We start from the raw sequence: 57,671 nt of genomic DNA, 5'->3' as shown, positions 1-57,671 counted from the left end.
GCAGCACGATACGCAACATAAGAACCGAAAGAAAATCCGGCAAAAATACATTGGGCCTTGGGCATGGCTTGCAATGCAAGTTCTGCAATTTGACGCATATCTGCACTCTCACCTATGCCACCATCATACGTACCTGCCGACTCTCCCACGCCGCGGAAATTAAAGCGAATGCTTGGTATTGCGATATCTTTAAACGTACGAGCCAAGGTGGTTACGACCTTATTATTCATTGTGCCTCCCTGCAGGGAGTGGGGATGGCCTAATAATGCAATAAATTTTCCATGGGGTTGCTCAGGCACAGTAACCATGGTTTCTATCGAGCCGGCTTCGCCTTGCAGAAAGAGGGAATGTTCACCTGGATGGCTTAATAAATCAGAAAGTTGCATATAAAAACCTGCTGGTTATTACGTTAAGGCGTATAGTATTCTCAAAGCCTGCTTTTATTAAAGTGATAAGGCCAGGCATATGAAAAATATATTTTCGTTGTGGCCTAAATTATAACTCATCTTGCATTTTAATGCCTATTCATTATGATTAAGCAGCATCTTTTGCAACTTGGAAGATGATGATTGTCGCACCGACTTGTCTTAAGCGGTGACGTTATTATTTAATTAATGGAGGACTTGATCCAATGCGACAGGTACCTGATGTTTTTCAACTCGCCTGCATGCCTCCACTTCAGGGGGGGTTATGAAAATTCACGATTTCAAACGTAAAAAAGAGTTGAATGCTAAAATTAGCATGCTCACGTGTTACGATTATCCTTCTGCTTGCATGATCACTGAATCAAAAGTGGATTGCGTGTTGGTAGGCGACTCCCTTGCCATGACGGTTCACGGCCATGAAAGCACCATTATGGCCACGATGGGCATGATGGAAATGCATACGGCGGCCGTAGCGCGGGGCTTGCGTGGAAAATTTTTAGTCAGCGATTTACCTTTCCTTTCCTACCGGATCTCCCGGGCTGAAACGATGAAAAATGCCCAGCGATTAATGCAAGCGGGGGCTAACGCCATCAAACTGGAGGGAGCGGATCCCGATATTTGTGAAACGATTTCTTACCTGGTGACTTCGGGGATTCCAGTCATGGGCCATATTGGCCTAGTCCCACAATCTGTACATCAATTAGGCGGGTATGTTGTGCAAGGCAAAAAAAATGACGAGGCGAAGCTTTTGCTGGAACAGGCAAAACAGCTTGAAGCGGCTGGATGCTTTGCGCTAGTCATTGAGTGTGTCCCCAGTCAGGTAGCCAAATCCATCACCGCATCCCTTGCAATCCCAACCATCGGAATTGGCGCAGGCGCAGAAACAGATGGACAAATATTAGTTTGGCATGACATGTTAGGCTTGCAAACAGCTTTTAAGCCACGATTCGTCAAACATTTCTCGCAGGCGAAGGAATTGATGCTACAGGCTATTGATGCTTATGTGCAGCAGGTCCAAAAAACCGAATTTCCCGCTGCCGAACATACTTTTTAACAAGGATTGCCAATGCACATAATAAACGACCTGGCAGAATGGGTGCGCATACGCGCCACTCTGCCGCATACCAACACCATAGGTTTTGTGCCCACCATGGGAAACTTACATGCAGGACATGCTTCCTTGTATGACTGCTGCCGCCAGGAGAACGATATTACGATAGCCAGTATCTTTGTTAATCCTACGCAATTTAATCAACGCGGGGATTTCATACATTATCCTCGCAGTTTGGAGGCTGACTTGTCGTTGCTGACTTCGTTGGGAGTGGATTATTGTCTGCTGCCTGATGAACAAACCCTGTATGCCGATGGCTATCGTTATCAAATTCATGAAAACGAGCTGTGCGGGTTAATGGAAGGACGACAAAGACCAGGACACTTTACCGGGGTGCTCACAGTGGTGATGAAGCTATTTAATCTAGTCAAACCCAGCCGTGCTTATTTTGGCGAAAAAGATTTTCAGCAGTTGCAGTTAATTCAAGATATGGTTGCCGCTTTTTTTATGGACATTGAAATAAAAGCTTGCCCAACGATACGCGAAAAAAGCGGTCTTGCCTTCAGTTCCCGCAATAACCGCTTAAACTCGGAGCAGCGAGCGCGTGCAGAAAAATTTGCACAAATTTTTCTGCACGGTTCATCATGTGAGGCCATCCTTACCAAACTTAAGGAAAATGCCATCCAGGTTGACTATGTGGAGGAGCACGCAAACAGACGGTTTGCTGCGGTAAAAATCGATGAAATACGTTTAATCGACAATTATTTAATAACGGTGCAAACTTAACCTGAATCAAGGGCTTCCTACCTTTAAATTGGAGGATTTTTCTTGCTCTGCAGGCAATGAAGGTGTTGGCTGGAGCTGCTTAAGTTTTACTTTGAAAATTCGAGTTGCTTCCATGCCTTCTCCCGTCTCGGTTCCTGTTGAATTTTCTATGATTGGCACAGGCTTGATTTCTCGCCAGTTAGATAATTCCAACGTCGTTTCTTGCGCGCCAGAAAAAGAAATAGCGTTTTGCTCGATAGGCAAAGGAGAAGGATCAATATCATCGATTGAAAGCTCGTCAACTGCCTCAACTGCTTCCAAAGAAGGTATTTCCTCAGGTACTGAAATTTCTTCCTCACCCTTGCCTGAACGCTCATGAGAAACGGTTGGAGGCGTCGCCTCTTGTAATTCAACCTCATCGACACTTGAAGGTGAGCTTACAGAAAAAAAACTCATCACAGCAGTAAAAAATAATTTTATAGACTCCCAAGCACGGTTGAAGGCGTTTGCCTGCGGCGTAGCCTTTTCGATTTCAGCAGAGGGAGTATGCGCACCAAATTTATCTTGAAAATTTTCCATGAGTTTCGCATCAATAGAGGCAATTTTTTCATTAAGAATTTTTATCTTAGCAGCAAAAGCTGGCGTTTCAATGCTATTTTCCTTGCATTGTTCTTTAAGATGCTCAAACCGGTTTACCAAACTCTGGTAAAAATATTTTTCTTTAAACAGTGGATTACCCCCCTTCGCAACCGGTTGTTGCTGTTGAAACTCCCCGTACTCCGAAATAATTGCTGTAAGTTGTTCAGGTTGCAAATTATTCAGAAATTGCTGAAATGACTCAAGCTTTAAAGCTTCCGTAAATAATTTATCCTGTCTTGCCTGCACATTCTCCATAACAGCAGCTCGATGGCTTGCATTAAGAATATGCTCATCCGCCAAATCTTTCATCAACTTGTTTGGAGCCAAGCTGCATTTTAATAAGGCATGATGTAATGCATCCTTAAATTTAGGATCAGTTTGTAATCTGACCATTTCATTTTTGATAATGGTATGTTCAAGTCGTCCAATGCTTTTTGCCAAAAAATTGAAAGGTGCATCATCAAGAGGTGAATCGTAATTTTTCTCATTGATAATGGGTAATTCATTAATAATTTTGGCTGAAATATCTGCTATTTCGTGGTTAGGTTCCTGCAAGTCAAATAAACTTTGATCATGATCAATTTTTATCAAATGCTTGCCGGTTTCATCTTCTATGTAACCAAGATTTCCATAATGTAAATCTCTTTCTCTAAAGAGAAGGGACGCCACAACCAAGTTGGCAAGCTCTGCATATTGGTCTTCTTTTATGGAAAAAACTCCTTGTTTTTCCATGCTTTTCCAAGATTGAAATGATTCTTTGTATGAGGAAAGAATGCCTGACGATAAATTCCCGTCTCCTCTTTCATGGGAAAAAAGAGAACTTGTATCCATAATTTTTTTTACATCAGGTTGAAACGGCCCCAGCACTAAACTGTATAATTTCCCAGCAAAAACTTCCAAATCAGACTTATAGGTATGCTGCCATGTATTCATCTTTTGCACATAAAGCTCGTCATCTGCTGTAGTTAGCGAGGTGGCATTGATCCCTTTGTCAGCCAATGTCTTCGCTACATTTTGTATGGTGCTTTTAGCAACTTGGGTATCATGAACAGCTGCCAAAAATTGCTGGCGTTGCTCTAATAAATCAGAGAGCTCGGCATCGTCGTTGGCAAGTTCCGCTAAGCTTAGCAAAGCTCTGTATTGCAGGCTGTAATCCACATTTTTCGTTTGCTCTCTATTATTTTTTGATTCCGCAGGAGGTGCATATTTGGGTGAGCCGGCAACTACTAAGGCGGCAAGGCATAGTGGTTGCATTTCTTCGCGATAAAAAGCCCTCTTTTCTTCTAAGCTTTTTTCTTCTGCTATTAAATATTTTTGCAGATTTTCTAAATAATGTTTAAAAGCGGCTTCCATGCCTGGCTTGATGACTACCGTATCATCACCATATACCACAAATTGTCGGAGAGCATTTTTTCCTAAATCATTAGGAAATATTATCCCACTTTGATTATTAAGATTTAAAACAAATGTTTTTAAATTTTCCGAAGTGAAATCTTGCGATAAACTCGTCACCATTTTTAAAATTGAACGATAATCTGCCGGATCAGCCTCTCCAAAAACTTGATGGCTTTTATAAAGATCGACTAACCGCTTGGCATCTTTAATGAAACATTTTGGCTTTTTGCTGTTTTCACCCACGATGACGAATGCCTCTCTAGCAATTCGTTCAACGCTTTTATCGAAAGCGCCTGCATTTTTAAAAAAGGAATACAAATCTTGCGGCGAAGCTTGAGTAGAAAGAATTTGCTTTAGAGGTAAGTTCATCTTAAACATATAAATGCCCCATATAACAAGTATAGGACACCGCTATTGCTATAGCTTATAATTCAACAGATTGATTGGAAATGGCAATGGCTGCAGCAATAATGGCAGCTTTGTGCTGTGGTATGGACTTATTGGAATATTTCAGCCACTCAGGATGCGCTTCAATGATTCCGGTGTCAAACTGAGCTTGCTGCAATTCCGCAGAATTAAGCATCTCCAGATAATAAGGTATGGTGGTTTTTACACCAAATAAGCGCATCTCAGATAACGCTCGCTGGGCGCGATGTAAAACAGAGTCCCAATCCAAACTCCATACGACTAATTTTGCGCATAGCGAATCGTAATCCGGAGGGATTACATAACCGGTATAAATGGCGCTGTCCATTCTTACCCCGGGACCTCCCGGCGGGTAATAACGAGTGATACGCCCGAAACTTGGGAGAAAATCATTTTGCGGATCTTCCGCATTGATGCGAAATTCCATGGCAAACCCGCGCCTGGTTATCTGTTCTTGACTAAAACGCAATGGTTCACCTGCCGCAATGCGAATTTGCTCTTGCACGATATCAATGCCTGTGATTTGTTCGGTAATCGGATGCTCGACTTGCAAACGAGTATTCATTTCTAAAAAATAAATCTTATTTTCTTCATCCACCATGAATTCCACGGTGCCAGCATTGGTATACCCTACGGCTTTAACGGCTTGCACCGCATAATCGTACAACTTGCCACGCGTGACTTCATCAAGTCGGGGTGCTGGGGCAATTTCAACCAATTTTTGGTGGCGGCGTTGGATAGAACAATCACGCTCGAATAAATTTAATACCTTGCCATAATGATCAGCCAATATTTGCACTTCAATGTGTCTTGGTTTATGCAGCAATTTTTCCATATACACATGCGTATCACCAAATGCTTTGCCCGCCTCCGATTGCACTCTGGCAAATTGTTGCCGGACATCCTCGCGGTCATGACAAATACGCACACCGCGGCCGCCTCCGCCAAAAGTAGCCTTTAGCATGACCGGATAACCTAAGCTTTCAGCACAGCCTATCGCCTCGGTGACATCTTCCAGATTCCCAACGCTTCCTGGAATAATCGGTAATCCTGCTTTGCGCATGGCATCCCTGGCAGCTACTTTTGAACCCATGGTGGCAATCACGGGTGCTGCAGGGCCGATGAAAGCGATGCCAGCCTGTTCGCATTGGTTTGCAAATTCAGGATTCTCCGATAAAAACCCATAGCCAGGATGAATGGCTTCGCAACCCGTGGCTTTTGCGCATTCGATGATGCGTCTACAGTTTAAATAAGCATCCAGAGGATTTTTGCTTAGACAATGGGCATGAGAAGCACGCTTCACATGCATTGCATAACGATCAACTTCACTGTAGATGGCTACAGTTGCAATGCCCATTTCTTTACAGGCGCGAATGATGCGTAACGCAATTTCTCCACGGTTACTGACAAGAATTTTGTTGAACATCCCTGCTCCATTGATTAAGCCTGTATTATGCAAGCACTTGAGCAAACTTTTCTTTGGCCAACGTTAACTGGCGCTCCAACTGTCCTAATTCTGATCGTAAGCCAAGTACAGCTTGCGCATCATTTTTTTTCTGTAATTGTTTCAGGCTTGCAAGGAGAGCCTGTTGCTGTGCTGATAATGTCGCAATTTCTTGTTCAAGAGCTTGCAACCATTGCTGCCTCGTAACAAACGATTTAAATCCAAATGGCGGTTGCGCGTCTGTTTCTTTTTTCTCCCTATTATTTTTGCAAATCTGCACCAATACATTTATTTTTTGCTCGATGCGCTTTGCCAAATATTGGGCACTCTTTCCATCCTTTTGCATGGTTATCAAATGAGTCAAATCTTCTCTAATTTCCCGAACGCAAGCTTGTGGCGTCGTTTGTCTAAACAAACCTCTGGGAAGCTGCTCCGGTTTTATGGAAATAACACCATGCAACTTCCATTCAAGCTCTGGCAAACGCGCCTGCAAGGATTTAATAAAATCGTTCATTCAGTGAATAACAACATCTGCAAACTTGGAAACATAACTGTAAATGCATTTAAGCACAAGGTTAAAATGAAACCCTGCCTGCAACAACATTGGCATCCTATCTGCAAAAAGTGCAAACCACTTCTAATCTATATAGTGAATATTGCTTTAGCGTTGGATCTCTTGACGATGAAAAAACCGGAAGAAAAGGCACTGACCACCCTGCTTGAAGCAGCAGGGATAGCCATTAATGGCACAAGACCTTGGGATATTAGCGTACATAATCCAAAATTTTATGCTCGCTGCCTTAAAGACGGGAGCTTGGGAGCTGGTGAGGCGTATATGCAGCAATGGTGGGATTGCGAACGGCTGGACCTCTTATTCGAACGGATAGCACGTGCGCATTTAGAAGAAAAAATAAATATCCCATGGCGGGTAATATTCAAAAACCTGCTGGCTAAGATAATTAATTTGCAAAGTAAACGCCGTGCAAAACAAGTAGGCAGCCATTACAACCTTGGAAACAATTTATTTAAAGCAATGCTTGATGAGCAGATGATTTACAGTTGTGCCTACTTTAAAGACACTGCTGATTTAGCCGCAGCGCAAATGGCAAAATTGGAACTAATTTGTAAAAAATTAAACTTGCAAGCAGGCATGCATCTATTGGACATTGGCTGCGGTTGGGGCGGCCTTGCAAAATATGCAGCGATACATTACGGCGTTAAAGTGACAGGTATAACCATTGCCAAGCAACAGTATGAATGGGCAAAAGCAAGCTGCAAGGGTTTGGATATTGAAATTAAATTACAAGATTATCGAGAGATCGAACAAACATTTGACCGCATTGTTTCCGTAGGCATGTTTGAACACGTGGGTTTCATGAATTACCGTACTTTCATGCAACTTGTTGCACGCTCTCTTAAAGATAACGGCTTATTTTTGCTGCATACCATAGGCAACAATCAAACCAACATGCTCGCGGATCCCTGGATACGAAAATATATTTTTCCAAATGGGATGCTTCCATCAATCCAGCAAATAGGACAAGCCATAGAACCATTTTTCGTGATGGAAGATTGGCAAAATTTTGGTGCGTATTACGATAAAACGCTGCTGGCTTGGCATGAAAATTTCACTCGCCATTGGGGTGAACTAAGGTCATTTTACGATGAAACATTTTATCGAATGTGGGCATATTATCTTTTATCTTGTGCCGGCTATTTTCGCGCACGTGAAATGCAATTATGGCAAATTGTATTGTCCAAAGGCGTCGACGGCGTTTATATAGCTCCGCGTTAATTTTAAGGATTAAAATGAACGAGCACTATGCAGTTGAACGGATGAGCAAAGATGAAGTACAACTTGCCATTGCCTGGGCTGCAGAAGAAGGCTGGAATCCAGGCCTTAATGATGCAGAATGTTTTTACCAAGCGGATCCGCATGGTTTCTTTGCCGGTAAGCTGAATGGAAAGATTATTGCCGTGGGTTCTGCTGTAAATTATGACGAAGAATTTGCTTTTTGCGGCTTTTATATTGTCAACCAATCGCAGCGCGGCAAAGGATATGGATTAGCACTGACGCGTGCCCGGTTAGCTTATGTTGGAAACCGTAACGCCGGGATTGATGGAGTCATCCACATGCTTGATAAATATGCTCGCCTGGGTTACCAACTCGCGCACTACAATGCCCGTTACACTGGGAAAGCATTTTATGCCGCTACAGATGATGAATATACATTACCTTTGGCGCATATTGATTTTGCTTTATTGCAAGAATATGACCGCCGCCATTTCCCGGCTTACCGGCCTGCATTTTTACAATGTTGGATAAAGCAAGCCGGCGCAAAAAGCATGGGCTATTTTAAAGATGCCGCTCTCCAGGGGTATGGCGTCATCCGCCCATGTCAACGAGGATTTAAAATTGGTCCTTTGTTTGCTGACCATCCTGCAATAGCGGAAACTTTATTTTTAAATCTGGCTTCTCACGCGCAAGGACAAGATGTTTTTCTCGATATCCCGGAAAACAATCCGCATGCATTGGCACTGGTAAAACGTTTCCAACTCACTAAAGTTTTTGCTACAGCCAGGATGTATCTAAAAGAAGAACCGACTCTTGAAAAGAAAAATATTTATGGAATTACCACATTTGAATTGGGGTAAGCATGCGCGATATGTCTGGCTATGGGAAGAAGCAAAGTGGTGTACAATGGCCACAAAAAGCTCGCATGGCTGTTAATTTTGTCATCAATTATGAGGAAGGTGCCGAACTGACGCCTGTAAATGGCGATCTTTGCGCAGAAACATATGGCGGGGAATTTCCGCTTGCTGCCAAACCTGAAGGCATGCGTAATTTAAGCATGGAATCGTTATTTGAGTACGGCAGCCGCGCCGGTATTTGGCGTTTGCTACGTTTATTTGATGCCGCCGGCATACCGCTTACTTTTTTTGTAACGGGGTTTGCCTTGACGCTAAATCCCGAATTTTGCGTCTACCTCACACATAGCAAACATGAAATAGCCGGGCATGGATGGCGCTGGATAGATTATGCGCGGCTGGCAAAAAAGGAAGAAAAAGAACATATGCAAATCTGTATAGATACCATCGCGGCACTCACCGGAAAACGCCCCCAAGGTTGGTATACCGGCAGACGGAGTTTACACACACGCAATTTATTAAGAGAAATTGGCGGCTTTATTTATGATTCTGACAGTTATGCTGACGATTTACCTTATTTCGAGCAAGAGCATTTAATCATCCCTTACGCGCTGGATTGCAATGACTTTCGCTTTAGCACTTCCCCAGGTTTTAGGACAGGCACGGATTTCTTTGATTATTTAAAGGATTCATTTGATTATTTGTACGCTGAAAATCGTCCGGTGATGCTGAGCATTGGCTTGCATCCACGGTTTAGCGGGCACCCGGGACGCTGTATGGCCTTAAAGCGCTTTATAGGGCACATCCAGCAATTCCCTGACATTTGGATCACAAGGCGCATCGATATTGCCAATTACTGGTTATCGCAAAGCAAATGCTGAATCATCTTATCCAAAAGGGGCTGCTGTTTCTTGTATTTGCAAACGCTTGCTTTGCAAGTGCGTACTAATGAAAGGAGGCAGACACATAAGAATTAAGCCACCTATCAAAGCAGCTTCATAGCGAGCCACACTACCGACATTGATTCCTTCAGGCGGCATAAAACTTACTACCAGCGTAGTAAGCGCTCCAATGATGCCAATACCGGCTACCGCAACCAAGCCAAATACCCCGCCAGGAATTCGAAATGCCCGGGGATGATGAGGCACTTTAATACGCAACTTGATCGCTGCTGCAAACATGATTAAATACATCAGCATGTAGAGCTGCGCAGCTAAAGCCGTTAGCAGCCAATAAGAACCATTGACACTTGGCATGAATAAAAACAGGGTGGAAAGCACGGTGACAATAGCCGCTTGGCTGATTAACATAACCCAAGGCGCCTGATTGTGATTCGTACGTTGGAACAAGGGAGGCAAATTACCATCTTGCGCTGCAACCAGTAACCCTTTTGTAGGAGCAATAATCCAATTGCTCACACCGCCAAGCCCACCCAATACCAGCATGACGGCGATGATCGGCATAAACCAGGTTAAATGGTAACGGCCAAAAAAAGCATCAAATGCCTGCATGATGCCGGCAACCAGATTGATATCGTTATGAGGCAATACTACTGCAATAGCCAAAGAGCCTAAAATCAATGTGCTTAGTATAATGAGTACGGAATAAAGAAGTGCCTGCGGAAAAGCACGCTGCGGATTATTTACGTCATTGGCATGTACGGTAGCAATTTCAATACCGCAAAACGACATCATAATAGCCGTTAATGAAACCCATATAGAACGATCTTGCCAGTGCGGAGCAATGTCTGGTGCAGCAAATTGAATTTGCATTGGGTTGCCGCCCACGATCCAGGCCGCCCCCAAACCGATGATTAGGGCCATTGGGATAAGCAAGCCGGAGATGGCGCAAATATTACTGAATAAAGCAGAAGAACGCATGCCACGTAAATTAACCAATGTCGCCCCCCAGAAGGAAATTACAATGATTAACCATAAAAAATAAGGGTTGCTCGCCAGTGCAGGATTAATTAAATAACCGACCGTACCTGCTACAAAGGAAAGGAGGGTGGGATACCAAATGACATTTTCAATCCATTGAAGCCATATAGCCAGGAATCCGGTTTTTCTGCCAAATGCTTCCTTAACCCAAATGTAAATCCCACCTTGCTTGGCCCAGCCTGAAGCCAATTCCGCAGAAACTAGTGCCGTCGGGATGAGGAAGAATATGGCTCCCAAAATAAAAAAGGAAATAAGTTGGCTGCCAAATAATGCCGTAGCCGGCAAATTGCGGATACTGTCTACAGAACCTACTGTGATCATGGTCAAACTAAACACAGTCAATGCATGTTTTTTATTGCTCATTGCATTCCTTCTCGTTTAATACGGGAGCACAGCCAAAGGTTATCACTTACAACCGATACTCGGAATCCACATTATATTGGGTTTTGCTTAAGGCAACCTTAATAATCGTACAAAAAAGAACCAGATAGTATCAATGAACCCAAATGGTGTCAATTAATATTCCAGATTATAAAATTAACTAGCTGGGTGGCTCAAAGCCAGAATATAAAAATGCGCGCTCTAATACCATTGCAGACTAGTTAACCTATCATAAATTTGAGAAATTGTAACTGCTTCGTTTGTCGCCATTCTTGCCACAAGCCACGAAATGATGCAACAAATCATGCGGAGCAAGATGACAAACCGTTGCAAGGATGAGCACAACCATTGAATGCATAAGCTAGCGTAAACGCTTTCCGCTCAAGACTTCATAAATTGCACTGGGTTGCTTTTCTCCCCCAAGTTCCCCTGCCATGATGGCATCAAGCCCAGCGGGAAATTGTGATAAGAGTTCGGCTAAAGTCCTGGCAGGTGGTGCGCCGCTTAAATTGGCACTGGTCGAAACAATGGGTTTTTCTTTGCAGAGCTGACGGGCAACCGGATGCGCGCTTAAACGAATGGCAATGGTTTCCCCATCACTGCTCAACCAATCCGGAACCTGTGCAGCTTTTGGAAAAATCCAGGTTACAGGCCCAGGCCAGCTCTGTTGCACAGGAGCTAACAATTCAGCGGAAAGAGGCTTGATTAGAGACAGTAAATGCTGCCACTGAGCAATTAACAAAATCAACCCTTTATTAGCCGGCCTTTTTTTTAAAGCCAAAATTTTTTCCACCGCTTCTCGATTATACGGATCGCAGCCAAGCCCATAAACCGCTTCGGTGGGATAGGCAAGGATTTTGCCCGCCTCAAGCAAAGCATGTGCTTCATTAAAATCAGTGATGATAGCCATTTAAAAATCTATCTCAAAAAAACGAACGCTATAGCGGTAACAATACCAACGAATCTGATCGCCATCATTTTGTTCGATTAAAATGGAAACCATATCCGTATGAGCCAATGCTGGTTGTTCTTGCAGAAAACAAACACGTTCTATGCCGGATAACAAAATATAATGATAGCGTTGAGTTGTAAATGTATACTCTTTAGGAAAAGTAAAAAAGCCTTCATGCACTTCCAACTCAACGGGATCTCCCTGAATTAGGATTCTTGCTGCAGATACATGCAAACCAACCAATAAAAGAATCACAAGCATCCATGTTCTCATCGCTGCATCCTCACGATGCCACAAACGCACGCTCTGCGTTTGCTTATATTAAGATATCTAAAATTATAGTTGGTTTAAATTTTATTCACCTGCAATCGCATCGACTTCAGAAATTGTGTGAATAACAACATCTTCAAGGGGAACGTCCGCATGCCCTTGTTTCTGACCTGTCTTCACTTTTGCAATGGCGTCAACTACATCCATTCCTTCCACTACTTCGCCAAACACACAATAGCCAAAATTTTGCGCTTGTTCACTGCTATGGTTTAAAAAATTATTATCGGCTACATTAATAAAAAATTGTACAGTAGCTGAATGAGGATCCATGGTACGCGCCATGGCAATGGTGCCTCGCTTGTTGGGTTTTGCTGTTTTGGCTTCATTCTTAATCGGAGTCCCAGTGGTTTTGCTCTGCATATCGGCAGTCAACCCCCCTCCCTGAATCATAAACCCATCAATGACGCGATGAAAAATTGTATTATCATAAAAACCACTTTTCACGTAATTGCTAAAATTGGCTGCCGTATTCGGGGTATTTTCTTCGTCCAGTTGCACATAAATATTGCCCTTGGAAGTATTAATTAAAAACATTATTTCTCCTTTTATAAAGCATTGGTTGCAATAAGTGCGCGCATTTTAGCACATACATCGTGCAGCACATGGATATTATGGATGCTTGCCAGTGCCGTAAACAAATTGGCTTTTTGTTTGCACGCATGATGCAAGAAGGCGCGTGAATAATTCTGGCATGTATAACAAGTACAAGATGGCATAATAGGGGACAAATCATCTGCATAGCAGGATTTTTTTATTTGTATGCGCGCATTCTCATGCTCGCTTTCAAATTTTAGCCAATTACCGCTGCGTATTATTTCTCCACAATATAAAGCCCCATGCCTTGCATTGCGGGTTGGCGCTACGCAGTCAAACATGTCGATTCCCTCAGCCACCACATCCAACAAGTCCTGCGGCGACATGCCCACCCCCATGGTGTATCTGGGCTTATTATCGGGTAGAAATTCATGCACCCAGCGGATAATTTCAACGGTCTTTGCCATATCAAAGCCTACTGTTTCCCCTCCCAGAGCAATGCCGTCTGTATGCATGGAAACTACAAATTGTGCACTTTCCCGCCGCAAATCTTCATAAACCCCTCCCTGAATAATGCCGAACAAAGCCTGATATGCTCCATAACGGGAAGTGGGATGTTGTTCATGATAAGCAATGGATTGCCGCAGCCAACGGTGTGTACGTGCCATGATGCGCTGAACTTCAGTATGTGTACATGCATCAGGGGTGCATTGATCGAAAGCCATGATAATGTCTGCCCCAATTATTTTTTGCGTCTCTAAAGACATCGTTGGGGTCATATGGATCAAACGCTGGGAATTGGGCAAAGAAAAATGGGCACCTTCTTCATCAATAGTACAAATTTCTTTCTGTTTAGATAAGCTAAAAACTTGAAATCCACCGCTATCGGTCAACATCGGCCCATGCCACCCCATGAATGGATGCATGCCGCCTGCCTGCTCTATCACCTCCATGCCTGGAGCACAAAGCATATGGTAGGTATTTCCGCCAAGAATAATTTGACTGCCGGCAGCATGCAGCTCTTGTGGTGTCATATTATTTACACCCGCACGCGTTCCCACGGGCATAAATACTGGGGTGATAAATTCCCCGTGAGGTGTTGCTACCCGCGTTACGCGTGCTTTGCTGTGGCGATGTTGATGCAGAACTTTACAACTAAAGGTATTCATGGGATGGTTTAACGTCAAAAACGTGATCATAACCAAGACGTGCGGCCTTTACCATATGCAAGGATTAATGGATTGCATGCAAGGTTTTACCAAGTCGATAAAAGATAACACCACTGGCAATAAAACAAAATAAAAAATAAAATAAAGCCCATGCTGCCATGGATAATCCCATGAATGACCAATCCACTTCAGCGCAATCACCAGCTCCCCAAAACAGGGCATGCATGATTTCATTTAAAGGAAAGTAACGCAGCAAAGTATCCAATCCCGGCATGCAAGCCGGTATTTGCTCGCTCGGCAAAGATTGCAGCCAAAGCTGCCGGCTTGCAAAAAATAGTCCTGCAAATGCAAAAAACATTTGCAATATAGAAACAAGCCGACCGCGGCGCAACGTAGTTAAACACAAACCCATAATGCAAAACGCCCCGAACAGAAAAGCGCTAATGCGCTGCATTAGGCATAGCGGACAAGGTTCTAAGTTACGTGCGTATTGAAAATAAAATGTAGCCCCTACCACGAACACAGTCAGCAGAAGCAATAACGATTGAATGCTGCGATAAGTACGTTTGCTCATGATTTTGGTACCATGTATTCAACAGCTGCCTTGATGTCTGCATCCGTACACTCACTGCAAGTTCCTTTCGGGGGCATGGCATTCAAGCCTTTAATAGCAGAAGTAGTTAAGCCATCTATACCTTTAGCCAAGCGGGATTTCCATTCTGCTTCTGCGCGGAATTTAGGTGCGCCTGCCACGCCATCACGGTGGCACGTCTGGCAATATTTTTCATAAATTTCTTGTCCGGGTTCTTTTTTTGCTGTCTCAGCCGGTGCAGGCTGGACGGGCTGAGCGACTGCTGGTGCTGTCGTTTCCCCTTGTATACGTACTTGGCCTATCGGAGCGATGCGCTGCTCGATTTGCTGCCGCTCATAATCATCAGCTGCATACCCATTCATGGATACTAAAATCAATCCGGTTAAAATTGGCCGCATAATAAAATCCCGAAGCAATAATCTAAAAATCATACCGGCAAGAGCTTGTTATTTCCAGTAAGCAATTGATTAAAAATACATAAGGTTCAATCGATGAGCTCATTGCGGAATTTTTTACGTCTTTTATAATGTGTTCTTTTTTCTGGAGCGCTCATGCATATCATTGGAATTTGTGGACCATTTGGATCACAGGCGGAATTTTTTGCTCAAAATCTGCACAAATCATTGTGTGATGGCCTGTCTAAACATGCAAAAAACTGTGTAAACATCATGTTTTTGTCCGAGGCAGAACACCAAGAATATAACCAAAATAACAAGGAAATGACCGTTAAAGAAACATTCCTGCAAGAGTTTCAGAAAATTAAACGCTTGCAACAAATGGAATTGCTGCAAGGTCCTAATAAAAAAACTTTGAATATTGCCATCGTAGTGGGACAATTTTTATTTTCAAGATCCCATAAGTTAAGCGAAGAATTTACCATGCGCATTGGTGTGATGGAAGATGAGCCAACCCAGCATTATATTAACTTAAGCGAAAATAAGCATACAAAGTCCATTGCAAAATTTTTAAATGCACAAAACCAAGGCATTATACATTCTATAAACTATATTCCAACTTTACATGATAAAAAGGAAATTGCAGTCTCTTTTCAGGAACAAGATTTGCAGGCAGAAAACTCTAACAATCGAATTAACGTATTTATCAAAGAAAATATCCTTGAACCGGCTGCGACCAATCTCATCATCCACCCGCAAGGTTTTGTAGTATCACAAGAATTACTGCTCTCGACTTTGCATAATGAAATTGCTGAATTCCTGCAAACACAGGAAAAAAATTCCTCTAAACTATCCGCTGCCAATTTCTTTTCTTTACGTAAAACTGGGGAAATACCACGCAGCAATTCAGCCCCGGAATCTTTACACAAAGTAGAAAGCCAATATAACCTTTTTTAGCTCCTACGATAACTTACAATACAATCCCCACTCAAATTTGAATGGGGTGTATTCCATTAGCTTAATAAGAGTTCCTCGGCATCCAACTCTTCTAAATAACGCTGGTAAGACAGGATTTTTTGTTGGCGTATATCAAAGAGAGAATTACCCGATAAGAAAGCATAATAATAATTTTTATTACCCACTATTCGTTTCGCGGGGATTAAGGTATTTAGCCAAGGGTTAGAGGAACCATTAGGTTTTATCGACCATAGGCCAGGGATCTTTCTACCGTTTACAATTTCTGCAAGAACCGCCTCATCTGCTCCAGCGCTTGCCCCTAATTCATAATAAGTTTGCAGATCCGCATCTGTTTTAACAATTAAAAAACTGGTATTTGCATCCTCATCTAACATAAAAAAACTACCTGACTCATCCGTTAGATAATATTCGATTATTTTTTTCTCCGCACACAGTTCTTTGAAAAATAAGACAAATTTTTTATCTTGCAAACAACTTGGAGAAGTTATTGGCAACATACGGACAATGATGTCTGACATCGTTTGAAAATATTGCAACTGCAAATCATAAATGCTGCGCGTAATCAGCTCGGCAGCATCGATATCACTTTTTTTGATGTAGCGGTGGATTAATCCTTCATTAAAAGCTGCAATGGCTAATTTTTCATCTGCTTGTCCGGTTAACAGAATCTTTTTGATATTAGGATTTTCAATCCGTCGACAAAACTCCAAACCATTCATTCCAGGCATTGCATAATCCACCACCACCACAGAAATTTCTGAAAACCGGTGCGGGTTATAAACTTCGGCATGCACAGCAGCCAAATCCAAATTGTCTGCAAGATGAGTCTGCGGCCACTTTTTTGCTTCTTTATATTCTTGCAGGCACGAATGATTGAGTAATTCTATTTCGCAACTTTTATTATGGATATAATCCAGGGCCCGTTGCGGGTTATCAAAAATTCGATAAGCGACTCCTTCGTCGAGCTGTAAAACAAAATTCAGCAAAAAATCACGACTGTCATCAAGGAATATAGCGGTACTGGGAAAATAACAGGTAGGGATTGAAAAAGATTGCATAGCTCCTCCTGAGCAGACACCGTTACTAAATAAACCGAACTGAAAAACACTGCCTTTCAGTATAACCTAGATACACCAATTTTGCTTATTATCCAATGCAATACATTTTAGTATACGTACATTTACACTGTAGGAAAAGATAAAATAAATTTGGTGTAAACCCCCTCCTCCGATTCACAGTGGATATCTCCACCGAAACGCTTCATCACCAATTTACAAAAGGATAATCCGATTCCAGTTCCCATGAATGTGGTGGTATAGAAGTGATCGAACAAACGAGCCAATTGCTTTGCAGACATGCCTTTTGCGGTATCTTGCACATATAAATAATTAAATTTATCGCCCTTGCCTGTCCAAATCTTGATTTCTCCCCGCTGCACCGTCGCAATCACATGCAACGCATTTTTTAATAAATTGAATAAAACATGATGCATGAGCAGCTTTGAACCCATAAATTCAAAATCGCCATCCCAAGTGACTAAATTGCGTGCTTCGTGCGATGGGAAAGGGTAGCGTGTAAGCGCCTCTTGTAAACATTCATGCATGGAGCATAATTCCAGGTGACAATTTTGCAACGTATTTTCGCGCCCGGCTTTAATCAGCAACATATCAATGATGGTGTTTGCAAAATCAATTTCACTAATCATCCGCTCATTAACGCCTGCCAGTTGTTTCATGCGGCTTTCCCTTAATGGAGAGGTCAGCAAGCCATTGGCTTTGGCGAGTTGATAAGCTTCAAACAAGGCAGGTAAATAATTTTTAAGCGCTTGCGCGCCACTTTTAATGCCCAGTAAGGGCGTGCGCAATTCATGGGCAATCATGCCTGCCGCAGCAGCCATACCCGCCATTCTTTGCCGCTGGATGACTGAAGTCTTATAACTGACCGTGGAACCCGCAATAACCACGAACAAAAGAATCACCACTACTTCAGCATGCTCTTGGCTAAAATAAAATTCCGGGAAACCTAAAAAATAAGTCAAAACAGCTAAACCGCAGCCTAAAATCAATAAAACAATTAAACTGACTACATCGACCAGCAGCACCAATAGAAAAATACTGCATAATAACGCCATGGAAGAAACATCGTCAGCCCGGCTCATTAAAAATGAATAAGTGGAAAAAAAAGGAAGTACGTACATTAAAGTCAAAAACCAATACCAATTTACGTATCGCTTCCAGGCAGCCGGCCAATAGGGCGTTAACATTAATCCCAACCCTAAGAAGCTGCCGACTATCCTTAAAGTTAAACTTTCATAGGGTTGCAGATACCATTGAGTCCAAATCCAGTAGAAGGCAGGAAAGACAATAAAAATGATCGCACCTACGACCACAAATTGATGTGCCGAGCCAGCCACATGGCGCTCCAACACAGAGGAAAAATCCGCAAATTTTTTCTTAATATCCATTTTGCTTGCTTTGCTTAAAGTGCTTGCAGTAGTCATATCCCACCAAGAAGCTTCAAGTAAGTATGTTAAGGTATAACGGATATTTGTCTTTTTAACAAATTCATTAAAAATGTTATGATGCATTACGCTGCTTTAAATAATTCACATGATGCCAAACAACATACTGCGTATCGCAACCCGCGAAAGTCCTCTTGCTTTATGGCAAGCAAACCATGTTAAAGAATTGTTGGCTCAATATTGGCCTTCCCTACAAATTGAACTTTTACCCATGAAAACGTCTGGGGATAAATTTCTTAAAGACAAATTGTTAAAAATTGGCGGCAAGGGCTTATTTGTTAAAGAATTGGAAGAAGCCCTGCTCAGTCATCAAGCTGATATAGCAGTTCACTCCATGAAAGACGTGCCTGCCATTTTTCCAGACGGCTTATGCTTACCAGTCATCTGCCAACGTCACAACCCGTGGGATGCTTTTGTCAGCGATATTTATCCAAGCTTGGACAGTCTGCCTAAAGGCGCGATTGTAGGCACTTCCAGTTTACGCAGACAAGCCCAGCTTCTGGCTTTGCGGCCGGATTTGATGATTAAACCATTGCGCGGCAATATCCATACCCGTATCCATAAAATGCGGGAAGAATCTTATCACGCCATCATATTAGCGGTAGCAGGGCTTGAGCGTATGGGAATGGAACACCTACTAAAACAAACCTTAAGCCAAAAAGTCATGCTTCCCGCCTGCGGGCAAGGAGCGCTTGGCATTGAATGCCGGGACAATGATGCAGAAGTAAAGAAAATTATTGCGCCATTAAATGACCCGCTCTCTTCTCTTTGCGTACGAGCCGAGCGGCAGGTGAATGCCTTGCTTGGCGGCAATTGCCATGTACCGCTGGCTGTTTTGTGCAAGCCAGAAGGCGAAGAATACTTATCCTTGCATGCAAAAGTTGCCAGTGCAGACGGTAGAATTTTATTGAGCAATACGCAACGCGGGCACCGTACCGATGCCCGCATTATGGCCGATAATTGCGCGCAAATCCTGTTGGCTGATGGCGCAGCAGAACTCCTTAATCCATCTGTTTCATGAGCCCGGAAAATATGTTAAACGGCTTGCGGATTTTAAATACACGCCCGGCAGAACAGGGTAAAGCATTAAGCACAGCCATTAAACATGCAGGCGGTGTATGCATTGAATTGCCCGCGCTGGAGATAGTTGCAGTTTATGAGTGGCCGCCCATTCCGGATCTGACTAAAATACAGCACGCGATTTTTACCAGTGCGAACGCAGTACATTATTTTTTTGCAGGATTAAAACAGCGCAGTATTGCCTGGGCGGGTATGATTCACGTCATTGCCATCGGGCAAGGCAGCGCGGCTGCTTTACGGCAATGGAATATCAAAATTGATTGCATTCCTGCAGTCGCCGACAGCGAGCATCTTTTACGCATCGATGCTTTACATGAAGTGTATGGGCAAAATATTTTACTCGTAAAGGGGGAAGGTGGCAGGACTTTAATTGCTGATACCTTGCTAAGCCGTCGAGCAAATTTAATCTCCTTGCCTGTATATCGGCGCATTTTACCTGAATACTCGCGCAAACAAATAACATACCTATGGCAGGAAGATGCTGTGGATATTATACTGTTTTCAAGTCAACAAACGATGCAAAATATATTTACGTTATTCGGCAGTGATGGGCATTCTTGGCTTTGCAGTAAACCTTGTCTTGTTATTAGTGAACGCATAGCGAAAGAAGCCTCTGCCCTCGGCATCAAAACTGTTCTGCTCAGTGAATATGATGCCTTGTTAGAAACCCTCTGCGCCTATGTAAAAAGCCCTAATCATTGAACCTGATATTAAAAAGGACTTATCCATGACCACTAGCAGTGAGAATGATACAGCGTTGGCGGCTCAGCCAAAAGCCGATACGCCTCTGCCACCTGACACCAACAAGCAGCGATTCAAGTTTTACTTGCCCGCAAGTCTCATTCTGGGGATTGCCGCCTGTTCGATCGCTGCATTTGCACTCTATAACGGTGTATTGCTGCAACGGGAAAAAAACAGCTTACAGCGTGAAATAAATGTCCTGCAACAGCAACAGAACAAATTGTCGAGCGAACTCGCACATGCCCTCTCCAGCATTGAAACCAGGCTGCAAGATAAAATTGTCAAACTTGATAAAAATCTGCAATTAAAGCTTGAGCAAGCTCATTACCAGGAACAGGATTGGCTGCTTTTGAAAACGCGCTATTATCTGGAGTTAGCGCAATTGCACGCCCATTGGGATGACAATCTCGATACCGCATCCGCCTTGTTAGAACAAGCTGATAAATTGCTTGCTAATAGCTCTGATGAACAAATCTATGCAATACGGCAAGCCATCGCAAAAGAATTACTGCAGATTAAAAGCATTCCCGCGCTAGACAATGCCGGCGTGTTAAGTCGCCTTGATGCATTGCAGGATGCAATTTTAAAGCTGCCTTACCACCAGGTTCTTGCCGCCACCAAGCCATTTACAATCCCTGCAAAAAATACATCCGGCTGGCGAGCGCGCCTGCACGACAATATTAAATTACTGGAAAAACTTGTCGTTATTCGTCGTCATGACGATGCGATACAACCATTGCTTACGGACGCGCAAGCGTCATCCATCCGCGAAATTATTTATCTTAACCTGCAGGAAGCTCAATGGGCTGTATTGCAAAAAAATACAAAAGTCTTTCGACTGGCTCTTTCGCAAGCCATAAAAAATATTAAACGCACTTTTAACCTGGATGCTGCAAAAACAAAAGCTATTCTAAAAAGTTTACACTCCTTACAAAAAACTACCCTGACGCAGCAAAAACCGGAACTGACCCATTCGCTCGCCCTGTTGAATCAGCTTATTCAGGCAAACCAAGCTAAAAGAAATGCTGCAGAAAGTGGAGAACCATCACCATGATACGAATTTTAAGCATTTTTCTGCTCCTGCTGGCTGCCGTTTGGTTAGGAATTCAACTGCACCATGATCCTGGGTATCTGTTAATTGCTATTAATAAATGGACGGTGGAAACCACATTATGGGTAGCGATTATCAGTTTACTATTGCTCTTCCTGTTCCTGCATTTTTTTATGCTGTTGTGCAGTTGGATGGTGCACTTCCCGGCAGCATGGAGAAATTGGAGCAACAGGCGGCGCATGCAAAAAGCACAAGCAAAAACTCGCCAGGGTTTAATTGAGTTTAGCGAAGGGTATTGGCAGCGAGCCAAGAATCATTTGATTAAAGCCTTGCCTGATACCGATACACCACTGCTTAATTACCTTACCGCCGCAAGAGCTGCCCAGGAAATGGGCGATTCCAAACTGCGCGATGAATATTTACGCCAAGCGCAACAATCGGTACCTGACGCCAAAATTGCAGTCGAACTGACACAAGCACAACTGCAATTGGCGAACAAACAATGGGAACAGGCACTCGCTACTCTGAAACATTTGCAAGACTTAGTGCCGAACCATCCTTATGTATTGAAATTATTGATGCATCTTTATGAGGAAGTACGCGATTGGCCGCAATTACTTGCATTATTGCCCGAATTGCAAAAAAATCACGTCATTTCCCTGGCTAGTTATAAACGCTTGCAACAACATGCTTATCTGCATTTTATTGCCGATTTGGCCAAACAAAATCAAACGCAGCTACTGAATGATACATTCAATAATCTCCCCAAACGTTTGAGTCATGATCCAGAATTAGTAGCTGAATACAGCCGTTATTTATTATCCATTGCAGAATACGCCCAGGCAGAAAATTTACTGCGCCGCGTTTTACAAAAACATTTTAATGATGAATTAATTAATTTATATGGACAAATAAAGAGCGAAGATGCCAATTTAAATTTTGCCGAATCATTAATCAAAACTCATCCGCATTCTGCTTGCCTGTATTTATGCCTCGGGCGTTTATGCATAAACAAGCAATTGTGGGGGAAAGCCAGGGCTTATCTTGAAGAAAGTATTGCTTACGGCGCTACTCCTGCAGCCTATGCGGAACTTGGCAAACTTCTTGAAAATTTAAACGACAGTCTCGCTGCTTGTTCTGCTTACCGTAAAGGACTTTTATTGGTAGTAGCTGGGGAGAGAGTTCCCGGGTAATTTTAATCCATACCCAGAGCTCTTTTTAACTTGGCCCTAACTTTTTTTCAAGTGCACTGTGAATTTCATCCAGATTTTCTGCAAACCGCCCCAATTTTTTCATTGAATCCGTAGTGGGAGTTTTAAAGAAGGTGCCGACAAACCCGGCTTCTGTTGTTGCTTGCACGATGATCGCAGGAGCAATGGTGATGGCTGCAAGAATGCCGAGAATCGCTTTTAGAACAGGGTGCAAATCGCCCCATATCCCACGATGCTTTTTAAACTCTCCTTCGACAAGCTCTATGGCTTGTTTACATTCCTCTCTAAAATTTTTCAGTGATTCGATGGTAGGCGGAGTGGTTGGGTTAAAGAATACTTCTCCAGCGGATTTTAGTGTATTAAATAAGGCACCCGCTTTTAAAGCAACCTCCTTATATTTTGCATTTTCTTTACCTCGTTCAATCAACTCATCCGTCTTGAGTTTGAGAACGTCTAATGCTGAGAAGAACTTTTTCTCATATTTTTTAGAATCATCGCTCATATTCGCGAAACTAAAGATTTTGCTGTCGAGAGAATCAGCAAAGCATTTAATCAAATTTTGTACAGAATGCAATGCAAGGTCTGTGACTAATGCAAAATACTCGTCGGAAGTATTGTGGTACAAGGTGTGCCCTTTCCAGCATTGTCCGGGTCCCCTTTTATTATCAAGCATTGCTAACCAATCAGAATCTCCAGCATTAATAAGCAATGATTTTTTTTGCCTGCGCGTAAACTCGTCAGCAAAATTAGCCGGAATATCTTCCATTTCATTATTGTCATTACCACGATCCTGTATGTCATTGGCAATAGTGTAAGCATCTTCACCTTCATGAGATATTAGAGAAATTCTGGGATTACTTGCACAAGCTTCTTTTAATTGAGAATTGAAAGAAGTCCACCCGCAACTATGAATGGAAACTGGACGGTCTTTATATTCTTTTAATGCTTCAACCATTCCGGCCATCATTTTATTACGAATAGCAGCTTCATTAGGGTGACCTTTAATAAACACCCCCATTCCAAAAGGAATTAAAACGATATCAGTAGTCTGTGTTGATTCCGCAGCAGATAAAATCTGTTGCATAGTTAACTTAGAATGTTTTTCCACTTCAGAGAGCACCGCTTGGGTTACGTTCCTTGTAGGGAAACCGCGGAACTCAAATCCAGATACGCTAAGAATATTGGTTCGTTTTTCAATGTTGTCAGATTGTTTGAAATAAAAATGCGAACCATTATTGCTATTATTTCTATCCCTGTCTGCCTCAAAAATCCTGAGCGCTGAGCAATAATGATTGCAGTGGGAAAAAGCAAAGAGCATGCTTGTGTCTAACCACTGTTCATACTCCTTTTTTGTAGACCATCCTAATTCTTCCCAATTATTAGGATTAAGAGAGCCTTTTTGAAAGGCAGGATGAGCTTGCATGTAAGAACGGACAGAACCACCCTTATCTTTGCCCATTGCTGGGAAAACGATGGGATTACTACCATTTTGAATCTTTAGAAAATCTTGAAAAAATTTTGGCGGCAAGTCTGTAAAAAGGCTTGTAGAAACAAAAGTATCTGATAAAGCGGTTAAGGCAGCAGCCTCTTTCTGTTTGACAAAAGAACATGACGGTAGGCTCTCGCCTTTTTCTTTGCCAGAAATCTTATTTCCATGTTTGTCGTGATAAGTTCTCGTTGCTACTGATGGTGGCCATTGAGCGTAGGGCATTGGAATACTTCATTATTTTATGTTTTATAATTATACATAATGATATTTTTTTTCAAGTTCTTTCCACCTTTGGGTCGTAACTCCATGACTATAACTCCTGGCGAGATAGAGGGCAGATCGAGGTGAATTTAAAATTGTGCTCCCACAAACCTTAGATAGCGCATTCAAAAAAAACTATAGGGTTGTTGCCTAATTCTTGCTTTTTTAAAGATAAGGTAAACATGTATCTTCGCAATGCGTGCGATTTCGTTCAATTTGAATGGTGACATGCTGGATATGGTATTCTTTCCGCAATTTTTTTATCAGCTCTTGACGCTTTAAGTCGCTCAGAGGTTCTTCAGGCATCCAAAGATGTACTGACAATGCATTTTCCTGCGTGCTTAAGGCCCAAATATGCAAATCATGGACATCGCGCACGCCCGCTTGATTTTTTAACAATTCCCGCACCTCAATTAGGGAAATCCCACGCGGCACGCCATCAATGATCAAGCGAAAGCTGTCTGCAAATAAAGACCAGGTGCTTTTCAGAATAATCGCGGCAATGATTAAGCCAACGGCCGGATCAATCCATAACCATCCAGTCCAATAAAGAAGAATGGCAGAAAATACAACGCCTATGGAAATTAAAGCATCGGCTACTAAATGCATGAAAGCAGCACGAATATTCAAATCATTCATGCCACGCAAAAACAATAGAGCAGTCGCGCCGTTTACCCCGATGCCAACAGCTGCCACGCTCATTACAGTGAATGCATCGATGGCAGCGGGCGAAAAAAATTTATACATGGCTTCTGAGACAATAATCCCGCAAGTAAAAATCAATAACACGCCATTAGCCAGTGCAGCCAAAATGGAAATTTTTTTCATCCCATACGTGGAGCGATCGGTGGGCTGACGCTTTAATGAACTGTTTCCTACCCATGCCACCATGAGGCTTAATACGTCACCCAGATTATGAATTGCATCGGCAAATAAGCTGGTTGAATTCGCGACGTAAGCGAAAAAAATCTGACAAATTACAAAAAGGCCATTGGCGGTAATGGCAATGAGAAACGCCAAATTGAACCTAGGCACCGCATGATGATGAGTTGCGGAATCGTCCATGGACTCCCCTATCGCTATTATTTTTTAATTTCTTCGCATCCGGATTCACAGCCATAATAATTGATGCCAATCTTAATGCGCTCACGCTCATTTTTCTTACGCCAAAGATTGGTATCCCGCAATGAGTAAACACAGCCGCAATATTCCTGTTTATAAAAATTTTCGCGCTTGGCAATTTCATACATACGCTCAGAGCCGCCATTTTTACGCCAGTTATAAGTCCAGTATTCCAAATTTGGATAACGACTTGCTGCACGCATGCCTGACTCATTAATTTGATTCATATCCTTCCAGCGTGAGATACCAAGCGAACTGCTGATCACAGGAAACCCATGCTCAGAGGCATATAAAGCAGTACGCTCAAAACGCATATCAAAACATGCAGTGCAACGCTTGCCGCGTTCAGGCTCCCATTCCAAACCCTTCACCCGCGCAAACCAGTTATCTTTATCATAATCTGCATCGATAAAAGGAATATCATGTTTCCGGGCAAACTCGATGTTTTCCTGCTTCCTGATTTCATACTCTTGCGCTGGGTGAATGTTGGGATTGTAGAAGAAAATTGAAAAATTAATGCCTGAAAAAAGCAAAGCTTCCATGACTTCTCCCGAGCAAGGAGCACAGCAAGAGTGCAGCAGCAACTTATCGGCGCCATTAGGGAGAAACAATTGTTCTCGATTTACCATTTTGCTTCCTTATGATTCAAGGGGGACGATATTATACTGCATAGCACTCCAATTCTTTCAAGAAGATTGCTGCGGGTTTGCTGCCGATGACGTATTGGCAGTATCCGGCAAGTGAATAAAATGCTCACGATAATGTCTTAACTCATTAATGGAATCTTTAATATCTTCCAAAGCTAAATGCTTGGATTGTTTGCTAATGCCGCTTAAAACTTTGGGGTGCCAACGGGCAGCCAATTCCTTTAAAGTGCTGACATCCAAATTCCTATAATGGAAAAAAGCAGCAAGTTCTGGCATGTATTTATATAAAAAACGTCGATCCTGGCATATGCTGTTGCCGCACATGGGCGATTTGCCCTTATCGACATATTGACTTAAAAACGCAATAGTCAATGACTCGGCTTCTTTCTCGGTCACTTGACTTTCTTGCACCCGTTTAACCAATCCCGATTGATTATGTTGTTTAGTATTCCAATCATCCATGCTATCGAGCAAAGCATTATCTTGATGGATTGCAAAGACCGGGCCTTCGGCCAGAATATTTAAATGAGCATCGGTCACCAGGGTAGCTAGTTCTATGATGCGATCACGCTCCGGCTCAAGCCCGGTCATTTCCAAATCGATCCAAATTAAATTGTGATTATTTTTCATATTTTTTCCTAGACAAATGAGCAAGCAACTCTTGTGTGCGCCTTACACGCTGCTCATGGATGGCGGATTTTATTGCCTGACCTTGATAACCTTGGGCCACGAATTCTTTCGCTGTAATCTTCATGCATTCTGCCAGTACATACAACCAATTTTCAGCTTGCGGATATTGCAGGTCGGGGTGACCTTTCCCTTTCGCGTCTGCCTCGCAAACTTTCAGTAATTTTTTAAATAATTCTGGCCGACGAAAAGCATCAGCCCGTTCTAACACTAAAACAATAGTATTTGCACGCAATTCAAAAAAACGGTGTATGTGTAAGTGGTATCGGGCAGCCAGTAAAGCCAAATCCCGATAATTGACAGGGATGCGCAGCCGTTGGCACAGGGATTTAATAATTGGTACGCCCAATTTTTCATGACCATGTTGAGCCGGCCAGTTTTGCATGGGAGTACGTGCTTTGCCAAGATCGTGTACGCAGGCAGCAAAACGAACTTCGGGCTCGCTGGCTAAAGAAGCACATGCCTGCAACACCATTAAGGTATGAATGCCACTGTCAATTTCGGCGTGATAGCGTTGCGGATTTGGAACTCCAAAAAGCGCATGTAATTCAGGAAATACAATAGGCAGCGCTCCGCAAGCTCTCAACGTCTCAATGAACACTTCGGGATTTTTCTCTTGCAAACTCCGCTGCCATTCTTGCCAAACTCGCTCGGGCACGAGGTGGTTTAACTCGCCTTGTTTTACCATGGTATACATAAGAAAACGGGTTTCATTAGCTACGCGAAACCCTAAATGATGGTAACGTGCAGCAAAACGTGCTACGCGCAACACCCGCACTGGATCTTCAACAAAAGCAGGCGATACATGCCTTAGGATTTTGTTTTTTAAATCATCCTGACCGCCGTAAGGATCGATGATTTTTCCGGTAGTTAAATCTTGTGCCATGGCATTGATGGTTAAATCACGTCGAGCTAAATCTTCCTCCAATGTGACCTCAGGGCTAAAATCACAGGCAAATCCATAATAACCGGGCGCTTGCTTGCGCTCTTTTCTAGCCAGGGCATATTCTTCCTTGCTTTGGGGATGGAGAAACACTGGAAAATCACGCCCCACTTGTTGAAACCCTTGCCGCTGCATTTCGTTTGGAGTAGCTCCGACCACGACCCAATCCCGCTCTTTAATGGGAGAGTTTAGCAACCGATCGCGAACCGCGCCTCCTACCAAATAAACATTCATTCCGATTTAGTCCAGTAATTTTTTGGATGCCCTATTTGAATCGCTACGATTATAGTATATTACTTAACCATGAGTAAAAGACGAATTAACAAACAGCAATCGGACCGGATTGAAAAAAAGCAACAATCCTATCACGAGCCCGCGAGTGAATATAATACCTCCATAAACGAAGGATTGGTGCTCACTTGCTTTGGGCGTCATGCCTTGGTAGAAGATGCCAATAAACATACTATGCATTGTTCAATTCGTGCCAATCTAGCTACTTTAGTGGCCGGGGATCGGGTGCTTTGGCAAGCGGAAGGGGCGCAGCAAGGGGTTATTGTCAGCCTCTCTCCCAGAACATCGGTGTTGGGAAGGCCAGATAAACACGGTAGCATCCGGCCTGTAGCTGCCAATATTACTCAACTCATGATCGTGGTCGCACCCAAGCCTTTAATTTCCTGGCCATTGCTGGACAGTTACTTAATCATCGCGGAGCATTTAAATTTAAATGCCTGTATTGTATTGAATAAGACGGATTTAGGTATTGCAGACATAGAAATGCCATTAAGTCACTATCAGTCTTTAGGCTATACCGTGCTGCACACCAGTTTTTCAAAACCGCAAAGTTATAAGGCGTTGCTCGCTGCTTTAAACCATGAAACCAGCGTTTTCGTAGGACAATCAGGGGTTGGTAAATCCTCGCTTATTGCTAAAATACTTCCAGAGGAAACCAATATCCAGACTGCAAGTATTTCTCAAGTAGAATTAGGCCGTCATACCACCAGCAATTCTTATTTTTATCATTTACCGAGCGGTGGCGCTTTAATTGACTCCCCGGGAGTTAGGGAATTTGGATTGTGGCATATGCCAGCTGCAGAAATAGCAAAAGGTTACCGTGAATTTCGCCCCTATTTATCCCAATGCAAATTTAGGAATTGCAACCATCAAAATACTCCTGATTGCGCTTTAATCGAAGCAGTGAAACAGGGAGAAATTCAGCGCGATCGTTATCACAACTATGTTAAAATCAGCAGCCAATTTGCAAAATAATCGTGTCATCTAAACATTAAGGTTTCTCATGTTTAAATATTTTTCAATTCCCAATATGACGGCAGGTTTTGTGGGCGTTATGGTAGGCTTTACCAGTTCTGCCGTGTTGGTTTTTCAAGCTGCCACGGCTGCAGGCGCTAACCAAGCGGAAATAAGCTCCTGGCTGCTGGCATTGGGTCTGAGCCTTGCCCTCACCTGCATTGGTTTATCATTACGCTACCGCATTCCAATTCTGGTTGGTTGGTCAACTCCGGGAGCAGCCTTGCTGGCCACAAGCCTGACGGGTATATCCATGGCAGAAGCGGTTGGCGCCTTTATTTTTTCTGCAATATTAACCATTTTGGCAGGAGTTACCGGTGTTTTTGAAAAAATGATGGCGCATATCCCGCGTTCTCTGGCATCCGCGATGTTAGCCGGAATCTTGCTGCAATTTGGCATAAGTATTTTTACCTCGATGCAGCATGAATTTGCATTAGTATGCACGCTGTTGATCGCTTATTTAATCGGCAAACGCTTGTTCCCGCGTTACGTCATCCTACTGGTATTAATTTTGGGAATAGCCATCGCCTGGCAGGAAGATTTATTTCATTTTACCAATTTTCATCTGGCTCTGTCTTACCCTATTTTTACAGTGCCAGTCTTTAATATTTCCACTTTAATCAGCATTGGTTTGCCGCTTTTTATCGTGACAATGACTTCCCAAAATGTGCCTGGGACTGCGGTGATGAAAGCAAACGGTTACCAGCCACCCTTATCCCCGGTTATCAGCTGGATTGGCGTCACTACTTTATTTTTTGCTCCTTTTGGCTGCTACTCTATAAATTTAGCCGCCATTACCGCTGCCATTTGCACCGGGAGCGAAGCAGATAGCAACCCTCTAACCCGCTATAAAGCGACCGTTTTTGCCGGTCTTTGCTGGATTTTAATAGGTTTATTCGGCGCAACTGTTGTTGCTTTGTTTTCTGATTTTCCTAAAGAATTGGTTCTAACCATAGCCGGTCTTGCCTTACTCTCGACGATAGGCAATGCCTTAAAAGTAGCCCTAGAAGAAGAAAATCAACGCGAACCAGCACTTATAACCATTTTAGTTTCAGCATCAGGCATTTCCTTGTTTGGTATAGGCGGCGCTTTTTGGGGGCTGATTTTAGGCATCATTGCTACTCTTTTACTAAACCTGCGTAAAAGCTCTTTAGCATCAGCAACCGCTTGATTCGACTTAAAAAAACTAATTTCCTGGGCTTGCATTTGCCGCTGCGGAGCGGCAAGGAAAGCCGTACACTCTGCATATAATTCTACATGGTTTCCCACGTTGAAATGATGTAAAGTTTGCAATAAATTTTTTTTCTCGTTTTCTTTCTCTGCGATCGTGTTTAACAATTCCGTAAACTTGATGTTCACTTGCATTTGTTTTACTGCCTCAGGTTCTGCCGTAAGGTAGGTCGTGATCATGGATTCCAGGAAATTTTGCATGATGGGCGATAAATTAATTTGTTTTTGCACCAAGCTCATGCATGTTGTGAGGATCAATGCGGGATCAAACAATATATTTTCTTGAAATAGCGTTTCGGAAAGGATGGAATTTAGCCAGTTTTTTGTTTTTGAACTTTGTTTAAAACTATGAATAAAACTTTGTGTGGAACAGGCAGGCTTAATGATTGTTCCTATCAAGATCGAATAAGTATGACAAGCCGAATGATTATTTTTTTCCTGAAAAAAAGCATACAGTAATTTAAAAATTTCCATACACTCATTGGGTATAGTATTTTTACGTTCTGCAAATGAAACAGCCGTGCCGTCTAAAAAACGCAAGCTAAATGAACAAGTCATCAACGAAACAAACAATATTTGCAATCTACGCAACGCTTCTTTTTCATCTACATCTTTGTATTCCAAAAAGACATTCCTGCAAGAAGCTTCGCGCATCTCATCCATTGATATTGCTTCTTCTATCGCTTTGCTAAAGTGAACATTAGGCGCATAATCCATGACTAATTGCATAAAATATTGTGCCAATGTGGCAATACAACTTTTTGGATTATCGTATTGACCTATCAAATCAATTATCTCGGTAAAGCTTTTATTTTTGTTATGAAATATTATTCGCTGGCTGTATAAGGCTTTTTTTTCATCAAGCGGTAAACGATGTACAAACTTATAAAAAGCAGCATAAGCTTGCACTGCTTCCTCCATTTGCGCTTCATTATAGGTACGTCCATGCAAAAGACCGATGGGAAAAAGACTTTTTTCTACCAATTCCTTTACAGCCATCACTGTGGCTATACTAATAGGCGGATTATTGCTGGGATGATTTGCACGCGAAAGCTCGATGTATTTATAATACTGCTTATCCGCATATTGCATTCTTTGTATTTCAAGCTCACTAAGCGGCTTGGCAACGTAGTCATTACAATTATAAAAAGTACCTTCGCTAAGATAGTGCCCCTCACAACTGCTCAATCGGATTAATTCCGTGTTACCCTCCGCCAATATATAATTCGACAAATCTTCTTCACAAGTCTGCTCCAAAGTGACTGAATCAATATCCTGCAGCAAAGTAGGCATTAAAAAACGGTATGTGTTGTACCGTTTGCCACATATTGTTTGCGCAAGTTTAAACCAGGGAGCATTCACACCCTCTAAAGAGCGCATATAATCCTGTTCTGTATCACACACTTGCAACCATCTATCGTGATAAATTTCGTTTAAACAAATTAAATCCTCATACTGAAAAGTTGTTTTAGCCTGTAAGCTATTTAATAAAGCAGAAATTTTCTTATTTAGGGCAGAAGTTGCCTTATCCAGATTATTGGAAGGATCGTGTAGTTGGCTTAACAAATTTTGAAATAATTCCAGAGTAAACGTAGTATCGCCTTGCAATTCGCTATACAGCTTGGACAAATCATTGCGTTTTTTAATTTGGTGCTTGTCCAACAGTTGATTTATGCCATGAATGTGATTCCTTAAGTGTTTTTTGGGATATTCCAGACAATCCAGCAATACATCAACTAAATAACGCTTTTTATCCCGTACGCAAATGATTTGCCCATATAAATTATTTATATCATTGGGTGGATATTCTTTTATCTTTTCGGACCAGGCAAGTAATTCACGACGAAATTTGCTTAAGTTTTCAGTATCATCGCATGCAAAAATATCCAAAATACTGCGTAAAGAAGTTAATAAGGATTGGGGACACTCACCTTTGCCAAGCCATTGCGGCATGACAGCACGCTGTAAATAATCCCAAAAATAAACATAAGTTTGATTATTAATTTCAAACTCTAAGCCTTCCTTTTTTTTAGAGCGCAGCCTTTTTAATTCCCTGAGCGTTAAGGGGCGCAATTGATATGAAGTGTAATCATTAAAAGTTGCTAACGGCTGCTTACGGAGTATCATTTCGAAGAGGCCGCGTACGCGATGCAGAGTTTTACCGTCTTCTCCTATATAAAACCCCATTAATTCTGAGCACTCAGTAAGCTTGTTTAACAAAATGGCGTCAAAATGATTAAGCGTGTCAGGAATCAAAATATGCAAGTAATTTTTTTTAGTTGCTTTCCCTACTGACTGCGCCAGCTTAATCCAGTAGGTATTATTTTGCTTGGAATCAATCGTATAATCATTTTCTGAATCAAATATTTTCTTTGCACGCTTTTTAAAAATATCTTCAATCCATTGAAGTTGCAGAGAATCTAATTCTTTCTCTGCGCTTTGGGTCGAGAAATATACTTTGAAGAGTTGCAAAAATTTCTGATCACATTTGATTTTTGTTTTGGCTGAATCAAGATTACTTATAAAATCCTTTACTTCTTGGACTAACATACTACTTCCTTGTTGCTTTATTCTATTGACTATTTCCTAACAAAGCTCTTTTTTAAACATCCGCAAACAAGCCTTGCTATAAAGAGGATTTATTTTAGCGAACGCTGCATAAAAATAAATAAGTTTTTTGTAAATTTTATGTAAATTCAGTGATGCAAAAAATGGCAGAGCAAATTTTAGGCGAAAAAAAAGCGGCTATTGAAGCCGCTTTTAGGTAAAAAGCCCTGGCGATGACCTACTTTCACATGGGGAGACCCCACACTATCATCGGCGCGAGTTTGTTTCACTTCTGAGTTCGAGATGGTATCAGGTGGTTCCAAACGGCTATAGTCGCCAGGAAAAACGTTAGCAGGCAAATTACCTGCTGGTAAAGATTGAGGTTGCACAAGCATTAGGCTCTAAACCTGAACCTACTCAGGTTATATGGTCAAGACAATCAGCCAATTAGTACGAGTTAGCTTCACACATTACTGCGCTTCCACACCTCGCCTATCAACGTCGTAGTCTTCAACGGGCTTCATGGGAAAACTCATCTCGAGGGAGGCTTCCCGCTTAAATCTGAGCCAGGATCAAACTCTTCAGTTCAATCTCAGGCGCCAGTATCTCTACTAGCAATTTCTCTATGTACTTCGCTATTCAAAGCGCCCACACAGTTTGTCTTCTATCTTCTTAAGGAACTCGCCAATCTCAGGCAGTGGTGCGTATTCTACTCATCTAACGCCCTTTGTCAAACACTTTTTGAAAAAATTTGCAGTTAATTTTCATAAAGTTTTTTTAAATTCTGCTTGCTACCTTAAATATGCTAAAATTCATTTATAGCACAAATTAAGTCAAACGCATGAAATGGCGGTACATATTGCCTTTATGCTTATAGCTACTAGCTATTTTTTTTTTTTTTTGCTAACCTTCGCTTTCATCTATGGTGGCCCTATTGGTCCCCTCGCGATGATAGACTGTGAACCCCGTCAGGCCCGGAAGGGAGCAGCGGTAGCAATCGATTCGTGCGCGAAGGTAAGGCTTCTAGGGCTGCCTCCAAATTTGTAGATCCCTATGAGCTATATTGCGCTGGCGCGTAAATGGCGACCACGTACTTTTGCACAATTGGTTGGCCAGGAGCACATCAATAAATCGCTAATTAAATCGCTCAAACAACAGCGATTGCATCATGCTTATTTATTTACCGGAACTCGCGGCGTGGGAAAAACCAGTGTGGCCCGCCTGCTTGCCAAAGCTCTAAACTGCGAGCAAGGAATCAGCGCCGAACCATGCCTGGAATGTGCAGCATGCACAGCAGTTGAGCAAGGCCGCTTCATAGACTTGATTGAAATTGACGGTGCATCCAAAACACGCGTTGAAGATACGCGCGAGATTCTGGAAAATGTTCAATACGCCCCAACTAGCGGTCGCTTTAAAATCTATCTCATCGATGAAGTGCACATGCTATCGCAACATAGCTTTAACGCGCTTTTAAAGACTCTGGAGGAACCGCCTTCGCACGTAAAATTCTTATTAGCAACAACCGATCCGCAAAAATTACCCATCACCGTCTTGTCTCGCTGCTTACAATTCAACCTAAAACCATTGCAAGAAAACATTATAAGTACACATTTGCAACAAATTTTAGAAGATGAAAATATTGCTTTCGAGAAAGCTGCATTGGACATTTTAGCAAAAGCCGCGCGCGGCAGCATGAGGGATGCGCTTAGCTTGCTTGATCAGGCAATTGCTGCGAGCGAACGTGGTTTGGATGCCTCTATCGTCAAAAGCATCCTTGGCCACACTCAACATGATTATGCCTTGCAGTTATTAAAAGCCCTGGTCAACATGAGCCCACAAAATCTTTTAGCCATTAGCAAACAAATTGTCGATGAAGGTGGTAATTTCCAATATGTATTGCATGAATTATTAAGCTATTTACATCAAATTTGTCTTACCCAGCATATTCAAGGTAATGAATTTATTTCCCCGAGCAGCGAAATTGCACATTTAGGACAAACTCTGACACCAGAAGACACGCAATTGCTTTATCAAATTGCAGTGAAAGGCTTGGAAGAACTTCATTTGGCTCCAACCCCAGCCATCGGGTTTGAAATGACCCTCCTGCGCATGTTTACGTTTAAACCTGCACGCAAACTGACAACTCCGCCTCCACTTGCCTACCAAGTTCAAGAGAAACATCCAGCAAGAGAAGTTGAATTGGCGAATTTTCATTCCGAAATGCGGCAAAAGTCTACCGAAGAACGTGAGCCAGCCGCATCAATTTACGCAGTAAATGATAATAAAGAATCTCACCCTGTTGGCACCAAGGAAGTAGCTTCATGCGAAAGCGAAAACTGGAGTGAAGTTTTGTCTAAATTGGCGCTATCCGGTCTTGCGTTAAATGCCGCCGAAAATGCTGAATTCATCGGCAAAACCGAGCAGGGAATTACTTTGCGCATCGACAGCAATCACCAATCTTTATTTACAGGCAGTGTGGTAAAACGCATTGAAGAAGCATTAAGCACGTATTATAAGGGAAAAATAAAATTAAATTTGCGCAGCGATGCTGCAGTAAACTCATCGCCTGCACAACAAAAACAGCTTTCAAAGCAGAAACAATATCAAGAAGCGGAAACTGCACTACAAAACGATCCTTTTTTTAACCAATTGCAACAAGAATTTTCCGCTGAATTGGTTAAAAATTCTATTGCTCCACTGCAAGATGACCTATAATTATAAAACATGAAAATAACCAAGGCGGTTATTGCCAATAACTTACGTAATAAACTAAGGGGTTTTAATGGATATTAATCAAAATCTAAACAATCTGATGAAAGAAGCACAAAAAATGCAACAGCGCATGCAAGATGCTCAACAAAAATTAAGTGCATTAACGGTGCTGGGAGAAGCGGGTGGCGGCATGGTAAAAATTAAAATGAATGGCCGTCATGATGTTCTTGAAGTCAAAATCAATCCTTCATTATTGGAAGAAGATCCGGAAATGTTGGAAGATCTGCTGGCAGCCGCGATCAACGATGCAGTACGTAAGATTGAAGTTAAATCGAAAGAAGAAATTGCCAGGTTAACCCAGGGCTTGCAGATTCCCCCTAATTTTATGGGTGAGGAAGAGAAATAATTTCTTATGGATGCTTTAACTCGTCTGGTAGATGCCTTGCGTTGTTTACCCGGTTTGGGACCCAAATCGGCACAGCGCATGGTATTTTATTTATTGCAACATCAACGCCAGCGCGGTTTGCATTTGGCAGCTTGCTTGCAAGATGCCATGCAGAATATCCGCAATTGCGAACGGTGCAATAATTATACCAGCGAGGTGCATTGTTCTTTATGCCAGGATTCAAAACGGGATACGTCCCTTCTCTGCATTGTAGAAACTCCTGCCGATGTGCTAGCTATTGAACAAAGCCATGCTTATAACGGCCATTATTACGTATTGATGAACAAGATTTCTCCTCTGGACGGCATAGGTCCTGAGGATATTAATTTGCCAAAATTAAAACAACTTATTATTGCTGAGCGAATTCAGGAAATTATTTTTGCATTAAGTCCTACGATTGAAGGGCAAACGACAATTCATTTTATTAATGAATTACTGCGTCCACTAGATGTTAAAATTAGCCAGCTGGCTCATGGTATCCCCTCCGGTGGGGAATTGGAATTCCTTGACGGCAACACCATTGGCAGTGCTTTACGCAATCGGGCTATGATTGAACATCTTTAGGCTTAACTCCCTATAAGTAACATAATGATGGAATATATGGCTACCTATATGCGCTTTATTTGTTTGGCTTTTTGTCTGTTAATCACTCACACAGCCATGGCTTCTTTTCATAAAAATTTATGGGTCAAGTGGGGGATGAATAATCCTTTGTCGCAAAAAACGATTTCCCATAAAGAATGGCAAGATTTCTTGAATTGCTGTGTAATCACCAATCAGGAAGGCATCAATTTAGTCAATTACTCCAAACTTACCAAAGCAGATCATGATTTGTTAAAACGCTACATTAAACACATGTCGGAAGTTGATATTTTTGATTATAACCGCAATGAACAACTGGCTTTCTGGCTAAACCTTTATAATGCGCTCACCGTACAAACCGTAGCTCATTATTATCCCGTGGCGAGTATTCAGGAAATCAATATCTCCCCAGGCTTATTCAGTGTAGGGCCATGGGGGGCCAATTTAATTACCATCAATGACACGCAATTATCTTTGGAAGACATCCATAACCGCATCATACGCCCTGTATGGAATGATCCCCGCACCCATTATGCCATTAACAATGGCACCATTGGCGCCCCCAACCTGAGTAAACAAGCGTTTCAAGCCAACCTGCTGGAGAAACAATTAAATGATGCAGCGTTTCGCTACATTAATTCTCTACGCGGGGTACAAGTGATTGAAGGAAAAATTATTTTGTCAAAAATTTATGAGTGGTTCCTCGAAGATTTTGGCGGGGATGAAGAAGGAGTATTGCAGCATTTAACTCATTATGCGCATTCAGCATTATCCCAACAATTGCAATCCATCCAGCAAATTAACAGCTATGTGTATAACTGGCATTTAAACAGTACTGCAATTACTGCTTGAAGTTAAATATAATTTTTCAAGTTCGCTAAATAACAATTCAATCTTTGCATTCGGTTCTGCCGTATCCTTACTGTATAAAGTAATAATTCGAATCACAGCATTGCGGTTGCGCTGGCCAGGATTGATTTTTTTACCATGCAAATTCCGCTTGTAGGGTGCGGTGCTGATGTGGCGCGCTGCCAATTCATCACGTAAAGCGTTCATAGCACAATCCAAAGCAGAATAAACGCTGTGTAATGCATTTCTTTCTGCCACATTTAACGCAGGCAGCCAGGAAATTTCCGTATTTTGCGTGAGGGATAATAAGGTACGCATCAAATAACAGCTGTCCTTATTGGCAAAATAACCATATAAGTCCAAACAATCGGTAGTGGTTAACTCATGATAAAGCGAGAGCATATGCTGGTGGAATTCTGCAAAGCTTGTTTCATGCAAAGATGTCGAATTTTGTTTCAAAAGCATCACGGCATCGATAAGCCGATTTGGGTTAAACCAAAATTTATAAGCACGAATTATTTCGTTTAATTGTTCCGGGTTTCGATGCTCAGCCGCGATTTTCATATTCATATGCCAGGATTTCACCGTTGCAATGATCAAATCCCGGCATGCATCATTAATTTCAATGGCAATGCCTTGCGGTAATTCTTCACTATGAAACAAATAATCCTGCATTATCCCGAGCTTGCGTTTGTTAAACTCTTCCTGAATTCCAAAGTGCAGCTTTTCGATAAATTCATACAGGAAAGATAACCGGGTTTTAATGGAAACTAATTTTTCCAGGTGCACATTGGAGACAAATAATTTTTGCGGCTGAATTTTAAAGAAAAAAATTGCATTTATGACATCTACATATTCTTGCTGGCTAAATGCATTGGCAATATGCAGTAATTGCCGATTAGTCAATTTGCACAAAGAGTTGAAATCAGGAAAAAATTGTTGATGTTGGTGCTGAGCTAAATACACCATGACACTTAACCATTCGTCAGGAGATTTTGCGTGCAGCAGAGGCTTGATGAGTACTGTCATATCCGCAGCTTCTTTTTGGGTAGTAGCGCGTTCATCCGTCTTTAAAAGAAGGAAAAGGCATTGGTATTGTTTATGCAGCTCCCACACAATTTTTTTTTCTGCAGCAAGCTCTTGCATAGTAGACCATTGGGTTTTAAGTGCCGTGATATGCCCGTAACAATCTAATTCATTGCAAGCAGGAATAGGTATGGCGTATTGTCTAAATTCTTTGCTCGTGACAATAAGTTGTGCATAGCGCTGATAACAATCGCTCAATGTATTGCATAGTAAAATCAATTCTTCATTGCCAATTTTTTTGCCTGCGTTTAAAAATAATGAATGAAAACGCACTTCAAGACACCGGATTTCAAATTTAAGCGATGCTTTAGCACGAGATGCATCAGTAACTAACCAATTGGAATCAAATAAGTTCATATTGGTCGTCCTTTTGATGTTTATTCAGCAAAAATATAATGCAATCTCTATGAGCATATATTAATTTCATCAAGGCGGGGAATTGCATGCATTTTAAATCTATTTTTAGATATAAATGCATGGGGAAAATAGCAGCACTTGCTCACAATAATTAACAATAAAGCAATCGGCAAAACTTAGAGCATGCTTTATTTGCGCTTCTTCGCAATTTTTTGCATGCGCACGCTTTTAATGGTGTTTTCACCCACTTTTAACACTTCAATTTGGAAATTTTCTATCATGAGACAACAGTCAGCAGGTGGGATGTAACCCAAATGTTCAATGATTAAACCGCTTAGTGTCCTTGGACCTAGAGGGGGTAATTGCCAGCCCAGCAATCGATGCAAATTACGTAATGTTATGCTGGCATCGATGATTACTGAACCATCACTTTGCGGTGTGATGTCTTTGCTTAATGCAGCGATATCCGTAGTAAATTCGCCAACGACTTCTTCAAGGATGTCTTCCATTGTCACCAAACCCTGTAAATCACCATATTCATCCACCACAAAACAACTGCGCCGTTTCATTTTACGGAAATTTAAAATTTGCACGTTTAATGGCGTCGCTTCCGGAATAAAATAAGGCGGCTCCGCCAGTTTCAACAAGCTTTCCATATCCAGCCGCTCTTCCAAAACCAGGTTGAGTACACTGCGTAAGTGAATCATGCCAACAAGATTATCAATAGACCCGCGGTAAATAGGCAAGCGTGTATGTTGAGCAGTTTCCAGCTGTTCTAGTAATTCATACCAAGGCTGTTCTAAATCAATCCCTACGATATCGGCTTTGGGTACCATAATGTCTTCAACCCGGGCTTGCTCTAAATCCAGCAAACTTATCAGCATGCTCTTATGTTCAATAGGAAGCAATCCGCCTGCCTCATGCACAACTGAACGCAATTCTTCCCCAGAAAGTGCTTCTTTTTGCACCCGGTTCATTGAAATACCAAATAAACGTAAAATGCCGTTAGCGATCCAACTGATTAAATTCACCAATGGGGCCAGCAAAATTTGCAAGATCATTAAGGGAAGAGAGCATAAAAAAGCCACTTGTTGTGGATAAATCGCTGCCAAAGTTTTCGGGGTCATTTCCGCCAACACGAGAATAATTAAAGTCAGCAAGACTGCGGCTGCAGCCACTCCTGCTTCTCCATACAAGCGTTGTCCGATCATAGTAGCAACCACGGAAGCAATAATATTTGCCACTGTATTGCCAATCAAAACTACACTAAGCAAGCGATCTGGGTGGGCAAGAAGCTGGTTTACGCGGATAGCTTGTTTATGCTTTTTTTTAACCAAATGGCGCAAGCGATAACGATTTAACGACATCATGCCGATTTCAGATGCCGAAAAAAAAGCGGAAAAAATCACCAGTAAGACTAAAATTAATAACAATACCACCAAAGAAAGCTGCACAATTATCCTTTAGGTAAAGCGAAATTAAAAAAGCTTATCATAGGAATAATGAGGTGCTGCAAGTTTTTAATAAAGATTGGCTATGTCAGGAAGACACGAGCGACTCGGTTGCTGTTCACATGCTAAGCTGTGCAGCCTATGAGTCTGTGTTATAATTCTTCAATTTCACCATAGAGAGCGGACATGTTTGAGAACTTAACGGAACGATTAACACGCACGTTTAAAAATTTAAGCGGCCAAGGACGTTTAACTGAAGAAAATATGCAGCAGGCTTTACGCGAAGTACGCATGTCGCTGCTTGAAGCCGATGTTGCGCTTCCAGTCGTCAAAGATTTTATCGAACATGTGAAGCAAAAAGCTCTTGGGCAAGAGGTCATGACCAGCTTAAAACCAGAACAAGCCCTGGTTAAAATTGTGAATGACGAGTTGCTGCATACTATGGGTGACACGCGCGCTGAATTAAATTTCAAAACCCAACCCCCTGCTGTTTTTTTGCTGGCAGGCTTGCAAGGTTCAGGAAAAACCACCAGCGCGGCTAAACTGGCTTTGTATTTAAAAGAGTCCGAAAAGAAAAAAGTGATGTTGGCAAGTACCGACGTCTATCGCCCTGCTGCCATTCATCAATTACAGTTGCTTGCAAAACAATTGGATGTGGCCTTTTCGGATGCAGACCCCAAAGAGCAACCCCTAGCGATCGCTACAAGAGCTTTAGAAAATGCGAAGAAGCAATTCATGGATGTGTTAATCATTGACACAGCCGGGCGCTTGCATATCGATGCCGACATGATGTCGGAAATCAAGGCATTGCATCAAGGAGTACAACCAACAGAGACGTTATTTGTTGTAGACAGCATGACTGGTCAGGACGCTGCAAATACAGCAAAGGCTTTTCATGAAGCACTTCCCTTAACTGGTGTTATCTTAACCAAGACGGATGGCGATGCTCGCGGCGGAGCAGCGCTTTCTGTGCGGCAAATTACCGGACAGCCCATTAAATTTATGGGCAGCGGTGAAAAAATTGAAGCGCTGGAACCCTTTCATCCGGAGCGTGTTGCTTCCCGCATTTTGGGCATGGGAGATATTCTTAGCCTGATTGAGGAAGTGCAAAAGAAAACGGATAAAGCCGCGAGTGAAAAACTTGCTAAAAAAATAAAAAAGGGCAAAGGATTTGACCTTGAGGATTTTAAACAACAATTATTACAAATGAATCAAATGGGTGGTGTTACAGCCATGATGAGCAAATTACCAGGGATTGGCCAACTCCCGCAGCAGGCAATGGGGGCTGTAAATGATAAAGCTATGGCGCAAACCATTGCCATCATCAACTCAATGACTTTGAAGGAGCGGCGTATTCCTAAAATTATCGTGGGTTCACGTAAAAAACGCATCGCCCAAGGGTCAGGCACACAAATTCAGGACGTCAACCGCTTATTAAAGCAATATGAGCAAATGCAAAAAATGATGAAAAAATTCACTAAGCCTGGCGGTATTAAGTCATTAATGCGCGGCATGGGTGGAATGGCGGGACTTAAGGGGTTATTGCCGGATGATTTTAAATAAATGTCGCAAAGCCTTCCCATGCCGAGTTAATTTTCGTACAATACACGGCATTTTTACGTAACCACTCTAAGTAGAGGAAAATAATGGTCGTTATACGTTTATCTCGAGCCGGCGCCAAAAAGCGTCCCTTTTACCATATTGTTGTAACGGACAGCCGCAGACGCCGTGATGGAAATTACATTGAGCGTATTGGTTATTTCAATCCCGTAGCACGGGGCCAAGAAGTACGCTTACATCTGGATCTGGATAAATTAGAATACTGGCAAAAAGTAGGTGCGCAACTGTCTGATCGCGTGCGCTCTTTGGCCAAAGAATACAATAAAAAAGGGCAAGCGGACGTTGCAGCTTAATTGTGAATGACGCTGACTGGGTAATCATTGGTCGCTTTGGCCGCCCCCACGGGGTGAAAGGGTTGGTTAGAGTCAACTCGTTTACAGAACCTCGCGACAATATTATAAGCTATATGCCATGGTATGCATCGATTCACCATCAATGGCAGATGTTGAAACTGCAAAAGGTTGAAACAACTCATAATGGGGTGCTAGCCAAGATTGAAGGATATGAAGATCGCGAGCAAGTGGCACAGTTGACCAATGCCGAAATTGCTGTAAAGCGCGCCCAGCTCCCTGAACTTAAGCCAGGTGAATATTACTGGCATCAGTTAATGGGCATGCAAGTTACAAATCAGGCAGGAGCTTCATTAGGCAAGGTTACTGATATTTTACCTACTGGCGCAAATGATGTACTGGTCGTTGTCGGTGAAAAAAAATATCTGATTCCTTATGTTCTCGATGTATTCGTGCTTAGCGTGGATGTAGGGCAGCAAACCATTACCGTTGATTGGGACGTGGATTTCTAACAGATGTTTCACTTCGGTATTATTAGTTTGCTGCCTGAAATGTTTGCCAGCCTGCAGTATGGGATTACCGGACGGGCTATTAAGCATGGGTTGGTAAACATTGATGTTTGGAATCCCCGTGATTGGGCTAAATTGCCTTACCGGCAAGTCGATGACAAGCCATATGGCGGGGGGCCTGGAATGGTTATGATGTATGAACCATTGCATGCGGCCATTGTACATGCACGCCAGCAAATGCCTGCGGCTTGTAGAGCAATTTATTTAAGCCCTCAAGGCAGGCGCATTGTACAAAAAGATTTAAATGAAGCGGCAGCTCAAAAACGGCCTCTTCTTTTTATTGCCGGCCGGTATGAAGGCATTGATGAACGCATCATGACAGAATGCGTCGAGGAAGAATGGTCATTAGGCGATTTCGTATTGAGCGGCGGCGAGATGGCGGCGATGGTTTTTATTGACGCCATTACCCGCTTACTGCCAGGGAGTCTGGGACACCATGGCTCAGCCCAGCAAGATTCGTTCATGCATGGGTTGCTGGATTACCCGCATTATACTCGGCCCCCAGTGGTTAATCATGCCAAGGTGCCCGATGTGTTATTAAGCGGCAATCATCACGAAATTGCACGATGGCGTAAAAAACAAGCTTTAGGGAGAACTTGGTTAAAACGTCCGGACTTATTGGACCAGTTAAATTTAAACGATGTGGATAAGCAATTACTTATAGAATTTCAACGCGAACACGGTTATTCCGTCTAGGTTATGCGGGATGCCAATTTTAGGAGCGATCATGACCAATATCATTGACCAAATTAATGCTGAGCAAATGCAAGGCAAAGACATTCCTGATTTCGGACCGGGCGATACCGTCGTTGTTCAGGTAAAAGTAAAAGAAGGTAACCGCGAGCGTTTACAAGCCTTCGAGGGCGTAGTAATAGCGAAACGTAACCGTGGTTTGAATTCAGCCTTTACGGTGCGCAAAATTTCCCATAATGTCGGGGTTGAGCGTGTTTTCCAAACCTACAGTCCTTTGGTCGACAGCATTCAAGTCAAGCGCCGCGGTGATGTGCGTCGTGCAAAACTCTATTATCTGCGTAATTTAGCTGGTCGTGCTGCCCGCATTAAAGAAAAATTATCAGGTAAAAAAGACAATTAATATGACAATGCCCATCGTTTCCCTATTCAATACACCTCTTGGTAACTTGGAAATAATGCACGATGGGCAAGCTATCCATAGTGCTGTATTTGTTGAAATTAATCCCGCAACGGCAGATCGTACTGCATCCTTGGCAGGAATTACCATACAATCCGGCCCCACCTCCCCCTTCTGTGAACTCATTGCCCAAGAATTGGATGCTTATTTCCACCAACCGAACCATCGCTTCCAAATCACGCTAAAACCTCATGGAACGGCTTACCAACAGCGAGTTTGGAATGCTTTATTGGTCATTCCGGTAGGCCGCACGCTTAGCTATGGTGCACTGGCCCAAAGCTTGCAAAGCAGTCCGCGCGCCGTGGGACAAGCTTGCAAAAAAAACCCTATTACCCTCTTTATTCCTTGCCATCGCGTAATCGGCAAAGATAATTTTGGCGGCTACATGGGCGATAAAGATGCTTTATCCTTAAAATTGGCTTTATTAAAACACGAAGGGATCTGCATTTAGTTGGGCACTTGGCACGACCTGGTTCATTTACGAAGCCGATAAATGCGATAACCATCTTCGGTCGCAGAAAACCTGAGCTTGGGGATGCCGGCAATCACTTGTTCCAGGCTTTCTTTTTCTATAGGTTTTAATACATAGCCTGCAGCTCCCATGGCTTTGGCTCTTTCCTTGTCTTTTTCATAAGTCGAGCCACTGCACATGACCACGGCAATATCTTTAAGTGCATCATCCAATTGCATTTGTGCAAATGCTTCGAAACCATCCATTCCAGGCATATTGATATCCAATAATACCAAATCAATCTGCTCGTGTTTTTCACGTATTTTTCGAATAATATCCAAAGCTTCTTTCCCGCTTTGCGCAAACAACAAATTGCAACTTATTTTTGCGCGTTTTAAAATGAGTTGCGTTAACTCCAAATCGGCCGGCAAATCATCCACCAGCAAAATCGTAGCCAGAAGCGGATCACGACTTGCTTTATATACCTTGGAAGTGATTGCGTTTTTTTTACTTTGGGGCTTAATTTTTGCAAGAGCCGGAAGAGTAAAGAAAAAAGTCGAGCCCTGCCCGGGTTCGGATGAGCACCAAATTTTTCCATTATGAGCTTCAATAATTTTTTCGCAAATGGATAAACCCAAGCCAATCCCCTTGCTGTTTTGGTTATTACGCTTAAAGGGCAAGAAAATTTTGTCAACTTCTTTTTTATCAATTCCTATCCCGTTATCGCTCACTTGAAATAACCAATAGTGAGATTGTTTTTTGGCAAAAATTTCTATTTTGGGTTCACTGTCATTGTGACTAATAGCATTGCTTATCAGATTTTGCATAAGCTGAGTCATATGAACATGATTTGCTTTAACCAAAGGCAATTTGCTGAAAATTATTTGCGCCTCCCTTTCTTTAATTAAATTATCTAAATTTTCAATAACTTCATGAACAATTTGATTCATGTCGCAGTTTTCTTTCGGTGTCTCACTCTTGCTGTCTAATTGTATGTAAAGGAAAACTGTATTAATCAAGGTCAGCATACGATGGCTGGCGTTTGAAATCAGCTGAAAATATTCACGAGTTTTGCCTGTAAGTTTGCTCTCCTCCTTGATGATATCCGTAAAAGAATTAATGGTGCGCACCGGTTCTTTCAGATCATGCGCGAGAGCACGTGTAAAAATTTCAAGCGTACTGTGTTGTGTCCGGATGCGGGCTTCTCTTTTTTTTATAATTTCCATGCTTGTTTTTAAGTGCGTGTACAATTTGACGTTTTCCAGAGCCACCGAAGCCGTATCAGCCAGGGCTTGTAAAATACGAACTTCCTCTACCGACGGTTTTCTTTTCAAAGCCCAATAATTCCCAATAGCACCAATGGGTGAATTGCGGCGAATAGGCACCATGACTAAGCTTTTTACAAATGTAGGTCGATAAGCATCCTGCGGGATGCGCGGATCGCAATAGATGTCTTCAATTACAGCCGCCTCTCTATTAAGCATTACCCAACCGCTGATGCATGCATGCAAAGGGAAGCGTTTCCCTTTCCAAAGCGGGCTAATGGCATTTTCTTCTGCGTAAAAACATTGATTCCCATCGCGCAGCACGAAAGTTGCTCCGTCCGCCCCCGTAAGTTCACGCGCTGCATGGCGGATAATTTCGCTTAATTCATTCATTTCATGGGCTTGCGACAACATCTGCACCACATGCACAAGATGCTCCATAGCTGAAATATACCAAGCAGGAGAGGATATTGAAGCATTCAATGACACATCCTTGCTTGATGATAAACCCGTTGGTGACGTCGACATACATACTACCCGTGTAATCGCTTAATTAATCCTTAATCAAGCCTTCCAAGCACAATAGAATTTTTATAACCATCTTACATAAATTATAGACAAAACTGTTTAACTCATTTTGCCGAAACAGCGGGTAAAGTTTTTCATAATAATGCCGACGTATTAAAAAATCAGAGCAGGAGAGTTTATGATGAAAGCTTGGCATCTTGGTTTAACTTTAACCGTATGCTCTATATCCAATGCCATGGCAAATTGTGATTTATCTCGGTTTCATTGGGAATGCGACCTCCCGCTGCAGGCAAAACCTTCCTCAACTGCGCATTCTCTTGTTTATTGTGGAAATACTTATGGATATATGACAATACAACAATATAATCAATTAGCACGGTATCAACGCGCTAATGTTAATATGATTTTAACGATCAATGGCGAATACATTGATAGCCCGTGCATCCCTGCTGGCCGACACGGACCTAATTAGCCCTGCGTGCGTCAGGGTGATGGATAATGTTTGCGCAGGGCTTGGATTTAAACCACAAAACCTGGAGTAATGGATGTCACACGGTTTGCCTTTGATCACTACGCTTGCCACAGCACTGGGCCTTGCCCTCATTTTTGGTTTTTTTGCGATAAAACTCAAGCTTCCGACCATTGTCGGTTATCTTTTGGCCGGTATTATTATCGGACCATTTACTCCAGGCTTTGTCGCGCATACAGGCATTGCTGCTGAACTTGCAGAAATAGGAGTGATGCTGCTGATGTTTGGCGTAGGACTTCACTTTTCCTTGGATAATTTGCTTGCTACCCGTAAAATTGCTTTACCAGGTGCAGTCTTGCAAATTTTGGTTGCCACGGCAATGGGAGCCGGTGTTGCCATTGCCTGGGGTTGGGGGGTTAGCAATGCCCTGGTATTCGGCTTAGCCTTATCGGTAGCCAGCACCGTTGTATTGATTAGAGCACTTGAAACCCAAGGTTTACTCACATCGATTAACGGGCAAATTGCTGTCGGTTGGTTGATTGTTGAAGACATAGCCATGGTAATTGCCCTGGTGTTTTTACCTTTTTTATCCCAGTGGCTGGAAGGAGCAGAAACAGGAGATCCAGGTAAAAACCTGTGGCTTACATTGGGATTTACCTTCCTGAAACTTTCTGCATTCCTTGCCGTCATGTTGGTGCTTGGCCGTTGGGCATTGCCTAAACTTTTATGGCATATTACGCGCACCGGCTCCCGCGAATTATTTACTTTATGCGTCATTGCAGTGGCAGTAAGCATTGCATTTGGCGCCTCAAAATTGTTCGGAATTTCTCTAGCGCTCGGCGCTTTTTTTGCGGGTATGATTCTGCGCGAATCTAAATTCAGTCGCCGCGCCGCGGAAGAATCCTTGCCCTTTCGCGATGCTTTCGCCGTTTTATTTTTTGTGTCCGTAGGCATGTTGTTTAATCCTTACATTTTTATTGAACAACCTTTCCGCGTGCTTGTAGTGCTTGGGATTATCGTAATTGGCAAGTCGATTGCCGCAGCTTTGCTGGTCCTCGCTTTCCGTTATTCTTTAAATACGGCGCTGACTGTATCCGCCAGCTTGGCACAAATTGGCGAATTTTCGTTTATCTTGGCCAGTCTTGGCGTGCATTTAAAATTATTACCAGTGGAAGGACAAGCTTTAATCCTGGCCGGGGCCATTTTATCCATAGCCATCAATCCGTTTATATTCAAATTAATCAATCGCTTTCAAAATTGGGCCCGCAGCCAACCTTCCTGGATGCAAACCGCTCACTTAGAAGATCCACTCGTAGAATTGCCAATGACAACTGAAGAAAAATATTTGTCTGGGCATGTTGTTTTAGTGGGCTACGGGCAAGTAGGGAAGCATATTGGAAAAATTTTAAACGAATATGGCATCCCATACGTGGTCGTCGACCAAAACCGTGAATTGATTGAACACTTAAGACAACATAAAAAAGCGTCGGTATATGGTAATGGTGCAGAAGCAACTACGCTCATCCAAGCGCATATAGCACAGGCTGGCATGTTGGTTATTGCCTCAGCCGACGCATTCGACATCCGGCAAATGCTCAACACGGCACGAAAATTAAATCCTAAAATTGAAATTATTATCCGGGTGCAAAATGAGGAAGAAAAAATTTTATTAAGACAGGAAAGTGACGGACTTTTTTTCCTGGATGAAGAAGAATTGGCCAAAAGCATGTGTAGCCGCATCTTAACCCGATTTGGAATGCCTTCGCTGGGACATGAATAATAGGACGGTAAAAATATATTACCCGGGCATGAAAATCGCTATAATATAGCTTTTTAGCAAGCAGCGATATGGCATACGCAACGGAAAACATTGTCAATGAAATTTATAGCCACGGGTTTTCTGTCGTTGACAATTTTTTGGGACACCAAGATTATTCTCAACTGTTAATACAAGCACAAGAACGCTTTGCGCGCGGCGATTTCAGGCCTGCCAAAATCGGCAATATACAACACGCGATGCGCCATACGACGATACGCAGCGATGAGCTTTGCTGGTTGGACTTTGAACCCTCTAATCTCCCCTTACAAGCCTACTTAAAAACCATTACTGCAATTTGCAATCATTTAAATGAATCTCTTTTCCTCAATCTCTCAGAATTTGAAGCTCATTTTGCAGTGTATCAACCCGGCACTTCTTATAAAAAACATGTAGATCAGTTTAAAAATACCAAAAACCGGCTGGTTTCATGTGTTTATTATTTGAACCCGGATTGGCAGCCTGCACATGGAGGAGAATTAACATTATACGATCGCAACGAACAAATTCTTGCAATTATTCCCCCTCTACACAACCGCTTTGTTTGTTTTCAGAGCGACTTACCCCATGAGGTGAATACTACACAGCAAATGCGCTATAGTATTACCGGTTGGTTAAAAACTCGTCCGCAAGACCTTTTTTAAGCTGCCCCCACTATCCTGCAATGGTTTAATATTTTGAGAATTCTTTTGCATAGCCGCAAGACTTGCTATTCTAATTAAGAATTTTTAAAAAGACTACAACATGCATGCTCTAGAAATTCATCAATTACGAAAAACCTACCCGAATGGGGTGGAAGCACTGAAAGGCATCGATTTAACCGTTGAAACCGGCGATTTTTTTGCTTTATTAGGAGCAAATGGTGCAGGCAAATCCACTACCATTGGCCTTATTACCACCCTGCTCACTAAAACTGCCGGAAGCATTTCAATTTATGGCTATGATTTGGATAAACAGCCTGAACATGCCAAAACCTATCTAGGATTAGTGCCGCAAGAATTCAATTTAAATATTTTTGAAACTTGCGAGCAAATTATTTTAAATCAGGCAGGATACTATGGAGTTATGCGCCGGCAAGCCAAATCACGTGCCCATGAACTTTTGCGACAGCTTGGATTATGGGAAAAGAAAGACGCTATCGTCCGCCATTTGTCAGGCGGGATGAAACGGCGCTTGATGATCGCGCGCGCCCTTATCCACAACCCCAAAGTGTTAATTTTGGACGAACCCACCGCAGGAGTGGATATTGAAATACGCCGTAGCATGTGGGATTTTTTAACTGCCATCAATCAGCAAGGCACAACCATCATTCTTACTACCCATTACCTTGAAGAAGCGGAACAATTATGTAAGAACATTGCCATTATTCATAAAGGCGAAATCATTGAAAACACATCCATTAAATCCTTGTTAAAAACCTTGCGGCATCAAACGTTTATTTTAAATACGCTTGATCCTATTGATACCCTCCCATCCCTTGAGCCATTTACAGGCATGAAAATTGACCCATATACTTTGGAGATCCGTATTGATAACAAATGGTCGTTAAACGATGTGTTTGCGGTACTCACCCGCAACCACATAAGAGTGCATAGTATGCGTAATAAAACCAACCGCTTGGAAGAACTTTTCCTGGATCTCATCAACCATGACCATTAAACAACAGCTTATCGCACTGTACACTTTAGTTCGCCGCGAACTGGTACGTATGTTCCGCATTTTTAGCCAAGTCTTCTTCCCGCCAGTCATTACCACCATGTTGTATTTCCTGATTTTTGGCTCAATTATCGGCCAACGCATTGGCCCCATCCAAGACATGCCTTATACGCTGTTTATAGCGCCAGGCCTTATCATGATGAGTGTGATTATTAATGCTTATTCCAATGTATCCACCTCGGTATTCACCGAACGCTTTCAAAAAAATATTGAAGAAAAATTAATAAGCCCCATCTATCCCGGACTAATGTTGCTGGGATTTATTTTAGGAGGGATGCTGCGCGGAGTCTTGGTAGCCATTCTGGTTTACTCAGTAGCTTCCTTCTTCATTTATATTCCCATTGTAAATTTGCCTTTGACCATCATCATCATTGTCTTGGTTGCCGCTTTATTTTCTCTGGCAGGTTTCACTAACGGTATACTGGCTCGCAATTTTGATGACGTGGCCATCGTCCCTACCTTCATTCTCACCCCATTGACTTATTTGGGCGGGATATTTTATTTAACTACCATGCTGCCACCATTTTGGCAAAAAGTTAGTTATTTCAATCCTATTTTATACATGGTCAATGCTCTTCGGCACGCGATGACAGGACAGCGTGATGTCAACATGACGCTGGCGATGAGCATCATCTGCGCCATTTTGGCCTTATTGCTTTTATTTAATCTCATTCTTCTAAAGAAAGGGACAGGTATACGTGATTAATCAAGACAACATAATTTATGAAGTGAATATATGTACTCATGCGGATATTGCCGATGAATATTATTCATGGCTTAGGGAACATACGCAACAAATGTTGAGTTTTTCAGGCTTTAAAAAAGTCAGCATCCTCAAAGAAATAAAATCAGACGTAAAAAATCTGCATTATTTTACTGTTCATTATTATGTTGAATCGCTGCATGCTTTGGAACAATACTTGTCTCAACATGCAGAATACATGCGTGCCCAAGCATTGGAAAAATTTTCTGGGCAATTTACTGTGTCGCGGCGGGTCTTTGCAGTTGTATATGAAAATAGACAGTAATATTGCAACAGTCGGTTCTAAAAAAGTGGATACCTCAGGAATGCTTTTGGCTTCTTAGTTTGACTAAGCTTGCTCACCACACTCGCTATCTGGTTTCCGCATACCGTGGTGTTGGCTGTACAATGACTACTGTCTATAGTCTAATACTAGAACAAAGGAAACCATCATGCCACTTTTAAAAAGCAAAAATTCCGTTAAAGCTGTAAGGGGCTGCGCACTTAAGAATAATGCACACAATTAGTCAAGAATATTTTCTATACCTACTACAAAAAAAGCCCAGTAACCAATCATCAAGTGAGATACTGACACGCCAACCAAATTCCCTTGCCGAGCATACATAATCCCCCAAAATATACCAAATATCATTACCAGCACTCCCATGATTAAAGAAATGTGCAAGTGGGTAGCGCCAAAAATAAGATTAGAAACCAAAATAGCACTCAGCTTAGCATGCTTCCCGGTAAAAAAGTGTTGCAATGAGCCTTGGACTGCACCACGCATAATTAATTCCTGCAATGGCACCATGATAAGATAAGTAATAATTGAAGCAATTATCAATGCCGTATTGGCTCCGCGAAAACTGGCATGGTACCCCTCAAATAAGGGGATATGCAGCTGTGCAAATTCTATAAATAACCATTTGGCAAGAACAATCAATCCCATTACTGGAAAAGTCCACCCCATGCTTTCAAGCACTGCTCCCCGCCAGTATTGCAGCGTTAAACCAAAAAAAGCCAATGGATAGCCGCTTTTCATCATAAAATAAAATATTACTCCACTAAAAAACAGCATCAAAGGCACTGCCACGATGGTAGTGGATGGCAAGGTGTTGCTGTAGGTAGCAATAAACGATAGGCAATACGTATAAATGGAAAGCGCACTGAGGGTGCCAATTAAAAACCGCCCCATACTAATTCGCATTTGTGATAATTTTAATTCCGCTCTTAAGCTCTCCGCCGTCACGGCATTGGTATTCGCTAGGCGCCGGCTTAAATTTTTAGCAAGGTTTTGAATGAGCTTGGTATGCACCGATGGCTCAGTGACTTGTCTTCGCAACGGCTTAAGAAAGCGTTTAAAAGACGTTTTATTTCCCAATGTGGAGAGATTTTTAAGCTCTTGCAAAGGTAAGGCAATCACTTTAGTCGGAGTCACCGCACGAGCTGAAGCTGTGCGCTTTGCATCTTCCAATAAAGCCACTTCTCCTATAATTTCTCCACTGGCAAGCGTGGTAATACGATAAAAATCACCTTGTTCATCCTTGGCCGATTTTTTTAAGATTTCAACAACACCTGCTTCAATCAAATAAAGTTTTTCGGGGATTGCTTCATCTTCTTCAATGATAAATTCGGCAGCAGAAAACTCATATTCTTTTGCTAGAGAAGCTAAGGTTTCCAATTCTTGCTCCGTCAGACCAGAGAAAAGAAAATTGGATTTTAATTGGTTTTTAATGTGTTCAAAACGTTCAATATGCATAGAAACCCCATTACCAACGCCTGTGGCTATAAGGCTACATCCAAATTACTGCTCAGGATTTCGTTTTTTCCCTAAATCCCAAAGCTTCCAATCGCTTTTCAATACTAGGATGTGTAGAAAAAGCATTGTTTAATGACTTAATCGGATCGAGGATGGAAGGGTCAAATAAATAAGAAGCTTGCCGAACTTCTTCATGAGCAGTTCGCCCATACGCAGCAGCATACTCTTCAGCATGCTGCTCATGGTCGCGATGGATTTTTAACAAGGCACGCGCCATGGGTTCATTATCACGCATGAGTTCAACGGAACCAGCATCTGCCATGTATTCGCGCGTACGGCTTAAAAATAAAGCCAAAATCAGCGTTATGAAAGGTAGGATATAGCGCAAGAGGATAATAATGCTGAGTAAGCGGTTATCCTGGCGGCGATCGCGCTTGTACAAAGCTGCATAAAACAATATATCAATTACAATCAATAGAATATTGCTAAGAATCGCCACCATGAGGGTGAGCTTAATGTCTTTATGGCGTATATGGCTCAATTCATGGGCCATCACCGCCTGCATCTCGGCTCGGTCTAATTTTTCCATTAAACCACGAGTGATGGCGACCATGGCGGACTTCTCACTATAACCGCTTGCAAAAGCATTCATATAATCGGCCTCGATAAGATATACCTTCGGCATATATTGCAATCCGGCCGCTACCTTCATTTCTTCAACAACATTATATAATTGCCTTTCCTGCAAATTTTGCGCCGTTTCTGGCGTGATTTCCCGGTATTCAGTCCCTAATAACATGAGGCGATCGTACATCGAATAAGTGATCAAAATGGATATTACGGCAATTCCCCCTAAGAGCAAGGTAGCATAGGGCACTGCTTTGAAGGTCAATAAAGCATACAGGTATTGGCCCAAGTCTGCATTCGGATAAGCTGACGCAAGCATAAAGACATCCACCAGCAACCCGATGCAAGCATAAATAAAAATGAAGCTAAAAATAACCCAGCGGGTACGGCGCTCATTTCGTTTAAGCTGCTCTCGCCAGTTGCCAGTACTTGCATGATAATCGGATAAGCTCATGGGTACAGACCTTAAAATTTAACTGTATAATCCTCATGAGCCTGGATTTGTCCTTCAGGCAAAGCCCAATACTCAAATTGTTTATCCAATTTATCTGGAAATAACCCCACCAGCATGGCCTCAAAAAACGATTTTTTCTTGGCATAATAACGCTCAACGCCATCATTATATGCTTGTTTGGCATAAGATAATTTGTTTTCTGTATTGACAATTTCTTCCTGCAGTTGCACCACATTTTGGCTGGCTTTTAAATCAGGATACTGCTCAAACACGACGTTCAGACCGGAAGCAATGCGAGAAATCCCTTCTTCAGCAGCAATTCTTGCTTTTTCATCACCCGCTTCTTTGGCTGCCTGTGCTTGATTGCGCAAAGCGACTACATCCTTTAATGTAGTCTGTTCGTAATCCATGTATTTTTTTACAGCTTCAATCAAGGACTGAAATACTTTGAAACGGCGATCAAGCTGGATGTCAATCTGCCGCTTGTTATTATTAATTGCCTCAATTAGGCCGATTAACTTGTTATAGGTACCGATACCCCACACAAAACCCAGTACCACAATAATTAATAATACTATGAGAAAAGTTCCCATATCTAATCCTTTAAAAAGAGTGTACCTTAGTTAAGTTATAAGCATAAGTCATCGGCAAACGCAAGCAAAGGGCGCAAAAATTGGCCAGTATAAGAATGCTGGCAGGCAGCAATATCTTCAGGCGTGCCCACGGCAATAATTTTTCCTCCCTTATTGCCGCCTTCTGGACCCAAATCGATGATCCAGTCGGCCGTTTTAATGACATCAAGGTTGTGCTCGATGACGACGATCGTATTTCCCTGATCGCGTAAGCAAGTCAATACGTTTAACAATTGCTGGGTGTCATGAAAATGCAAACCGGTCGTGGGTTCATCCAGGATGTATAGGGTATTGCCAGTACCACGTTTGGATAATTCACGTGCCAGTTTTATTCGTTGCGCCTCGCCGCCTGATAAAGTCGTGGCACTCTGCCCTAAACGAATATAAGACAATCCCACGTCAATTAACGTCTGGCATTTGCGCGCTAACACGGGAATAGCGGCAAAGAATGAACACGCATCTTCTACCGTCATATCCAACACTTCGTGAATATTTTTTCCTTTATAGAGAATTTCTAATGTCTCGCGATTGTAGCGCTTACCTTTACACGCGTCACAAGTGACATAAATGTCCGGCAGAAAATGCATCTCGACTTTGATAAGCCCGTCGCCCTGGCAAGCTTCACAACGCCCCCCACGCACATTAAAACTAAACCGCCCGGGCTGATAGCCGCGCGATCGTGCCTCTGGCGTGTTGGCAAATAATTCACGGATAGGTGTAAACAATCCGGTATAGGTTGCAGGATTTGAGCGGGGAGTACGCCCTATCGGGCTTTGATCAATATCGATGACTTTATCACATAACTCCAAACCTTGAATTTCTTGAACTTTCCCGACCATTTGCATACTGGCGCGGTTTAGTTTGTTTGCCGCAAGCGGAAACAAGGTATCATTAATCAGGCTCGATTTTCCCGAGCCTGAAACGCCGGTAATGCAAGTCATTACACCTAAAGGGATGGTTACCTCAACATTTTGTAAATTGTTGCAGTTAACTCCTTTTAAGGAAATGACGCGTGCTTTATCCATTGGCAACCGCTCTTGCGGCACTGCAATGCATTTTTTTCCGGAAAGATACTGGCCGGTTAAGGAGTTGGGATTAGTCATTATGGCTTCCGGCGGGCCAAAAGCGACAATCTCTCCACCGTGCACGCCAGCGCCCGGACCAATATCCAATACATAATTGGCGGTACGTATCGCATCTTCATCATGTTCCACGACGATGACGGTATTTCCCAGATCACGTAAATGCAGCAATGTTTTCAACAAACGATCATTATCGCGCTGATGCAAACCAATTGAAGGTTCATCCAAAATATACATCACCCCGACGAGACCGGAACCAATTTGGCTGGCCAAGCGAATGCGTTGTGCCTCTCCTCCCGAAAGTGTTTCCGCACTGCGGGCCAAAGACAAATAATCCAAACCCACATTCACCAGAAAGCCAAGGCGTTCGACAATTTCTTTATTTATCTTTTTGGCAATCTCGCCGCGATAGCCCGGCAGTTGCAATGCCTTGAAAAAAGCATACGCTTCTTCAATCGAATAGGCGGCTATTTCCGGCAAATTTGTATCGGCAACGAATACATGGCGCGCAGCCTCCCGCAAACGCGTACCTTGGCAAGCTGGGCATGGGCGTGATGATAAATATTTTGACAATTCCTCACGCACCATATCCGAATCTGATTCGCGATAACGGCGCTGCATATTTGGAATGATCCCTTCAAACGCATGTTTTTTTAATAAAAAACCACCGTGCGGGCGTTGATAACGGAATTCGATGATGTCGTTGCCACTACCATATAAAACCAAATTGCGTATAGATGGCGGTAAATCACAAAAGGGTGTATTGATGTCAAAATCATAATGTTGTGCCAAGGATTCCAGTAACGTGTGGTAATAAACTGTACGTTTATCCCAGCCACGGATAGCGCCTTCTGCTAAACTTAAGCTTTCATCATGGATGATCCGCTCTGGATCGAAAAATTGATCCACCCCCAATCCATCACAGGAAGGGCAAGCTCCCATGGGATTATTAAACGAAAAAAGCCGGGGCTCGAGTTCACTCAAACTGTAGCCGCATTCTGTGCAAGCAAATTTTGAAGAAAATGTTATTTCCACAAATGCGTCATCTACAGAAGCTACCATTGCAACCCCATCCGCCAGGTTTAAAGCATTTTCAAACGATTCGCTCAAACGCTGTGCCATATCGGGACGTACTTTAAAGCGGTCAACGACCACCTCAATGGTGTGTTTTTTACGCAACTCCAATTTAGGCGGATCGTCCAATTCATAAATTTCCCCATTAATACGGGCGCGCACATACCCTTGCGCTTGCAACTGCTGCAAAAGCTGCACATGCTCCCCCTTTCGCTCGCGAACAACAGGCGCCAGAATCATGGCTTTGCTTTCGTCAGGAAGTGCTAGCACCTGATCGACCATTTGGCTTATGGTTTGTGCATGCAGGCTGACCCCGTGCGTAGGACAGCGTGGCTCCCCCACGCGTGCAAATAATAACCTTAAATAATCATAAATTTCAGTGATAGTACCCACGGTAGAGCGGGGATTATGGGAAGTGGCTTTCTGCTCGATAGAAATGGCAGGAGATAAGCCATCAATAGAGTCAACATCAGGTTTCTCCATCATCGATAAGAATTGACGAGCATAAGCAGATAGCGATTCAACATATCGGCGCTGTCCTTCCGCATACAGCGTATCAAATGCAAGCGATGATTTACCCGAACCGGAAAGCCCGGTAATCACAATTAATTGATCCCGTGGTAAATCTATATTGATATTCTTTAAATTGTGGGTTCTAGCCCCGCGTATGCTAATCATAAGGATTTAAATGCCTTGAATTAAAAAAATACAAATTATATCTTTGCTATACTGATAAAACAAATTGCCATACAAAAGATCACAGAAGGACCTGTTATGAAACAAAAAGTGGTTTCAACCCTCTTTTTAATTATTCTGACCGCAATTTTTATTTTCCCCCTGCCAAGCCATGCAAATGATGATGAAGTGATGAGTTGGGCACGACAAACTTTGGTTGAAACACTATCCATCGATGGAAAAATTGATCCAAAATTGACATCAAATTATTCCTTGAACGCTTGGAATGCCCTCAATACCTTCTTAAACAGCCTCATACGACAAACCCGTGCGCAAAATTTAACACTGCATCCGCTTTTAGATGGTCCTG

The 57,671-nt window shown here is 42.5% G+C and carries 54 protein-coding genes, 1 rRNA gene, 1 other RNA gene and 1 other annotated feature (2 of these 57 cut by a window edge); of the genes, 30 read left to right on the top strand and 26 right to left on the bottom strand.

Going from position 1 to position 57,671, the window contains the following annotated elements:
* Positions 1–386, bottom strand: partial view of an alpha/beta hydrolase gene (locus NKV53_RS06080; protein ID WP_126953744.1) — the 5' portion only. 274 nt of this gene lie to the left of the window's left edge; only the first 386 of its 660 coding nucleotides appear in the window; its start codon is at positions 384–386; its stop codon lies off the left edge, out of view.
* A gap of 304 nt (positions 387–690) precedes the next feature.
* On the opposite strand from NKV53_RS06080, the gene panB reads away from it, so the two are divergent.
* Together panB and panC are read left to right on the top strand one after the other, a co-directional pair.
* The gene (gene panB / locus NKV53_RS06075; RefSeq protein ID WP_126953745.1) at positions 691–1,479 is read left to right on the top strand and encodes a 3-methyl-2-oxobutanoate hydroxymethyltransferase; all 789 of its coding nucleotides are present in this window, start codon (positions 691–693) and stop codon (positions 1,477–1,479) included.
* A 12-nt stretch (positions 1,480–1,491) separates the two neighbouring features.
* The gene (panC, locus tag NKV53_RS06070) at positions 1,492–2,262 is read left to right on the top strand and encodes a pantoate--beta-alanine ligase (protein WP_126953746.1); all 771 of its coding nucleotides are present in this window, start codon (positions 1,492–1,494) and stop codon (positions 2,260–2,262) included.
* Between the two features lie 6 nt (positions 2,263–2,268).
* Here panC and NKV53_RS06065 read toward each other — a convergent pair whose 3' ends face one another.
* From NKV53_RS06065 to NKV53_RS06055, 3 genes are read right to left on the bottom strand one after another with little or no spacing between them, the layout of a single operon-like run.
* Positions 2,269–4,653 (bottom strand): hypothetical protein, encoded by a 2,385-nt coding sequence (locus NKV53_RS06065; protein ID WP_253350862.1) that lies wholly within the window; start codon positions 4,651–4,653, stop codon positions 2,269–2,271.
* A 46-nt stretch (positions 4,654–4,699) separates the two neighbouring features.
* Positions 4,700–6,127 (bottom strand): acetyl-CoA carboxylase biotin carboxylase subunit, encoded by a 1,428-nt coding sequence (locus NKV53_RS06060; RefSeq protein ID WP_126953748.1) that lies wholly within the window; start codon positions 6,125–6,127, stop codon positions 4,700–4,702.
* Between the two features lie 25 nt (positions 6,128–6,152).
* Complete coding sequence (locus tag NKV53_RS06055) at positions 6,153–6,659, bottom strand: hypothetical protein (RefSeq protein ID WP_126953749.1); 507 nt, start codon at positions 6,657–6,659, stop codon at positions 6,153–6,155.
* 135 nt (positions 6,660–6,794) lie between these two features.
* On the opposite strand from NKV53_RS06055, the gene cfa reads away from it, so the two are divergent.
* Genes cfa through NKV53_RS06040 form a run of 3 tightly spaced genes read left to right on the top strand, consistent with a single transcriptional unit; the run spans position 6,795 to position 9,675 of the window.
* Positions 6,795–7,940: a cyclopropane fatty acyl phospholipid synthase gene (gene cfa, locus NKV53_RS06050; protein WP_371923178.1), complete on the top strand. Its 1,146-nt coding sequence runs from the start codon at positions 6,795–6,797 to the stop codon at positions 7,938–7,940.
* Positions 7,941–7,954: 14 nt separating this feature from the next.
* Complete coding sequence (locus NKV53_RS06045) at positions 7,955–8,800, top strand: GNAT family N-acetyltransferase (protein ID WP_253350861.1); 846 nt, start codon at positions 7,955–7,957, stop codon at positions 8,798–8,800.
* Positions 8,801–8,802: 2 nt separating this feature from the next.
* Positions 8,803–9,675: a polysaccharide deacetylase family protein gene (locus NKV53_RS06040; RefSeq protein WP_199737616.1), complete on the top strand. Its 873-nt coding sequence runs from the start codon at positions 8,803–8,805 to the stop codon at positions 9,673–9,675.
* A 6-nt stretch (positions 9,676–9,681) separates the two neighbouring features.
* Here the strand turns inward: NKV53_RS06040 and NKV53_RS06035 are convergent, their stop codons facing one another.
* The 7 genes from NKV53_RS06035 to NKV53_RS06005 form a co-directional block, all read right to left on the bottom strand.
* On the bottom strand, positions 9,682–11,097 hold the full coding sequence (locus NKV53_RS06035; RefSeq protein ID WP_126953752.1) for an APC family permease: 1,416 nt from the start codon (positions 11,095–11,097) through the stop codon (positions 9,682–9,684).
* A gap of 379 nt (positions 11,098–11,476) precedes the next feature.
* Positions 11,477–12,025 carry an L-threonylcarbamoyladenylate synthase gene (locus tag NKV53_RS06030; protein ID WP_127033433.1) on the bottom strand — a complete coding sequence of 183 codons (549 nt, stop codon included), beginning with the start codon at positions 12,023–12,025 and terminating at the stop codon, positions 11,477–11,479.
* Positions 12,026–12,340, bottom strand: a complete 315-nt coding sequence (locus NKV53_RS06025) for a hypothetical protein (protein WP_126953754.1) — start codon at positions 12,338–12,340, stop codon at positions 12,026–12,028.
* Between the two features lie 81 nt (positions 12,341–12,421).
* Positions 12,422–12,931 (bottom strand): peptidylprolyl isomerase, encoded by a 510-nt coding sequence (locus NKV53_RS06020; protein WP_126953755.1) that lies wholly within the window; start codon positions 12,929–12,931, stop codon positions 12,422–12,424.
* An 11-nt stretch (positions 12,932–12,942) separates the two neighbouring features.
* On the bottom strand, positions 12,943–14,100 hold the full coding sequence (gene tgt, locus NKV53_RS06015) for a tRNA guanosine(34) transglycosylase Tgt (RefSeq protein ID WP_126953779.1): 1,158 nt from the start codon (positions 14,098–14,100) through the stop codon (positions 12,943–12,945).
* 64 nt (positions 14,101–14,164) lie between these two features.
* Positions 14,165–14,674 (bottom strand): disulfide bond formation protein B, encoded by a 510-nt coding sequence (locus NKV53_RS06010; protein ID WP_126953756.1) that lies wholly within the window; start codon positions 14,672–14,674, stop codon positions 14,165–14,167.
* Positions 14,671–15,090 (bottom strand): cytochrome c5 family protein, encoded by a 420-nt coding sequence (locus tag NKV53_RS06005; RefSeq protein ID WP_199737607.1) that lies wholly within the window; start codon positions 15,088–15,090, stop codon positions 14,671–14,673. The genes NKV53_RS06010 and NKV53_RS06005 overlap by 4 nt, the downstream gene beginning before the upstream one ends.
* Before the next feature lie 270 nt (positions 15,091–15,360).
* Between NKV53_RS06005 and NKV53_RS06000 the strand changes: the two genes are divergently transcribed.
* Positions 15,361–16,044, top strand: coding sequence for a hypothetical protein (locus NKV53_RS06000; protein WP_126953758.1), 684 nt, complete (start codon positions 15,361–15,363; stop codon positions 16,042–16,044).
* A gap of 56 nt (positions 16,045–16,100) precedes the next feature.
* Here NKV53_RS06000 and NKV53_RS05995 read toward each other — a convergent pair whose 3' ends face one another.
* Together NKV53_RS05995 and NKV53_RS05990 are read right to left on the bottom strand one after the other, a co-directional pair.
* A complete protein-coding gene (locus NKV53_RS05995) occupies positions 16,101–17,123 on the bottom strand; it encodes a response regulator (protein ID WP_126953759.1) in 1,023 nt (340 codons plus the stop codon).
* A gap of 122 nt (positions 17,124–17,245) precedes the next feature.
* Positions 17,246–18,652, bottom strand: a complete 1,407-nt coding sequence (locus tag NKV53_RS05990; protein WP_233579832.1) for a sensor histidine kinase — start codon at positions 18,650–18,652, stop codon at positions 17,246–17,248.
* Positions 18,653–18,677: 25 nt separating this feature from the next.
* On the opposite strand from NKV53_RS05990, the gene hemC reads away from it, so the two are divergent.
* From hemC to NKV53_RS05970, 4 genes are read left to right on the top strand one after another with little or no spacing between them, the layout of a single operon-like run.
* Entirely contained in the window at positions 18,678–19,607 is a 930-nt protein-coding gene (gene hemC / locus NKV53_RS05985) for a hydroxymethylbilane synthase (protein ID WP_126953781.1), read from the top strand.
* Entirely contained in the window at positions 19,604–20,368 is a 765-nt protein-coding gene (locus NKV53_RS05980; RefSeq protein ID WP_233581857.1) for a uroporphyrinogen-III synthase, read from the top strand. The genes hemC and NKV53_RS05980 overlap by 4 nt, the downstream gene beginning before the upstream one ends.
* Positions 20,369–20,393: 25 nt before the next feature.
* Positions 20,394–21,461 carry a uroporphyrinogen-III C-methyltransferase gene (locus tag NKV53_RS05975; RefSeq protein WP_126953760.1) on the top strand — a complete coding sequence of 356 codons (1,068 nt, stop codon included), beginning with the start codon at positions 20,394–20,396 and terminating at the stop codon, positions 21,459–21,461.
* Positions 21,458–22,651: a heme biosynthesis HemY N-terminal domain-containing protein gene (locus tag NKV53_RS05970; protein ID WP_126953761.1), complete on the top strand. Its 1,194-nt coding sequence runs from the start codon at positions 21,458–21,460 to the stop codon at positions 22,649–22,651. The genes NKV53_RS05975 and NKV53_RS05970 overlap by 4 nt, the downstream gene beginning before the upstream one ends.
* Positions 22,652–22,676: 25 nt before the next feature.
* Here NKV53_RS05970 and NKV53_RS05965 read toward each other — a convergent pair whose 3' ends face one another.
* The 5 genes from NKV53_RS05965 to NKV53_RS05945 form a co-directional block, all read right to left on the bottom strand.
* Complete coding sequence (locus NKV53_RS05965; RefSeq protein WP_253350860.1) at positions 22,677–24,380, bottom strand: hypothetical protein; 1,704 nt, start codon at positions 24,378–24,380, stop codon at positions 22,677–22,679.
* Between the two features lie 204 nt (positions 24,381–24,584).
* On the bottom strand, positions 24,585–25,496 hold the full coding sequence (locus NKV53_RS05960; RefSeq protein ID WP_371923206.1) for a cation diffusion facilitator family transporter: 912 nt from the start codon (positions 25,494–25,496) through the stop codon (positions 24,585–24,587).
* A 5-nt stretch (positions 25,497–25,501) separates the two neighbouring features.
* On the bottom strand, positions 25,502–26,170 hold the full coding sequence (locus NKV53_RS05955; protein WP_126953764.1) for an epoxyqueuosine reductase QueH: 669 nt from the start codon (positions 26,168–26,170) through the stop codon (positions 25,502–25,504).
* A gap of 57 nt (positions 26,171–26,227) precedes the next feature.
* Positions 26,228–26,818, bottom strand: coding sequence for an oligoribonuclease (orn, locus tag NKV53_RS05950; protein ID WP_126953765.1), 591 nt, complete (start codon positions 26,816–26,818; stop codon positions 26,228–26,230).
* Positions 26,808–28,052: a multifunctional CCA addition/repair protein gene (locus NKV53_RS05945; RefSeq protein WP_253350859.1), complete on the bottom strand. Its 1,245-nt coding sequence runs from the start codon at positions 28,050–28,052 to the stop codon at positions 26,808–26,810. The genes orn and NKV53_RS05945 overlap by 11 nt, the downstream gene beginning before the upstream one ends.
* Before the next feature lie 69 nt (positions 28,053–28,121).
* Between NKV53_RS05945 and rsgA the strand changes: the two genes are divergently transcribed.
* Positions 28,122–29,084 (top strand): small ribosomal subunit biogenesis GTPase RsgA, encoded by a 963-nt coding sequence (rsgA, locus tag NKV53_RS05940; RefSeq protein WP_253350857.1) that lies wholly within the window; start codon positions 28,122–28,124, stop codon positions 29,082–29,084.
* Positions 29,085–29,112: 28 nt separating this feature from the next.
* The gene (locus NKV53_RS05935; RefSeq protein ID WP_126953768.1) at positions 29,113–30,294 is read left to right on the top strand and encodes a benzoate/H(+) symporter BenE family transporter; all 1,182 of its coding nucleotides are present in this window, start codon (positions 29,113–29,115) and stop codon (positions 30,292–30,294) included.
* 2,831 nt (positions 30,295–33,125) lie between these two features.
* Here the strand turns inward: NKV53_RS05935 and rrf are convergent.
* Positions 33,126–33,241 (bottom strand): 5S ribosomal RNA (gene rrf, locus NKV53_RS05930).
* A gap of 98 nt (positions 33,242–33,339) precedes the next feature.
* Positions 33,340–33,424 (bottom strand) — a sequence feature (23S ribosomal RNA rRNA prediction is too short).
* Between the two features lie 408 nt (positions 33,425–33,832).
* Between rrf and ffs the strand changes: the two genes are divergently transcribed.
* The 5 genes from ffs (at position 33,833) to NKV53_RS05905 (ending at position 37,491) form a co-directional block, all read left to right on the top strand.
* Positions 33,833–33,929: signal recognition particle sRNA small type (gene ffs / locus NKV53_RS05925), an RNA gene on the top strand.
* A gap of 24 nt (positions 33,930–33,953) precedes the next feature.
* A complete protein-coding gene (gene dnaX, locus NKV53_RS05920; RefSeq protein WP_126954230.1) occupies positions 33,954–35,615 on the top strand; it encodes a DNA polymerase III subunit gamma/tau in 1,662 nt (553 codons plus the stop codon).
* Between the two features lie 67 nt (positions 35,616–35,682).
* A complete protein-coding gene (locus NKV53_RS05915) occupies positions 35,683–36,018 on the top strand; it encodes a YbaB/EbfC family nucleoid-associated protein (RefSeq protein ID WP_126954231.1) in 336 nt (111 codons plus the stop codon).
* Between the two features lie 6 nt (positions 36,019–36,024).
* Complete coding sequence (gene recR, locus NKV53_RS05910; protein ID WP_127032662.1) at positions 36,025–36,621, top strand: recombination mediator RecR; 597 nt, start codon at positions 36,025–36,027, stop codon at positions 36,619–36,621.
* Positions 36,622–36,657: 36 nt separating this feature from the next.
* The gene (locus NKV53_RS05905) at positions 36,658–37,491 is read left to right on the top strand and encodes a DUF547 domain-containing protein (protein ID WP_371923177.1); all 834 of its coding nucleotides are present in this window, start codon (positions 36,658–36,660) and stop codon (positions 37,489–37,491) included.
* On the opposite strand, the gene NKV53_RS05900 is transcribed toward NKV53_RS05905, so the two are convergent.
* Both NKV53_RS05900 and NKV53_RS05895 read right to left on the bottom strand, forming a co-directional pair.
* Positions 37,465–38,931, bottom strand: coding sequence for a hypothetical protein (locus tag NKV53_RS05900; RefSeq protein WP_127057330.1), 1,467 nt, complete (start codon positions 38,929–38,931; stop codon positions 37,465–37,467). The two genes, NKV53_RS05905 and NKV53_RS05900, sit on opposite strands and share 27 nt — an antisense overlap.
* A gap of 188 nt (positions 38,932–39,119) precedes the next feature.
* Entirely contained in the window at positions 39,120–40,385 is a 1,266-nt protein-coding gene (locus tag NKV53_RS05895; protein ID WP_127032660.1) for an HlyC/CorC family transporter, read from the bottom strand.
* Positions 40,386–40,568: 183 nt separating this feature from the next.
* On the opposite strand from NKV53_RS05895, the gene ffh reads away from it, so the two are divergent.
* From ffh to NKV53_RS05865, 6 genes are all read left to right on the top strand, one after another.
* Complete coding sequence (ffh, locus tag NKV53_RS05890) at positions 40,569–41,945, top strand: signal recognition particle protein (RefSeq protein ID WP_126954235.1); 1,377 nt, start codon at positions 40,569–40,571, stop codon at positions 41,943–41,945.
* A gap of 83 nt (positions 41,946–42,028) precedes the next feature.
* Positions 42,029–42,295 carry a 30S ribosomal protein S16 gene (rpsP, locus tag NKV53_RS05885; protein ID WP_126954236.1) on the top strand — a complete coding sequence of 89 codons (267 nt, stop codon included), beginning with the start codon at positions 42,029–42,031 and terminating at the stop codon, positions 42,293–42,295.
* A complete protein-coding gene (rimM, locus tag NKV53_RS05880) occupies positions 42,295–42,804 on the top strand; it encodes a ribosome maturation factor RimM (RefSeq protein WP_126954237.1) in 510 nt (169 codons plus the stop codon). Before rpsP ends, rimM begins: the two co-directional genes overlap by 1 nt.
* Positions 42,805–42,807: 3 nt before the next feature.
* A complete protein-coding gene (gene trmD, locus NKV53_RS05875) occupies positions 42,808–43,557 on the top strand; it encodes a tRNA (guanosine(37)-N1)-methyltransferase TrmD (RefSeq protein ID WP_126954238.1) in 750 nt (249 codons plus the stop codon).
* Between the two features lie 31 nt (positions 43,558–43,588).
* On the top strand, positions 43,589–43,954 hold the full coding sequence (gene rplS, locus NKV53_RS05870) for a 50S ribosomal protein L19 (protein WP_126954239.1): 366 nt from the start codon (positions 43,589–43,591) through the stop codon (positions 43,952–43,954).
* Position 43,955: 1 nt separating this feature from the next.
* A complete protein-coding gene (locus NKV53_RS05865; protein ID WP_325049364.1) occupies positions 43,956–44,462 on the top strand; it encodes a methylated-DNA--[protein]-cysteine S-methyltransferase in 507 nt (168 codons plus the stop codon).
* Positions 44,463–44,485: 23 nt separating this feature from the next.
* On the opposite strand, the gene NKV53_RS05860 is transcribed toward NKV53_RS05865, so the two are convergent.
* Entirely contained in the window at positions 44,486–46,255 is a 1,770-nt protein-coding gene (locus NKV53_RS05860; RefSeq protein WP_126954240.1) for an ATP-binding protein, read from the bottom strand.
* Between the two features lie 181 nt (positions 46,256–46,436).
* On the opposite strand from NKV53_RS05860, the gene NKV53_RS05855 reads away from it, so the two are divergent.
* The 6 genes from NKV53_RS05855 to NKV53_RS05830 all read left to right on the top strand — a co-directional run bounded on the left by NKV53_RS05855 (position 46,437) and on the right by NKV53_RS05830 (position 51,284).
* Positions 46,437–46,727, top strand: coding sequence for a hypothetical protein (locus NKV53_RS05855; protein ID WP_371923205.1), 291 nt, complete (start codon positions 46,437–46,439; stop codon positions 46,725–46,727).
* Between the two features lie 73 nt (positions 46,728–46,800).
* A complete protein-coding gene (locus tag NKV53_RS05850; RefSeq protein WP_253350855.1) occupies positions 46,801–48,504 on the top strand; it encodes a cation:proton antiporter in 1,704 nt (567 codons plus the stop codon).
* Positions 48,505–48,572: 68 nt separating this feature from the next.
* Entirely contained in the window at positions 48,573–49,184 is a 612-nt protein-coding gene (locus tag NKV53_RS05845) for a 2OG-Fe(II) oxygenase (RefSeq protein ID WP_126954243.1), read from the top strand.
* Positions 49,185–49,284: 100 nt separating this feature from the next.
* Positions 49,285–50,199, top strand: coding sequence for an ABC transporter ATP-binding protein (locus NKV53_RS05840; protein ID WP_126954244.1), 915 nt, complete (start codon positions 49,285–49,287; stop codon positions 50,197–50,199).
* Entirely contained in the window at positions 50,189–50,962 is a 774-nt protein-coding gene (locus NKV53_RS05835; RefSeq protein WP_127111297.1) for an ABC transporter permease, read from the top strand. Before NKV53_RS05840 ends, NKV53_RS05835 begins: the two co-directional genes overlap by 11 nt.
* Complete coding sequence (locus NKV53_RS05830; RefSeq protein ID WP_253350854.1) at positions 50,955–51,284, top strand: DUF4286 family protein; 330 nt, start codon at positions 50,955–50,957, stop codon at positions 51,282–51,284. Before NKV53_RS05835 ends, NKV53_RS05830 begins: the two co-directional genes overlap by 8 nt.
* A 237-nt stretch (positions 51,285–51,521) precedes the next feature.
* On the opposite strand, the gene NKV53_RS05825 is transcribed toward NKV53_RS05830, so the two are convergent.
* The 4 genes from NKV53_RS05825 to uvrA are packed head-to-tail and all read right to left on the bottom strand — an operon-like array spanning position 51,522 to position 57,310.
* Positions 51,522–52,757, bottom strand: a complete 1,236-nt coding sequence (locus NKV53_RS05825; RefSeq protein WP_253350853.1) for a cyclic nucleotide-binding domain-containing protein — start codon at positions 52,755–52,757, stop codon at positions 51,522–51,524.
* A 52-nt stretch (positions 52,758–52,809) separates the two neighbouring features.
* On the bottom strand, positions 52,810–53,838 hold the full coding sequence (htpX, locus tag NKV53_RS05820) for a zinc metalloprotease HtpX (protein WP_253350852.1): 1,029 nt from the start codon (positions 53,836–53,838) through the stop codon (positions 52,810–52,812).
* 11 nt (positions 53,839–53,849) lie between these two features.
* Entirely contained in the window at positions 53,850–54,431 is a 582-nt protein-coding gene (locus NKV53_RS05815; protein WP_126954249.1) for a LemA family protein, read from the bottom strand.
* 35 nt (positions 54,432–54,466) lie between these two features.
* A complete protein-coding gene (uvrA, locus tag NKV53_RS05810) occupies positions 54,467–57,310 on the bottom strand; it encodes an excinuclease ABC subunit UvrA (RefSeq protein WP_371923204.1) in 2,844 nt (947 codons plus the stop codon).
* A gap of 90 nt (positions 57,311–57,400) precedes the next feature.
* Between uvrA and NKV53_RS05805 the strand changes: the two genes are divergently transcribed.
* Positions 57,401–57,671, top strand: the 5' portion of a protein-coding gene (locus NKV53_RS05805) for a hypothetical protein (RefSeq protein WP_126954251.1). Its footprint extends 182 nt past the window's final position; 271 of the gene's 453 nt are visible here — the first part of the coding sequence; the start codon lies at positions 57,401–57,403; its stop codon lies beyond the right edge, outside the window.

It is taken from the genome of Legionella sp. 27cVA30 (assembly GCF_024160945.1).
Taxonomy (GTDB): Bacteria; Pseudomonadota; Gammaproteobacteria; order Legionellales; family Legionellaceae; genus Legionella_A; species Legionella_A septentrionalis.
This window is presented reverse-complemented; position numbering and strand designations above follow the sequence as displayed.

Excerpts from the sequence above, each read along its gene's own strand:
- panB (WP_126953745.1), top strand. The coding sequence starts at position 691 with ATGAAAATTCACGATTTCAAACGTAAAAAAGAGTTGAATGCTAAAATT.
- panC (WP_126953746.1), top strand. The coding sequence starts at position 1,492 with ATGCACATAATAAACGACCTGGCAGAATGGGTGCGCATACGCGCCACT.
- NKV53_RS06065 (WP_253350862.1), bottom strand. The coding sequence starts at position 4,653 with ATGTTTAAGATGAACTTACCTCTAAAGCAAATTCTTTCTACTCAAGCT.
- NKV53_RS06060 (WP_126953748.1), bottom strand. The coding sequence starts at position 6,127 with ATGTTCAACAAAATTCTTGTCAGTAACCGTGGAGAAATTGCGTTACGC.
- NKV53_RS06055 (WP_126953749.1), bottom strand. The coding sequence starts at position 6,659 with ATGAACGATTTTATTAAATCCTTGCAGGCGCGTTTGCCAGAGCTTGAA.
- NKV53_RS06045 (WP_253350861.1), top strand. The coding sequence starts at position 7,955 with ATGAACGAGCACTATGCAGTTGAACGGATGAGCAAAGATGAAGTACAA.
- NKV53_RS06040 (WP_199737616.1), top strand. The coding sequence starts at position 8,803 with ATGCGCGATATGTCTGGCTATGGGAAGAAGCAAAGTGGTGTACAATGG.
- NKV53_RS06035 (WP_126953752.1), bottom strand. The coding sequence starts at position 11,097 with ATGAGCAATAAAAAACATGCATTGACTGTGTTTAGTTTGACCATGATC.
- NKV53_RS06030 (WP_127033433.1), bottom strand. The coding sequence starts at position 12,025 with ATGGCTATCATCACTGATTTTAATGAAGCACATGCTTTGCTTGAGGCG.
- NKV53_RS06025 (WP_126953754.1), bottom strand. The coding sequence starts at position 12,340 with ATGAGAACATGGATGCTTGTGATTCTTTTATTGGTTGGTTTGCATGTA.
- NKV53_RS06020 (WP_126953755.1), bottom strand. The coding sequence starts at position 12,931 with ATGTTTTTAATTAATACTTCCAAGGGCAATATTTATGTGCAACTGGAC.
- tgt (WP_126953779.1), bottom strand. The coding sequence starts at position 14,100 with ATGAATACCTTTAGTTGTAAAGTTCTGCATCAACATCGCCACAGCAAA.
- NKV53_RS06010 (WP_126953756.1), bottom strand. The coding sequence starts at position 14,674 with ATGAGCAAACGTACTTATCGCAGCATTCAATCGTTATTGCTTCTGCTG.
- NKV53_RS06005 (WP_199737607.1), bottom strand. The coding sequence starts at position 15,090 with ATGCGGCCAATTTTAACCGGATTGATTTTAGTATCCATGAATGGGTAT.
- NKV53_RS06000 (WP_126953758.1), top strand. The coding sequence starts at position 15,361 with ATGTTTTTGTCCGAGGCAGAACACCAAGAATATAACCAAAATAACAAG.
- NKV53_RS05995 (WP_126953759.1), bottom strand. The coding sequence starts at position 17,123 with ATGCAATCTTTTTCAATCCCTACCTGTTATTTTCCCAGTACCGCTATA.
- NKV53_RS05990 (WP_233579832.1), bottom strand. The coding sequence starts at position 18,652 with ATGCATCATAACATTTTTAATGAATTTGTTAAAAAGACAAATATCCGT.
- hemC (WP_126953781.1), top strand. The coding sequence starts at position 18,678 with ATGCCAAACAACATACTGCGTATCGCAACCCGCGAAAGTCCTCTTGCT.
- NKV53_RS05980 (WP_233581857.1), top strand. The coding sequence starts at position 19,604 with ATGAGCCCGGAAAATATGTTAAACGGCTTGCGGATTTTAAATACACGC.
- NKV53_RS05975 (WP_126953760.1), top strand. The coding sequence starts at position 20,394 with ATGACCACTAGCAGTGAGAATGATACAGCGTTGGCGGCTCAGCCAAAA.
- NKV53_RS05970 (WP_126953761.1), top strand. The coding sequence starts at position 21,458 with ATGATACGAATTTTAAGCATTTTTCTGCTCCTGCTGGCTGCCGTTTGG.
- NKV53_RS05965 (WP_253350860.1), bottom strand. The coding sequence starts at position 24,380 with ATGCCCTACGCTCAATGGCCACCATCAGTAGCAACGAGAACTTATCAC.
- NKV53_RS05955 (WP_126953764.1), bottom strand. The coding sequence starts at position 26,170 with ATGGTAAATCGAGAACAATTGTTTCTCCCTAATGGCGCCGATAAGTTG.
- orn (WP_126953765.1), bottom strand. The coding sequence starts at position 26,818 with ATGAAAAATAATCACAATTTAATTTGGATCGATTTGGAAATGACCGGG.
- NKV53_RS05945 (WP_253350859.1), bottom strand. The coding sequence starts at position 28,052 with ATGAATGTTTATTTGGTAGGAGGCGCGGTTCGCGATCGGTTGCTAAAC.
- rsgA (WP_253350857.1), top strand. The coding sequence starts at position 28,122 with ATGAGTAAAAGACGAATTAACAAACAGCAATCGGACCGGATTGAAAAA.
- NKV53_RS05935 (WP_126953768.1), top strand. The coding sequence starts at position 29,113 with ATGTTTAAATATTTTTCAATTCCCAATATGACGGCAGGTTTTGTGGGC.
- dnaX (WP_126954230.1), top strand. The coding sequence starts at position 33,954 with ATGAGCTATATTGCGCTGGCGCGTAAATGGCGACCACGTACTTTTGCA.
- NKV53_RS05915 (WP_126954231.1), top strand. The coding sequence starts at position 35,683 with ATGGATATTAATCAAAATCTAAACAATCTGATGAAAGAAGCACAAAAA.
- recR (WP_127032662.1), top strand. The coding sequence starts at position 36,025 with ATGGATGCTTTAACTCGTCTGGTAGATGCCTTGCGTTGTTTACCCGGT.
- NKV53_RS05905 (WP_371923177.1), top strand. The coding sequence starts at position 36,658 with ATGGCTACCTATATGCGCTTTATTTGTTTGGCTTTTTGTCTGTTAATC.
- NKV53_RS05900 (WP_127057330.1), bottom strand. The coding sequence starts at position 38,931 with ATGAACTTATTTGATTCCAATTGGTTAGTTACTGATGCATCTCGTGCT.
- ffh (WP_126954235.1), top strand. The coding sequence starts at position 40,569 with ATGTTTGAGAACTTAACGGAACGATTAACACGCACGTTTAAAAATTTA.
- rpsP (WP_126954236.1), top strand. The coding sequence starts at position 42,029 with ATGGTCGTTATACGTTTATCTCGAGCCGGCGCCAAAAAGCGTCCCTTT.
- trmD (WP_126954238.1), top strand. The coding sequence starts at position 42,808 with ATGTTTCACTTCGGTATTATTAGTTTGCTGCCTGAAATGTTTGCCAGC.
- rplS (WP_126954239.1), top strand. The coding sequence starts at position 43,589 with ATGACCAATATCATTGACCAAATTAATGCTGAGCAAATGCAAGGCAAA.
- NKV53_RS05865 (WP_325049364.1), top strand. The coding sequence starts at position 43,956 with ATGACAATGCCCATCGTTTCCCTATTCAATACACCTCTTGGTAACTTG.
- NKV53_RS05860 (WP_126954240.1), bottom strand. The coding sequence starts at position 46,255 with ATGTCGACGTCACCAACGGGTTTATCATCAAGCAAGGATGTGTCATTG.
- NKV53_RS05855 (WP_371923205.1), top strand. The coding sequence starts at position 46,437 with ATGAAAGCTTGGCATCTTGGTTTAACTTTAACCGTATGCTCTATATCC.
- NKV53_RS05850 (WP_253350855.1), top strand. The coding sequence starts at position 46,801 with ATGTCACACGGTTTGCCTTTGATCACTACGCTTGCCACAGCACTGGGC.
- NKV53_RS05845 (WP_126954243.1), top strand. The coding sequence starts at position 48,573 with ATGGCATACGCAACGGAAAACATTGTCAATGAAATTTATAGCCACGGG.
- NKV53_RS05840 (WP_126954244.1), top strand. The coding sequence starts at position 49,285 with ATGCATGCTCTAGAAATTCATCAATTACGAAAAACCTACCCGAATGGG.
- NKV53_RS05835 (WP_127111297.1), top strand. The coding sequence starts at position 50,189 with ATGACCATTAAACAACAGCTTATCGCACTGTACACTTTAGTTCGCCGC.
- NKV53_RS05825 (WP_253350853.1), bottom strand. The coding sequence starts at position 52,757 with ATGCATATTGAACGTTTTGAACACATTAAAAACCAATTAAAATCCAAT.
- htpX (WP_253350852.1), bottom strand. The coding sequence starts at position 53,838 with ATGAGCTTATCCGATTATCATGCAAGTACTGGCAACTGGCGAGAGCAG.
- NKV53_RS05815 (WP_126954249.1), bottom strand. The coding sequence starts at position 54,431 with ATGGGAACTTTTCTCATAGTATTATTAATTATTGTGGTACTGGGTTTT.